At 66.7% G+C, this 56773-nt stretch carries 52 protein-coding genes and 1 pseudogene (1 of these 53 only partly in view); 16 read left to right on the top strand and 37 right to left on the bottom strand.

The window, feature by feature from the left end; all coding sequences use genetic code 11:
• Positions 1-179: 179 nt before the first annotated feature.
• From ACSQ23_RS27540 to ACSQ23_RS27520, 5 genes and pseudogenes are all read right to left on the bottom strand, one after another.
• Positions 180-944 (bottom strand): NAD-dependent epimerase/dehydratase family protein, encoded by a 765-nt coding sequence (locus ACSQ23_RS27540; protein WP_436092688.1) that lies wholly within the window; start codon positions 942-944, stop codon positions 180-182.
• Positions 924-2659 (bottom strand): annotated as a pseudogene (locus tag ACSQ23_RS27535) (ABC transporter ATP-binding protein); the annotation flags it as partial. The gene ACSQ23_RS27540 and the pseudogene ACSQ23_RS27535, both read right to left, overlap by 21 nt.
• Positions 2649-3806, bottom strand: a complete 1158-nt coding sequence (locus ACSQ23_RS27530; RefSeq protein ID WP_082528340.1) for an ABC transporter permease — start codon at positions 3804-3806, stop codon at positions 2649-2651. The pseudogene ACSQ23_RS27535 and the gene ACSQ23_RS27530, both read right to left, overlap by 11 nt.
• A complete protein-coding gene (locus tag ACSQ23_RS27525; RefSeq protein ID WP_436092601.1) occupies positions 3803-4789 on the bottom strand; it encodes an ABC transporter permease in 987 nt (328 codons plus the stop codon). The genes ACSQ23_RS27530 and ACSQ23_RS27525 overlap by 4 nt, the downstream gene beginning before the upstream one ends.
• Positions 4790-4859: 70 nt before the next feature.
• On the bottom strand, positions 4860-6770 hold the full coding sequence (locus tag ACSQ23_RS27520) for an ABC transporter substrate-binding protein (protein WP_436092600.1): 1911 nt from the start codon (positions 6768-6770) through the stop codon (positions 4860-4862).
• Positions 6771-6986: 216 nt separating this feature from the next.
• On the opposite strand from ACSQ23_RS27520, the gene kdgD reads away from it, so the two are divergent.
• The gene (gene kdgD / locus ACSQ23_RS27515) at positions 6987-7892 is read left to right on the top strand and encodes a 5-dehydro-4-deoxyglucarate dehydratase (RefSeq protein ID WP_436092599.1); all 906 of its coding nucleotides are present in this window, start codon (positions 6987-6989) and stop codon (positions 7890-7892) included.
• Positions 7893-8177: 285 nt separating this feature from the next.
• Here the strand turns inward: kdgD and ACSQ23_RS27510 are convergent, their stop codons facing one another.
• Positions 8178-9188 carry a mannonate dehydratase gene (locus ACSQ23_RS27510; protein ID WP_056004111.1) on the bottom strand — a complete coding sequence of 337 codons (1011 nt, stop codon included), beginning with the start codon at positions 9186-9188 and terminating at the stop codon, positions 8178-8180.
• Between the two features lie 149 nt (positions 9189-9337).
• Here ACSQ23_RS27510 and ACSQ23_RS27505 point away from each other — a divergent pair, with 149 nt between their 5' ends.
• From ACSQ23_RS27505 to atzF, 3 genes are all read left to right on the top strand, one after another.
• Positions 9338-10066: a FadR/GntR family transcriptional regulator gene (locus ACSQ23_RS27505; RefSeq protein ID WP_436092598.1), complete on the top strand. Its 729-nt coding sequence runs from the start codon at positions 9338-9340 to the stop codon at positions 10064-10066.
• A complete protein-coding gene (locus tag ACSQ23_RS27500; protein WP_436092597.1) occupies positions 10063-10944 on the top strand; it encodes an SMP-30/gluconolactonase/LRE family protein in 882 nt (293 codons plus the stop codon). The genes ACSQ23_RS27505 and ACSQ23_RS27500 overlap by 4 nt, the downstream gene beginning before the upstream one ends.
• A 375-nt stretch (positions 10945-11319) precedes the next feature.
• Positions 11320-13032, top strand: coding sequence for an allophanate hydrolase (gene atzF, locus ACSQ23_RS27495; RefSeq protein WP_436092596.1), 1713 nt, complete (start codon positions 11320-11322; stop codon positions 13030-13032).
• A gap of 156 nt (positions 13033-13188) precedes the next feature.
• Here the strand turns inward: atzF and ACSQ23_RS27490 are convergent, their stop codons facing one another.
• The 9 genes from ACSQ23_RS27490 to ACSQ23_RS27450 all read right to left on the bottom strand — a co-directional run bounded on the left by ACSQ23_RS27490 (position 13189) and on the right by ACSQ23_RS27450 (position 21828).
• Entirely contained in the window at positions 13189-13830 is a 642-nt protein-coding gene (locus tag ACSQ23_RS27490; RefSeq protein ID WP_436092595.1) for a GntR family transcriptional regulator, read from the bottom strand.
• 30 nt (positions 13831-13860) lie between these two features.
• Positions 13861-14241: an oxalurate catabolism protein HpxZ gene (hpxZ, locus tag ACSQ23_RS27485; RefSeq protein ID WP_436092594.1), complete on the bottom strand. Its 381-nt coding sequence runs from the start codon at positions 14239-14241 to the stop codon at positions 13861-13863.
• A complete protein-coding gene (locus tag ACSQ23_RS27480) occupies positions 14238-14903 on the bottom strand; it encodes a cysteine hydrolase family protein (protein ID WP_436092593.1) in 666 nt (221 codons plus the stop codon). Before ACSQ23_RS27480 ends, hpxZ begins: the two co-directional genes overlap by 4 nt.
• A 342-nt stretch (positions 14904-15245) precedes the next feature.
• The gene (locus ACSQ23_RS27475; protein WP_436092592.1) at positions 15246-16760 is read right to left on the bottom strand and encodes an ABC transporter ATP-binding protein; all 1515 of its coding nucleotides are present in this window, start codon (positions 16758-16760) and stop codon (positions 15246-15248) included.
• Positions 16760-17479 (bottom strand): biuret amidohydrolase, encoded by a 720-nt coding sequence (gene biuH, locus ACSQ23_RS27470; RefSeq protein ID WP_436092591.1) that lies wholly within the window; start codon positions 17477-17479, stop codon positions 16760-16762. Before biuH ends, ACSQ23_RS27475 begins: the two co-directional genes overlap by 1 nt.
• The gene (locus tag ACSQ23_RS27465) at positions 17476-18492 is read right to left on the bottom strand and encodes a formamidase (RefSeq protein WP_436092590.1); all 1017 of its coding nucleotides are present in this window, start codon (positions 18490-18492) and stop codon (positions 17476-17478) included. Before ACSQ23_RS27465 ends, biuH begins: the two co-directional genes overlap by 4 nt.
• Positions 18493-18519: 27 nt before the next feature.
• Entirely contained in the window at positions 18520-19437 is a 918-nt protein-coding gene (locus ACSQ23_RS27460) for an ABC transporter permease (RefSeq protein WP_436092589.1), read from the bottom strand.
• Complete coding sequence (locus ACSQ23_RS27455) at positions 19437-20552, bottom strand: ABC transporter permease (RefSeq protein ID WP_436092588.1); 1116 nt, start codon at positions 20550-20552, stop codon at positions 19437-19439. Before ACSQ23_RS27455 ends, ACSQ23_RS27460 begins: the two co-directional genes overlap by 1 nt.
• A gap of 172 nt (positions 20553-20724) precedes the next feature.
• Complete coding sequence (locus ACSQ23_RS27450) at positions 20725-21828, bottom strand: BMP family ABC transporter substrate-binding protein (protein WP_055877668.1); 1104 nt, start codon at positions 21826-21828, stop codon at positions 20725-20727.
• Between the two features lie 287 nt (positions 21829-22115).
• On the opposite strand from ACSQ23_RS27450, the gene ACSQ23_RS27445 reads away from it, so the two are divergent.
• The 3 genes from ACSQ23_RS27445 to ACSQ23_RS27435 are packed head-to-tail and all read left to right on the top strand — an operon-like array spanning position 22116 to position 24200.
• Positions 22116-22724 (top strand): Rieske 2Fe-2S domain-containing protein, encoded by a 609-nt coding sequence (locus tag ACSQ23_RS27445; protein WP_436092587.1) that lies wholly within the window; start codon positions 22116-22118, stop codon positions 22722-22724.
• Positions 22721-23584: an aromatic ring-hydroxylating dioxygenase subunit alpha gene (locus ACSQ23_RS27440; RefSeq protein ID WP_436092586.1), complete on the top strand. Its 864-nt coding sequence runs from the start codon at positions 22721-22723 to the stop codon at positions 23582-23584. The genes ACSQ23_RS27445 and ACSQ23_RS27440 overlap by 4 nt, the downstream gene beginning before the upstream one ends.
• Complete coding sequence (locus ACSQ23_RS27435) at positions 23577-24200, top strand: glutathione S-transferase family protein (RefSeq protein WP_436092585.1); 624 nt, start codon at positions 23577-23579, stop codon at positions 24198-24200. The genes ACSQ23_RS27440 and ACSQ23_RS27435 overlap by 8 nt, the downstream gene beginning before the upstream one ends.
• Before the next feature lie 206 nt (positions 24201-24406).
• Here the strand turns inward: ACSQ23_RS27435 and ACSQ23_RS27430 are convergent, their stop codons facing one another.
• Together ACSQ23_RS27430 and ACSQ23_RS27425 are read right to left on the bottom strand one after the other, a co-directional pair.
• Entirely contained in the window at positions 24407-24712 is a 306-nt protein-coding gene (locus ACSQ23_RS27430) for an acylphosphatase (RefSeq protein WP_436092584.1), read from the bottom strand.
• 298 nt (positions 24713-25010) lie between these two features.
• Complete coding sequence (locus ACSQ23_RS27425; protein ID WP_436092583.1) at positions 25011-26003, bottom strand: LacI family DNA-binding transcriptional regulator; 993 nt, start codon at positions 26001-26003, stop codon at positions 25011-25013.
• Between the two features lie 175 nt (positions 26004-26178).
• Here ACSQ23_RS27425 and ACSQ23_RS27420 point away from each other — a divergent pair, with 175 nt between their 5' ends.
• Genes ACSQ23_RS27420 through ACSQ23_RS27400 form a run of 5 tightly spaced genes read left to right on the top strand, consistent with a single transcriptional unit; the run spans position 26179 to position 32234 of the window.
• On the top strand, positions 26179-27288 hold the full coding sequence (locus ACSQ23_RS27420) for a BMP family ABC transporter substrate-binding protein (protein ID WP_436092582.1): 1110 nt from the start codon (positions 26179-26181) through the stop codon (positions 27286-27288).
• 6 nt (positions 27289-27294) lie between these two features.
• Positions 27295-28839 (top strand): ABC transporter ATP-binding protein, encoded by a 1545-nt coding sequence (locus tag ACSQ23_RS27415; RefSeq protein ID WP_436092581.1) that lies wholly within the window; start codon positions 27295-27297, stop codon positions 28837-28839.
• Positions 28836-29903, top strand: a complete 1068-nt coding sequence (locus ACSQ23_RS27410; RefSeq protein ID WP_056004057.1) for an ABC transporter permease — start codon at positions 28836-28838, stop codon at positions 29901-29903. The genes ACSQ23_RS27415 and ACSQ23_RS27410 overlap by 4 nt, the downstream gene beginning before the upstream one ends.
• Positions 29900-30820, top strand: a complete 921-nt coding sequence (locus ACSQ23_RS27405) for an ABC transporter permease (RefSeq protein WP_436092580.1) — start codon at positions 29900-29902, stop codon at positions 30818-30820. The genes ACSQ23_RS27410 and ACSQ23_RS27405 overlap by 4 nt, the downstream gene beginning before the upstream one ends.
• A 25-nt stretch (positions 30821-30845) precedes the next feature.
• Positions 30846-32234 (top strand): ADP-ribosylglycohydrolase family protein, encoded by a 1389-nt coding sequence (locus ACSQ23_RS27400; protein WP_436092579.1) that lies wholly within the window; start codon positions 30846-30848, stop codon positions 32232-32234.
• 236 nt (positions 32235-32470) lie between these two features.
• Here ACSQ23_RS27400 and ACSQ23_RS27395 read toward each other — a convergent pair whose 3' ends face one another.
• The 13 genes from ACSQ23_RS27395 to ACSQ23_RS27335 all read right to left on the bottom strand — a co-directional run bounded on the left by ACSQ23_RS27395 (position 32471) and on the right by ACSQ23_RS27335 (position 45476).
• On the bottom strand, positions 32471-33454 hold the full coding sequence (locus ACSQ23_RS27395) for a fumarylacetoacetate hydrolase family protein (protein WP_436092578.1): 984 nt from the start codon (positions 33452-33454) through the stop codon (positions 32471-32473).
• An 8-nt stretch (positions 33455-33462) separates the two neighbouring features.
• Positions 33463-33756, bottom strand: a complete 294-nt coding sequence (locus tag ACSQ23_RS27390; RefSeq protein ID WP_055877635.1) for a putative quinol monooxygenase — start codon at positions 33754-33756, stop codon at positions 33463-33465.
• Between the two features lie 128 nt (positions 33757-33884).
• The gene (locus ACSQ23_RS27385; protein WP_055877632.1) at positions 33885-34667 is read right to left on the bottom strand and encodes an IclR family transcriptional regulator; all 783 of its coding nucleotides are present in this window, start codon (positions 34665-34667) and stop codon (positions 33885-33887) included.
• 239 nt (positions 34668-34906) lie between these two features.
• Positions 34907-35971, bottom strand: a complete 1065-nt coding sequence (locus ACSQ23_RS27380) for an LLM class flavin-dependent oxidoreductase (protein WP_436092577.1) — start codon at positions 35969-35971, stop codon at positions 34907-34909.
• Positions 35968-37041: an NAD(P)-dependent oxidoreductase gene (locus ACSQ23_RS27375; RefSeq protein WP_436092576.1), complete on the bottom strand. Its 1074-nt coding sequence runs from the start codon at positions 37039-37041 to the stop codon at positions 35968-35970. The genes ACSQ23_RS27380 and ACSQ23_RS27375 overlap by 4 nt, the downstream gene beginning before the upstream one ends.
• 12 nt (positions 37042-37053) lie before the next feature.
• Positions 37054-38442, bottom strand: coding sequence for an NAD-dependent succinate-semialdehyde dehydrogenase (locus tag ACSQ23_RS27370; RefSeq protein WP_436092575.1), 1389 nt, complete (start codon positions 38440-38442; stop codon positions 37054-37056).
• The gene (locus tag ACSQ23_RS27365; protein WP_436092574.1) at positions 38442-39296 is read right to left on the bottom strand and encodes an amidohydrolase family protein; all 855 of its coding nucleotides are present in this window, start codon (positions 39294-39296) and stop codon (positions 38442-38444) included. The genes ACSQ23_RS27370 and ACSQ23_RS27365 overlap by 1 nt, the downstream gene beginning before the upstream one ends.
• Before the next feature lie 6 nt (positions 39297-39302).
• Positions 39303-40427, bottom strand: a complete 1125-nt coding sequence (locus ACSQ23_RS27360) for a mandelate racemase/muconate lactonizing enzyme family protein (RefSeq protein WP_056004041.1) — start codon at positions 40425-40427, stop codon at positions 39303-39305.
• The gene (locus ACSQ23_RS27355) at positions 40424-40957 is read right to left on the bottom strand and encodes a VOC family protein (RefSeq protein WP_056004038.1); all 534 of its coding nucleotides are present in this window, start codon (positions 40955-40957) and stop codon (positions 40424-40426) included. Before ACSQ23_RS27355 ends, ACSQ23_RS27360 begins: the two co-directional genes overlap by 4 nt.
• A gap of 11 nt (positions 40958-40968) precedes the next feature.
• Positions 40969-42225, bottom strand: a complete 1257-nt coding sequence (locus ACSQ23_RS27350; protein WP_156384799.1) for a Gfo/Idh/MocA family protein — start codon at positions 42223-42225, stop codon at positions 40969-40971.
• Positions 42226-42249: 24 nt separating this feature from the next.
• Entirely contained in the window at positions 42250-43077 is an 828-nt protein-coding gene (locus ACSQ23_RS27345) for a carbohydrate ABC transporter permease (protein WP_055877611.1), read from the bottom strand.
• Positions 43074-44024, bottom strand: a complete 951-nt coding sequence (locus ACSQ23_RS27340; RefSeq protein WP_056004031.1) for a carbohydrate ABC transporter permease — start codon at positions 44022-44024, stop codon at positions 43074-43076. Before ACSQ23_RS27340 ends, ACSQ23_RS27345 begins: the two co-directional genes overlap by 4 nt.
• A 102-nt stretch (positions 44025-44126) precedes the next feature.
• Positions 44127-45476: an extracellular solute-binding protein gene (locus ACSQ23_RS27335; RefSeq protein ID WP_436092573.1), complete on the bottom strand. Its 1350-nt coding sequence runs from the start codon at positions 45474-45476 to the stop codon at positions 44127-44129.
• A gap of 506 nt (positions 45477-45982) precedes the next feature.
• Here ACSQ23_RS27335 and ACSQ23_RS27330 point away from each other — a divergent pair.
• Positions 45983-46303 (top strand): nuclear transport factor 2 family protein, encoded by a 321-nt coding sequence (locus ACSQ23_RS27330; protein ID WP_436092572.1) that lies wholly within the window; start codon positions 45983-45985, stop codon positions 46301-46303.
• A gap of 143 nt (positions 46304-46446) precedes the next feature.
• Here ACSQ23_RS27330 and ACSQ23_RS27325 read toward each other — a convergent pair whose 3' ends face one another.
• From ACSQ23_RS27325 to ACSQ23_RS27305, 5 genes are all read right to left on the bottom strand, one after another.
• Positions 46447-47610 (bottom strand): serine hydrolase domain-containing protein, encoded by a 1164-nt coding sequence (locus tag ACSQ23_RS27325; protein ID WP_436092571.1) that lies wholly within the window; start codon positions 47608-47610, stop codon positions 46447-46449.
• Between the two features lie 203 nt (positions 47611-47813).
• Complete coding sequence (locus ACSQ23_RS27320) at positions 47814-48581, bottom strand: ATP-binding cassette domain-containing protein (protein WP_248310511.1); 768 nt, start codon at positions 48579-48581, stop codon at positions 47814-47816.
• Entirely contained in the window at positions 48581-49624 is a 1044-nt protein-coding gene (locus tag ACSQ23_RS27315; RefSeq protein ID WP_436092570.1) for an ABC transporter permease, read from the bottom strand. Before ACSQ23_RS27315 ends, ACSQ23_RS27320 begins: the two co-directional genes overlap by 1 nt.
• 202 nt (positions 49625-49826) lie before the next feature.
• Positions 49827-50807 carry a substrate-binding domain-containing protein gene (locus ACSQ23_RS27310; RefSeq protein ID WP_055877596.1) on the bottom strand — a complete coding sequence of 327 codons (981 nt, stop codon included), beginning with the start codon at positions 50805-50807 and terminating at the stop codon, positions 49827-49829.
• 112 nt (positions 50808-50919) lie between these two features.
• On the bottom strand, positions 50920-51570 hold the full coding sequence (locus ACSQ23_RS27305) for a GDSL-type esterase/lipase family protein (protein ID WP_055877595.1): 651 nt from the start codon (positions 51568-51570) through the stop codon (positions 50920-50922).
• 149 nt (positions 51571-51719) lie between these two features.
• Here ACSQ23_RS27305 and ACSQ23_RS27300 point away from each other — a divergent pair, with 149 nt between their 5' ends.
• Genes ACSQ23_RS27300 through ACSQ23_RS27290 form a run of 3 tightly spaced genes read left to right on the top strand, consistent with a single transcriptional unit; the run spans position 51720 to position 54038 of the window.
• The gene (locus tag ACSQ23_RS27300; RefSeq protein ID WP_436092569.1) at positions 51720-52460 is read left to right on the top strand and encodes a FadR/GntR family transcriptional regulator; all 741 of its coding nucleotides are present in this window, start codon (positions 51720-51722) and stop codon (positions 52458-52460) included.
• Positions 52461-52492: 32 nt separating this feature from the next.
• Complete coding sequence (locus ACSQ23_RS27295) at positions 52493-53485, top strand: XdhC family protein (RefSeq protein WP_436092568.1); 993 nt, start codon at positions 52493-52495, stop codon at positions 53483-53485.
• Positions 53478-54038: a nucleotidyltransferase family protein gene (locus tag ACSQ23_RS27290; RefSeq protein WP_436092567.1), complete on the top strand. Its 561-nt coding sequence runs from the start codon at positions 53478-53480 to the stop codon at positions 54036-54038. Before ACSQ23_RS27295 ends, ACSQ23_RS27290 begins: the two co-directional genes overlap by 8 nt.
• A 185-nt stretch (positions 54039-54223) precedes the next feature.
• Here the strand turns inward: ACSQ23_RS27290 and ACSQ23_RS27285 are convergent, their stop codons facing one another.
• Entirely contained in the window at positions 54224-56341 is a 2118-nt protein-coding gene (locus ACSQ23_RS27285) for a molybdopterin cofactor-binding domain-containing protein (RefSeq protein WP_436092566.1), read from the bottom strand.
• Positions 56338-56773: the 3' portion of an FAD binding domain-containing protein gene (locus tag ACSQ23_RS27280; protein ID WP_436092565.1), read on the bottom strand. 518 nt of this gene lie beyond the right edge of the window; 436 of the gene's 954 nt are visible here — the last part of the coding sequence; the start codon falls outside the window, past its right edge; the stop codon is at positions 56338-56340. The genes ACSQ23_RS27285 and ACSQ23_RS27280 overlap by 4 nt, the downstream gene beginning before the upstream one ends.

Raw genomic sequence — 56773 nt, 5'->3', positions numbered from 1 at the left:
AAAGGCTGGTGGGAGGGGGGTGCCACAAACTCTGGCCTAGGCCCCATCCGCCCACCGTTGGCGCGTGGGGCACCGCCAACCTTCAGTGCGTGGGGCCCCCCCCTCCCACCACGCTTTCGCGTGGTCCCCCCTCCCCCGCAAGCGGGAGAGGGATCCCGACTGCAAGTCCGACTCAGACCTCAATCCTCAAAATGCCCCCGCACCGCAAAGCCGCCGCCCTGCAGCACCGCCACCTCGGGGTCCGGCGGCGGCCAGCCGCCCGCCGGCGCCGGCAGCTCGCCTGAGCTATGCTCCGGCGTCCACCCCAGCGTCTGGTCCGGCGCGTTGACGTACCATGCCCCGGCATTGTCGGAGATGCCGAACACCGTGCGGTAGCCCAGTTCCGGCGCGTCGAGCCCGGCGAGCACCAGGCGCCACAGGTCGTCGCGGTCGCACCAGATCTTGATGTCGCGCTGCGAGCCCGGATTGTTGGCGGCGCAGATCCTGATGTTGAGGCAGCCGATGCCGAACTTGTCGTGGTAGAGCCGGCTGAGGTTCTCGCCGAACAGCTTGCTCACCGCATAGAGCGTATCCGGGCGCACTTCGGCATGCCGGTCGAGCGGCGCAGCGGCGACCTCGTGCATGCCCAGCACATGGTAGGACGAGGCGTAGATCACCCGCTTCACCCCGGCTTTGCGGGCACTTTCGAAGATATTGTAGGTGCCGGCGATATTGGCATCGAGGATCGCCTGCCACGGCTTTTCGTTCGCCATGCCGCCCAGGTGCACCACGGCGGAGATGTCCTGCCGCATCAGGTCGTCGATCGCCGCGCGGTCGGCGAGGTCGGCGAGCACCACCGGCCCACCGTCGGCCGGCGCCGTGATGTCGGTCGCCAGCACCGCCCTCCCCGCTTCGGCAAATCTCGACCGGAAGTGGGTGCCGAGCCTGCCGGCGGCGCCCGTCAACAGGATTTGCGGCATGATCTTCCTCAGGCGGGAGCCGAAAGCCGCAGGCGCGGATCGGGACGGGGGACGGCGCGGATCAGGGTCTGAGTATAGGGATGCTCGGGCCGCTCGCAAATCTGCTGCACGTCGCCGATCTCGACGATCTTGCCGTTCTTCATCACCGCGACGCGGTCGCAGAAGTAGCGGATCACCGAGATATCGTGGCTGATGAACAGGTAGGACAGGCCATATTCGTCCTGCAGCCCGCGCATCAGGTCGAGCACCTGGTGGCGCAGCGACACATCGAGCGCCGAAGTCGGTTCGTCGGCGATGATCAGCCGCGGCCTGAGCGCAATGGCGCGGGCGATCGAGATGCGCTGCCGCTGCCCGCCGGAAAAGGCGTGCGGATAGCGCTCGCCGCCATCGGCCGGCAGCCCGACGCGCATCAAGAGCTCCGCCACCCGATCGCGCATCTCGCGCTCGCTCATCGCCGTGTTGGTGCGGAGCGGCTCCGAGATGATCTGGTAGACGGTCATGCGCGGGTTGAGCGAGGAATGCGGATCCTGGAACACCATGCGCACTTCGCTGTAGAGCGATTTCATCTCACGCTTCGATAGCCGCGCGATGTCGACTTCCACCCCGTCGCCGCGCCAATAGTTCACCTGCCCGCCGGTCGGCGTGTAGATGCGCAAGAGCGTGCGGCCCAGCGTGGTCTTGCCCGAGCCGCTCTCGCCCACCACCCCGACGGTTTCGCCCTTGTTGATGGTGAGGCTGACCCCATCGATCGCCTTGAGATAGGCGGCGGGTTTCCCCAGCATGCCGACATTGAGCGGGAAATGCAGCGACAGGTCGCTGATCTCGGCAATCGGCGATTCCTCGGCCGGGCGTGGCGGCCGCGGCGCCGGCGTTTCGAGCTTCAGCACCGAGCCGAGCAGCGCCTTGGTGTAAGGCTGCTGCGGCCGCTCGAACAGGTCGAACACATCGGCCTGCTCGACCATCTCGCCCTTGAACATCACCATGACGCGGTCGGCGATCTGCGCCACCACGCCCATGTCATGGGTGATGAACAGCACCGCCATGCCGCGATCGCGCTGCAGCTCGCGCAGCAGCGACAGGATCTCGGCCTGGGTGGTGACATCGAGCGCCGTGGTCGGCTCGTCGGCGATCAGGATTTCCGGGTTGCACGAGAGAGCCATGGCGATCATGGCGCGCTGCCGCATGCCACCGGAGAACTCGAATGAATAGCGGTCGAGCGCCGCCTCGGGGTTGGGGATGCGCACCCGGTCGAGCAGAGCGGCGGCCCGCTTCCGCGCTTCCTCCTTGCTGATCTTTTCGTGCAGCAGAATGGTCTCGACGATCTGGTGGCCGATGGTGTGCACCGGCGACAGGCTCGACATCGGCTCCTGGAAGATCATCGCGATACGCCGGCCGCGCACCTCGCGAATGCCGCGCCCGAGCGCCCCGAGCTTGACGATATCGAGCTCGCCGCTGCCAGTATCGAGCAGGATTTCCCCCGCCGTGATCCGCCCAGGCGAGGCGACGAGCTGCAAGATGGCGCGGGCGGTGACGCTCTTGCCCGAGCCGCTTTCGCCCACGAGGCAGAGCGTCTCGCCGCGCGACAGGGTGAAGCTGACGCCGCGCACCGCATGCACCACCGATTTGTGCACCGGGAACTCGACGGCGAGGTTCTTGACCGTGAGAACCGGTTTGGCGTTGGGCGCGGCGTTACTTGGCATAGGGATCAGCAGCGTCGCGGACGCCGTCTCCGAGGAAGTTGAGCGACAGCACTGCCACCACCACGCAGATGCCGGGGACGAACAGCCAGGGCGCCTGGGTGATGGCGCGAAGGTTCTGCGTGTCCTGCAGCAGCACGCCCCAGCTGACGATCGGCGGCTGCAGCCCGAGGCCGAGGAAGCTGAGCGCGGTTTCGGCGAGGATCATGTGCGGGATGGCGAGGGTGACCGCGGCGATGATGTGCGAATAAAGGCTCGGCATCATGTGGCGCATGATCAGCCGGAACTCGCTCACCCCATCGAGCCGCGCTGCGATGACGAAATCCTCACTCCTGAGGCTGAGGAAGCGCCCGCGCACCACGCGGGCGATCTCGGTCCAGCCGATCAGCGACAGGATGACGAGGATCGAGAAATAGACCTGCAGCGGTGGCCAGTCCTTCGGCATCGCGGCGGCGAGCCCGAGCCACAGCGGAATGGTCGGCACCGAGCGGATGAACTCGATGACCCGCTGGATCACCCGATCGACGAGGCCGCCGCGATAGCCGGAAATCCCGCCCAGGATCATGCCGATGATCAGCGACAGGCTGACCCCGACCAGCCCGATCGACATCGAAATGCGGGTGCCGTGGATGGTGCGGCTGAGCAGGTCCCGGCCGAGCCGGTCGCCGCCGGCGAGGAAGAACGGCTTGTTCTTTTCGAGCGGCCCGATCAGGTGGATATCGGCATCGAACAGCCCCCACATCTTGTAGCTCTGGCCTTTGACGAACAGCCCGATCGGGATGATCTCGCTCGGCTTGGGGGTGAAGATGCGCCTAAAACTCTTGGCGTCGACCTTGATGTCGAAGCCGGTGACATGCGGCTGGAACCGCGAGCCGCCGGCGCCATCGTCGACGAACCAGCCGATCGCCTGTGGCGGTACATAGGTGAAGCGCGGATCGAACTTGGCCGGATCCTGCGGCGCCAGGAACTCGGCGAACAAAGCCACGAAATAGATCAGCCCGACGATCACCAGCGACAGCACGGCGAGCTTGTGCTTCTTGAACTTGTGCCAGAACAGCGTCCACTGCCCGGCGGCCTGCAGGCGCCCGGGAGTGAGCTGCTGGTCGAGCAGCCCGGCCTCGATATCGGTAGTTTCGGTGGGGGCGCTCATGACAGCCGGATCCTGGGGTCGGAGATGGCGAGCAGGATGTCGGAGACCAGCGTGCCGATCAGCACCAGCCCGCCGCTCAACAGGATAAAGGCGCCGGCCAGATACATGTCCTGGCTCTTCAACGCCTGCAGCAGCAGCGGCCCGGCGGTGGGGAGGTTCAGGACAGTGGACACCACCAGTTCGCCCGAGATCAGCGCCGGCAGCACCCAGCCGACGGTGGAAATGAACGGGTTCAGCGCCACCCGCACCGGATAGGTGAGGATCAGCCGCCCCTCGGGCATCCCCTTGGAACGCGCCGCCTCGACATAGGGCTTGTGCAGCTCATCGAGCAGGTTGGCGCGCATCACCCGGATCAGCGAGGCGGTGCCGGCGGTGCCGAGCACGAAGATCGGGATCCAGGCATGGGTGATGAAATCCCACACCTTGGCCAGCGACAGCGGCGCATTCTCGAAGGCCGGCGAGAACAGCCCGCCCACCGAGACGCCGAACCACATGGTCGAGGCATAGAGCAGCACGATGGCGAGGAGGAAATTCGGCGTCGCCATGGCGAGAAAGGCAAAAGCGGTGGCGAGGTAATCGGTGACCGAATATTGCCGCACCGCCGAGTAGATGCCGATCGGCAGCGAGAAAGCCCACATCAGGATGAGCGTCAGCACCGAGATCAGCGCCGTCATTCCCATGCGGCCCCAGATCAGTTCGGTGACCGGCTGGTTCCACTCGAAGCTGTCGCCGAAATCGCCGCGGGTGACGATGCCGCCGATCCACTTGAAGTATTGCACCACGACATTCTCGCCCAGCCCATAGCGCTCGCGCAGGCTGTTGAGCATGGCGCTGTCGACCGTCTCCCCGGCCTGCGCGATCTGTGCCGCATAGGTCGAGACATAGTCGCCCGGCGGCAGCTGGATGACGGTGAACGCCAGGATCGAGATCGCCACCATCGCCGGGATCATGCCGGCTATTCGCTTGAGGATGTAAAGGAGCATGAACCGGCCCGGGGGTTGGACGATCCGGCGGACAGCGCCCGCCGGATCGTGCCTTGAGATGCTCTGGGGACTACTGCTTGAAGTAGAACTGCTCGGTATTCAGCGTACCCGGGTCCGGATGGATCCAGCCGGTCGGGGTATCGTCGGGCACGTTGCCCAGCTTGTTCGACACCACCGCGAAGCCCTGGATCGCACTGCCGATGCCGATCTGGTAGAACTGCTCGGCGCTGATATCGAGCAGCTGGCTCAGGAGCTTGGCCTGTTCGTCGGCGTTCGAGGTGCCCTTGATCTGGTCGTACAGCGCCCACTGCTGCTTGACATAGTCGGGCGGCTCGACCCCGCCATCCTTGATGTAGAACTTAGCCCAGTCGACGGCGAAGTTCGATTCCGTCGAGAACGGGAAGTAGTCGCGCGGATCGATATAGACGTCGATGCCGCCCGATGTGGCGCCCCACACCACGATATCGTGCTGGCTGGCGGTCTTTTCCTCGTAGAAGCGGGTGCGATCCATCGCCGTGAAGCGGGCATCGACACCCACCGCCTGCCAGTACTGCACCAGCAGCTCGGCGACATCGGCGGTGTTGCCCAGCGCCGTCACCGCGGCGACGTTGACCACCAGCGGGCTGCCGTCGGGCGCGAGGCGCAACCCGTTGCTGCCGCGCTTGTCGAGGCCGATGGAGTCGAGCAGCCGGTTGGCTTCATCGGCATTGTACTCGAGATACTGGGTGGCCAGCTTCTCGTTGTAGAATGCCGTGCCTTCGAGCGGCGCCACCTGGCGCGGCGTGCCCTGCCCCAGATAGACCGTATCGATGATCGCCTGGCGGTCGAGCGCATAGGACAGCGCAATGCGGAAATCCTTGTTCGCAAAGATCGGCGCCTTCACCGCATCATGCGAGTTGAGGTTGACCGAGATGGCGAGCGAGTTGCCGACCCGGGACTCGCGCGGGCTGATGCGGAAATTGCCGGCCTCCTGGCCTTCCGACAGCACCGGCAGGTTGGTGGTGTTGGCGGTGTGGCGGACTTCGTAGTCGATCTCGCCGGCGAGGACGCTGAGCAGCAGGGTCTGCGCTTCGGCATTCACCGACATCGAGAGCCCGTCGATATAGGGCAGCTGGTTCCCGGCGGTATCAACCTTCCAGTAGAACGGGTTGCGCTCGAGCGCCACGCGGGTGGCGCCCGCCACATAGGGCTCGGTGATGCGCCAGGCCTCGATCGTCGGGCGATCCGGGTTGCGCCAGCGCTGGATGTTCTCGATGCCGACGCCGCACATGTTGACCATCTGCTCGGACCAGTCGGCGACGCCCGCCGCCTTGGCGTTGGCATCGGCCTCCGGGTTGTACTTGGGCAGGAACTGGCTGCAATAGGCCTTGCTCAAGAGCGTCAGCTGCACGCCATAGACGCTGGCGGCGTTGAGGATGAACAGGCCATTCGGCTTGCTCCACGACAGGGTGAACTCGGTGGGCGAGGCGACGGCAATGGTCGGCAGCTCGCCCTCGACGGTCAGCCAGCCCGGCTTGGTCGGGAACAGCTTCTCGTCCGGCAAAATGTCCTGAACGAAGAACGCCACGTCATCGGCGGTGAACGGCGTGCCGTCCGACCACTTCATCCCCTCGCGCAGCGTGAAGGTGAAGGACTTGCTGTCCTCGCTGACGCTGTAGGCGCTGGCGATATTGGGCTGGATTTCGCCGGTCCACTCGGCATCCCAGGCGAGCAGCGGCTCGTAGCCGAAGTAGGTGAACAGCATGTTGCGGTCATTGCCGCCCACCATGCCGCCGCGGAACGTGCCGCCATACTGACCGACTTCGCTGACCGGCGTGATGATGCGCGGTGCGGCGCCAACGCGCTCGGCCACCGGCGGTAAGCTGCCGTCGGCCACGGCCGCGTCGAGCATCGGCGCCTGTTTGTAATCGACGGCCAGTGCGGCGCCGGCCAAGGCCAGCATCGATACCCCGGCCAGTGCAGGCATCAGGAAATGCTTCAATTCACCCTCCCCTCGAAAGTGCATCCGGACGCCGGGAGCGTTCCCCTTCAGCGTCGGCGGGGCAATGTGGTATGACTGCAAATGCACTGTCAAACGATAAATCATACTACTTTGCTGCGAGTCGCGCTTGATGCGGCTTTCGTTGCGTTGACAGCGGGGTTTTGCCGGTGCTAGCACCAAGAAATAGTACTAATTTTCTGCCCTGGGAGACGCCTGGTGACTTTTGACGAGATCAAATCGAAGATCGGTTCCGGGCTCCTGTCCTTCCCGGTGACCGATTTCGGCGCTGATGGCGAGTTCGACGCCGCCTCCTATGCCAGGCGCCTGCAATGGCTCTCGTCCTATGGCGCGGCCGGGCTGTTCGCGGCGGGCGGCACCGGCGAGTTCTTCTCCATCGGCTATGACGAGTATGACGCGGTGATCCGCACCGCGGTCGAGAACAGCGCCGCCGACGTGCCGGTGCTGGCCGGCGTCGGCTATGGCACCCGCATGGCGGTGGATCTGGCGAAGCGCGCCGAACAGGCCGGCGCCGCAGGCATCCTGGTGCTGCCGCATTACCTGATGTTCGCCGAGGAACAGGGCGTCATCGCCCATATGCAGGCGATCTGCGACGCCGTCGGGCTGGGCGTCATCTACTACGCCCGCGACAACACCCGGCTGTCGCCGGCCGGGCTCGAAAAACTGGCCGAGGCCTGCCCGAACTTCATCGGCTACAAGGATGGCATCGGCGACCTGCAGCTGATGCAGCGCGTCGCGCACCGGCTCGGCGACCGCGTCGTCCATATCGGCGGCCTGCCGACCGCCGAAGTCTTCGCCCAGCCCTATCTCGAGATGGGCGTCACCACCTATTCCTCGGCCGTCTTCAACTTCGTGCCCGAGCTGGCGCTGCGCTTCTACAACGCGGTGCGGCAGCGCGACACCCAGGTGGTCGACGGGTTGATGAAGAGCTTCTACCTGCCGCTGATCGAGCTGCGTGACAGGAAGCGCGGCTACGCCGTGTCGATGATCAAGGCCGGCGCCGACCTGGTCGGTCGCTCGGCCGGCAAGGTGCGCACCCCCCTCACCGAGCTCGACGCCAGCGAGCGCCAAGTGCTGGCGGATCTGATCGCCGCCAACGCATGACGGCTCTCCCCCGTCACGGCGAAAGGCCCGGATCGCAGGATCCGGGCCTTTGTCTCTTTGGTGCCCCGGCGGATCACTAACCACCGGCGCCCCTCTCCCCTGAGGGGAGAGGGCAAGTGGAGCTAGGACCTTCAGGTCCGTAGCGGAACTAGGGTGAGGGGTTCAGCTTCTCAGCGAGCGCGTATTGCACCGCTTCACCCCTCATCCGGCGCTTCGCGCCACCTTCTCCCCTGAGGGGAGAAGGGACAGAGCAGCCTGCGTCATCTCAAACCAGTCAACGCCCTCTCACGCTCCATACGGGTCCCAGCCATTGGCCTGGAACAGCGCAATGATGTACCCAAAGCAGAACGCAAATGCCGTTTCCATCGAGTTGTCGGCGTCGATATGCGGCACGTGGTCGGGCATGATCATGCCGTCATAGCCGACCTCGTGGTAGATCTTCAGCGCCGCCGGCATGTCCATGTCGCCATTGTCGGGGAACTCCTCGGTGAACGAGTAGCGGCCGCCTTTGATGTTGCGGAAGTGCACGTTGAAGATCTTCTTGCGGCTGCCGAACCAGCGGATCACCTCGCCGATTTCGGAGCGCGGATCTTCCATCCCTTCAGCCACCGTGCCCTGGCAGAAATTGAGCCCGTGATAGGGGCTCTCCGAGGTCTGCACGAAGCGCATCAGCCCTTCGACGCTCGACAGCACGCGGCTCTCGAAGCCGCGATAGCCCGGCGGCGTCATCGGGTCGTGCGGATGGCAGGCGAGCCGCACCTTGTTGGCGGTAGCGACCGGCACGACGCGCTCGAGGAAATACTCGATACGCCCCCAGAACTCCTCCGACGAGACCTTGCCGGCAATGGTCAGGGTGTCGCCATCCGTCGCCTCTGCGGCGCGCCAGGTCGAGAGCTTCTGCCCGCCGCGACCGGTCTCGGATTCGGTGCGCGGAATGCCCAGCACGTTGAAGTTGTACTTCGCGGCGCCGATCCCCGCTTCGGCCAGCGCCTCGATGATGCGGCAGATGCCGTCGATCTCGCGGTCGCGCTCGCCCGGCTTGCCGAGCACGATGCCGGGTGACTGGTGTTTCCGCTCGATGCCCGACGAGGGCAGCGGCAGTTGCACCATGTCGAGCACCAGGCCGAACTTCGAAACATGCTCGGCGTGCCGCATCAGGATATCGCGGTCCCATTGCCAGGGGTCGCCGACCGGGTCGATGCACACATGCTTCACCCCCAGTTGTGCCAGCTGCCTGAGGTAGCGGTCGCCCACTTTGGCGAACTGATCGCCGCCGAGCTGCGTGCCTACGTACATTCATTCCCTCCAAAAATATGACTTCTTCAAAGTAGTATGATAGTTTCTCCACATCGGCAACGGGGGCAATGCGCGGCGCCTCTTCCGCAACCCGCTTGCCCCGCCTATGAATGCGCCTCAGAACCCCAGCCGAACGGCCCCGAACCCTGATGTCTTCCAGCCCTGCCATCCACCTCACCGACCGGGTCAAGCTCGACCTGTTGCGGCTGATCGAGACCAACGCGCTCAACCCCGGCGACAAGCTGCCGCCGGCCGATCGGCTGTGCGAGCAGTTTTCGGTGAGCCGCACCGTGGTGCGCGAGGCGATTGCCAGCCTCAAGGCCGAGGGCCGGCTGCGCTCGCTGCGCGGCAGCGGCGTCTATGTCAGCAAGCCTCCCCTGCCCGCCGGCGGCCTCTCCATGCTGATGGCGGCGCCCGAGGAGATCGGCGACGTGCTGGATTTCCTCGAGTTCCGCATCAGCGTCGAGGTCGAAGCGGCCGGGCTGGCTGCCGAGCGCCGGACCGAAACTAACCTGCTCCGCATGGAGCAGGCGATGACCCAGTTCAACCGCCACCTCAGCGACAACACGCTCGCTACCGATGCCGACCGCGCCTTCCATCGCGCCATCGCCGACGCGACCAACAACAAGCGTTTCCGCCTGTTCGTCGACGAGATGGGCGAGCGGCTGATCCCGCGGCGTGCTTTGGGCGCCAGCTTCCCCGACGACAAGAGCAAGTCGGAATTCCTCCAGGTCATCCGCACCGAACATCAGCGCATCTTCGATGCGATCAGCGATCGGAAGCCCGACGAGGCCCGCGTCGCCATGCGCCAGCACCTCGAAGGCGGCCGGCGCCGCTATCGCGAATGGAGCCTCGCGCACGAGGATACCGAACAGTGAGCGCCCCCGAGATCACCACCGTCGCCGCCGACCGCTGCGATATCGGAGAGAGCCCGGTCTGGGACGAGCGCACCGGCCTGCTCTACTGGGTCGACATCACGCCCGGCACCATCCACCGCATCGACCCGGCCACCGGCGCGCGCCAGCGCTGGGAATTCGGCGAACCGGTCGGCGCACTCGGGCTCTGCCGGTCCGAGAAGCTGGTCGTCGCGCTCAAAAGCACGGTGATCCTGTTCGACCCGCGCGACGGCAGCCGACAGTTGCTCGCCGCGGTGACTCACAAGAAGCCCGAGATGCGGCTCAACGACGGCAAGGTCGGCCCCGATGGCGCCTTCTGGGTCGGCTCGATGGATGCGAGCGGCGAAGCCAACCCGGCCGGCGTGCTCTATCGCGTCGCTGCCGATGGCGGCGTCAGCGTCATCACCGAGGGGTTTCGGATCTCCAACGGCCTCGCCTGGGATGGCGCGGGCACGCGCATGTACCATTCGGACTCGCGCGGCATCTGGGTCGATATCTACGATTTCGATCCCGTAAGCGGCGCAGCCAGCAACCGCCGCCGCTGGCTCGAGCTCGACGAATTGACCGGCCGCCCCGATGGCGGCGCCTGCGATATCGATGGCAACTACTGGTCCGGCGGCGCCTCGGCCAGCCGCCTCAACTGCTTCTCGCCCGAGGGCAAGCTCCTCCGCTGGGTCACCCTCCCCAACCTCCGCCCCACCATGCCCTGCTTCGGCGGCCCCGATCTCACGACGCTCTACGTCCCGAGCCTCAGCACCGGGGTGCCGGCCGAGGATCTGGCGAAGTGGCCGCTGTGTGGGGCGATGGTGAGCTTTGCGAGTGGCACCAGGGGTGTGCCGGTCGGCAGGTTTGCGGACTAGTTAGTAGCTACCGGCGGTGCCCCCATCGTCCCCTCGCCCCTTTGGGGAGAGGGTCAGGGTGAGGGGCGCCAAGCACACCGGCCTCGCCCGTCAACTCATCGGCACGATTCCAGCGCTTGGCGCCCCTCACCCCGCGAATGAGGCCGTCGGCCTCATTCGCCGCCCTCTCCCCCCGGGGGCGCTATTGCGCCCCCTAGGAGGGGCGAGGGGGCGGTGTGGCACGGCCATCGGCCCGCCCCACCCACCTGCATCACTTCGTGCAGCCAGATCACATCTGCACATTTTTTCTGCATATCACCCGTCAATGCACACATCTCCGTATGCCACTCCGCGAGTCTGTGCATAATCAGCTCGACCATCATCGAGGGCCTCGTCTTGCAGATTTCTCCCGTCACCGCCGTCCAGCGGGCCCTTGCCGCCCTCGCCGCCTATGACGACCCCGCATGCTTCATCAGCCTGAAGCCTGAGGCCGCACTGCTGGCCGAAGCCGCAGCGCTCGAAGCCGCCGGCCCGGCCGGCAAGCCGCTCTACGGGCTGATCTTTGCGGTGAAGGACAATATCGACGCGGCCGGCCTCCCGACCACCGCCGCCTGCCCCGACTTCGCCTATACCCCCGAGGCTTCCGCCTTTGTCGTCGCACGGCTCGAGGCGGCTGGCGCCATCGTTTTGGGCAAGACCAACCTCGATCAGTTCGCCACCGGCCTCGTCGGCGTGCGTTCGCCCTATGGTGTGCCACGCAATGTGCAGCGCGCCGACCTGGTGCCCGGCGGCTCGAGCTCCGGCTCGGCCGTTTCCGTGGCCGCCGGCATCGTCGATTTCGCGCTCGGCACCGATACCGCCGGTTCGGGTCGCATCCCCGCCGGAATGAACGGCATTGTCGGGCTGAAGCCGACCCTCGGCCTGTTCTCGGCCAGCGGCATGGTGCCGGCCTGCCGCACGCTCGATACCATCTCGGTGTTCGCGCGCGACGTCGCCACCGCCTTCCGCGTCACCACGGTCGCCGCCGCCTATGATGCCGCCGACGCCTTTTCGCGCTCGCTGCCGGCGCCCGCTCTCTCCGCCGCGCCGCCAAGCCTGCGGGTCGGCGTGCCGCACCCGGCGCAGCGGAAATTCTTCGGCGACGCGGCGGCCGAGGCCTCCTATGCCGCCGACCTCGAACGCCTCGCCGCGCTCGGCGCCGAGATCATCGAGGTGGATTTCGAGCCGCTGCACGCAGTGGCCCGGCTGCTCTACGAGGGGCCGTGGGTGGCAGAGCGCTACGCCGCGACCAAGCACCTGCTCGAGGCGAGCCCGGAAGCCTTCCACCCGGTGACCCGCAAAATCATCGAAGGCGCCCGCGGCCTCACCGCTGTCTCCGCCTTCGAGGCGACCTACCGGCTGATGGATCTCAAGCGCGCCGTGGCGCCGCTGCTGGCCCGGCTCGATTGCCTCGCCGTGCCGACCGTGCCGCGCGCCTATACCGTGGCGGAGCTCACGGCCGACCCGATCACTCTCAACTCCAACCTCGGCAGCTACACCAACTTCGTCAACCTGCTCGATCTCGCCGCCCTCTCGGTACCGACGGCCGCCCGGTCCGACGGCTTGCGCGGCAGCCTGACGCTGATCGGCCGGGCCGGCAGCGACGGCACCCTCGCCGGCATCGGCGCTGCGCTCACGGGCGAGGATTTGGCGGCTCCTGTCCGCGCGACGGCCGACCGCATCGAGATCGCCGTGGTCGGCGCCCATCTCTCCGGCCTGCCGCTCAACGGCGAGCTGACCAGCCTCGGCGGCAGCTTTCTCCGCGCGGCCACCACCACGCCCGACTACCGGCTCTATGCCCTCCCCGGCACCACCCCGCCTAAGCCCGGCCTGCTGCGGGTCGCCGACGGCACGGGCGCCGGCGTCGCCACCGAAATCTGGTCGCTCGACGCGGGCGGCTTCGGCGCGTTCGTCGCCAAGATCCCGTCGCCCCTGGGCATCGGCACGCTGCGACTGGCAGATGGCACCACGGCCAAGGGGTTCGTCGTGGAAGCCGAGGCGGTCAAGGGCGCCCGCGATATCTCGGAGTTCGGCGGGTGGAGGGGGTTTCTGGCGGCGAGCGCCGGATGAGCAGCCCATCCTCCCCCGCGTGGCGGGGGAGGGGGACCAGCGAAGCTGGTGGAGGGGGGAGCCGGATACCAGAGAGTCTTGCCGCCCCCTCCACCGCCTTCGGCGGTCCCCCTCCCCCGCCACGCGGGGGAGGATTACGGCACCGCCCGCGCTCCCCTAAACCCGACTAAACCGCTCATACGCATCCCCGACAATCGCAATGTGCTTCCGCATCGCGGCCTCCGCCTCACCACGATCCCCGCGCAATATCGCTTCGACGATCAGCCCGTGTTCGGCATGCGATTGCTGCAGCCGCCCGCGCGCCCCGAACTGCGCCCGGCGGAACGGCTGCAGCCGTTGCCGGGTCGAGATGGTGATTTCACTGAGATAGGCGTTGTGCGCCCCCTCGTAGATCGCGGTGTGGAACGCATCATTCGCCTCGGCATAGCCGGTATTGTCGCCGGCCCGGACGATGCCGGCCATCTGGATGTGCTGCGCATCGAGCGCCTCGCGCTCGGCCGCCGTCATCATCTGGGCGCAGAGCCCGGCGCACAGCGCCTCGAGATAGCCCATCACCTCGAACATACCGGCCAGCTCGTCCGGCGCGGGCTTTGCCACCAGCGCGCGGGCATGCGGCTTCTGGTCCACCAGCCCGCTCGCCGCCAACAACCGCAGGGCATCGCGCACCGGGGTGCGCGACACCGCGAACTCGCTGGCCAGCAGCGTCTCATCGAGCGGCGTGCCGGGTTCCAGCTCGCCGGCAATGATGCGGCTGGCCAGCACGCGGCGGATCTCCTCGCCGGAGGTGCGTTTCAGCATAGTCCCCTCTAGTCCCTGCGTAGTTGTGATCTACGCGTCGATGACGCTGACATGCGCCGCCGCGACGCGCCAGCCATCCGGCATCCGTATCCACGTCTGCATCTGCCGTCCAACCCGCCCGGGGACGCTGTCATGCGAAAACAGCGTCGCGGCAATAGCGGTGTCCGGCCCATAGGTGGTGATGACCGTCTCGGCGAGCCGCCGGTCGGCCCCGGTGGAACGGCGGAGCAGCCGGAATGCCCGGATCGCCTCGCTGCCATAGAGGTTCTCGGCGATGCCGTAACGGACGGTCAGCGGGCTATCGAGGAACAGCTCGTCGAGCACCGCCACGTCGTTGTCGACCAGCGCCGCCTCATAGCGCTCGAACACCGCCGTGACCTCGGCCAGCACCGCGGGATCATTGATCATCATGCCTTGACCGCCCCTTGTAGCGCCGCGAGCGGCGTCACCCAGCCGACAATGCCGCCCTGCGCCGCGATCATCTTGAGGGTCGCTGCCTTGAACTCAGCGAAATAGCTCTCGGTCGCATCCTCGATCAGCAGGCACTCATAGCCACGATCATTGGCCTCGCGCATCGAAGTCTGGACGCAGACTTCCGTGGTGACGCCCGCAAACACCAGATGCGTGATGCCGAGCTCCAGCAGCTGCTCGTGCAGGCCCGTGGCCCAGAACATCCCCTTGCCCGGCTTGTCGATGACCAGCTCGCCTTCGAGCGGCGCCAGCGCATCGACGATCTGGTTGCCCGGCTCGCCCCGCACCAGCAGCCGCCCCATGGCGCCCGTCTCGCCGATATGGAGGCTCGGGTTGCCGCGCCGGATTTTTGCGGGCGGGCAATCGCTGAGATCGGGCTTATGTGCTTCGCGGGTATGGATCACCGGCCAGCCCTGAGCCCGGAACAGCCCGATCAGCGCCGCCGTCGTCGGGATGATCGCCTCGAGCCGCTTGACGTCATTGCCGAGCGAATCCCCAAACCCGCCGCGCTCGATGAAATCGCGCTGCATGTCGATGACGACCAGCGCCGTATGCGCGGGGTCGAGCGCATAGGGATAGGGCCGCGCGGGAACGGAAATCATCGGCGGACATCGATGACGAAGGAGCCGCGGCAGGGGATGTGGAGGACGAGGTAGTCGGCGGGGCCGGCGCCTGCGGCCACCCCCCTCCCGGCCTCCCCCACAAGGGGGGAGGTGTCGCATCGAGTTGGTGGCACCGTCCTACCCCAGGCACCAATGGGCACCTCCCCCCTTGTGGGGGAGGTTGGGAGGGGGGTGGCCCCAAACCCGATCTCGCCAAGCAGTCTGGTGAGGGGGCCCATGCCACGGACCCAATAAGGGGCCCCCTCACCCGGCGCTGCCCACCGCCAGCCTCTGCCCCAGCCCTGGGGTTTCGTCTGCCCTGTCGCGGTCGCAGCGTCCATCTCAATGTCCCGCCATGTGTTGTCCGATGGTGTTCCGGTCGGTGTCCTCGATGCGGGCCACGTAGTTGATCGTGCCGCCACTCATCACCGCCACCCGGTCGGCGAGTTCGAGGATCTCGTCGAGGTCCTCGCTCACCAGCAGCACTGCCGCCCCGCGGTTGCGCTGCTCCATGATCTGGCTGCGGATATCGGCCACCGAAGCGAAATCCAGCCCGAAGCAGGGGTTGGCGACGATCAGCACGTCGACATCGCCACTGAGCTCGCGCGCCAGCACTGCCCGCTGCACATTACCGCCCGACAGCGTCTCGATCGGCGCATCCGGCCCCTGGGTTTTCACCCGATACTTGGCGATCAATTCCTTGGCCTTCTCGCGCATCGGCCCGGGCGACATCCACCAGCCGAGCTTGGCCACCGGCGGCTTGTCGAACGAGCGGAACGCCAGGTTCTCGGCGACGCTCATCCGCGGCACGGTGGCGTTCTTCAGCGGCTCCTCGGGCAGCCCGAACACCTTGTAGCGATCGAACGATCCACGCTTGGGCCGGAAGAATTCGCCATTGATGTAGATGCCGCCATCCGACAGCGGCCGCTGCCCGGAGAGCGCCTCGACCAGCGCCGATTGCCCGTTGCCCGACACCCCGGCAATGCCGACGATCTCGCCGGCTTTCACCTTGAGATTTACCGATTTGATCGCCGGCAGCCCGTCATTGTCCTCGGCGAACAGCCCCGCGAGCTCCAGCCGGTCGGCCCCTTCATTGTGCTTCTTGCGTGCCGCGCGTTCGCGGATCGCCGTATCGCCGATCATCATGGCGCTCATGTCCGGCACGCTCACCGTCTTGGCATCGCCCGCCCCGGTGAAGCGGCCGCGCCGCAGCACGGTGAAGTGGTCGCAGAACGCCTTCACCTCGCGGAACTTGTGCGAGATCATCAGCACGGTGATCTCCTTGCGGTCGGCCATGCCGCCCAGCAGCCCCAGCATTTCGTCGGCCTCGCCCGGTGTCAGCACCGAGGTCGGCTCGTCGAGGATCATGAAGCGCTGGTCGAGATAGAGCAGCTTCAGGATTTCGAGCTTCTGCTTTTCGCCCGCCGACAGCGACGAGACCGGCGTATTCATCGGCACCCGGAACGGCATCTCGGCCATGAAGGCGTCGAGGTGCTTTTTCTCCTTGGCCCAGTCGATAATCGCCGGCGCATCGGCGCGCGAGATCACCAGGTTCTCCGCCCCGGTGAGGCACGGCACCAGGGTGAACTGCTGGTAGACCATGCCGATGCCATTGGCCCGCGCGTCGCGCGGCGAGCGGATCGAGATTTCCTGGCCGTCGAGCCGGACCTGCCCCTTGTCGGCGCTGTAAAAGCCCATGATGCATTTGACCAGCGTCGACTTGCCGGCGCCGTTCTCGCCGAGCAGTGCATGGAACGAGCCGGCTTCGACCTTGATCGACACATCGTCGAGCGCCACCAGCGGCCCGAACACCTTGGTCATGCCGATGGCTTCGAGCGAAGGCGCGCGACCGGCCATCACAGCACCTCGATCAATGCGGCGGACGTCGCGACCGCGCCGAACACCCCGCCCTGCATCTTGATCATGTCGATGGCGGCGAGGTGGTTGTCGTATTTGGTGGCGGCGCAGCAATCCTCGAGCAGCACGCATTCGAAGCCGCGATCATTGGCCTCGCGCATCGTGGTGTGGACGCAGACATCGGTGGTGATGCCGGTCAAAACGATGTTGCGGATGCCCTTGAGCCTGAGGATCAGCTCGAGATCGGTGGAGGCGAACGAGCCCTTCCCCGGCTTGTCGATGATCGCCTCGCCCGGTGCCGGCGCCAGTTCCGGGATGATCTCCCAGCCCGGCTCGCCCCGCACCAGGATGCGCCCCTGCGGCCCCTGGTCGCCGATGCCGGCGCCGATCCGCTGCGACCGCCAGCGCTTGTTGGCCGGCAGGTCGCTGAGGTCCGGCTTGTGGCCCTCGCGGGTGTGGATGATCGGATAGCCCTTGGCCCGGAACGCAGCCATCAGCCGCTTCAGCGGTTCAATGGGAGCCCGGGTCAGCGAGATGTCATAGCCCATCGAGTCGACATAGCCGCCAGGCCCGCAGAAATCGGTCTGCATGTCGATGACCACCAGCACGGTATTGTCGGGCCTGAGGTCGCCGTCATAGGGCCAGGCATAGGGCGTCGAGGCGATGGTCTTGCCGCCGGGCACGGCAGCAGCATCGATCCGTTCGTCGGCAAGGCTCATTCGGCGGCCTCCTGGAATGTCTCGCCATAGCGGCGGGTCGGCTTGGCAAAGCCCGAGGGCGTGCCGTCGGTAACCTTCACGCTCGCCTCCCAGGGCAGCCGGTACTGTCCGGCGACGAGATCGTGCATGAAGCTGTACGGGCAATCCTGCGCGCCACCGTCGACGGCGGTGAAGCCGCGGTGACCGAGCTGGTAGATGTTGTTCTCGACGCCCCAGTTGGCGCGCGCCTCGCGCACCAGGTCAGGGCGCACCTCGGCGGTGATGATCTCGTCGGCTCGGCCGGTCGTGCCTTGGGCGATAATGGAGCCGTCGAAATCGACGATCATCGCCTCGCCCATCGAGTCGAACGTGCCGTCCGAGCCGCACATGCAGACATTGGCCGTCACCATCAGGTTGTGAAAACTGTTGGCCTGGTTGGTGAAGCGCCAGGCCTGCCGGATCGGCGCGGTGTAGCCGGCAGTGCGCAGCATGATCTCGGCCCCCTTGTAGGCCGCCTCGCGGGCCATCTCGGGGAACATGCCGTCGTGGCAGATGACCAGGCTGAGCTTGGCGCCCTTCGGACCCTCGATGACGGGAATGCCCAGATTGCCTGGCTCCCAGGGTTCCACCGGCACCCAAGGGTGGAGCTTGCGATAGTAGAGCTTCAGCTCGCCCTGATCATCGATGACGATGCCGGAATTGTACGGGTTGCCGCCGGGGTTGAGCTCCATGATCGAAAAGCACCCCCAGATCCGGTGCTCCTTGCAGGCCGCCTTGAACGCCGCGACCTCCGGCCCATCCAGCGAACACATGATCGCCGGGTTGGTATCCATCGACAGCCCGTGCAGCGCGTATTCGGGGAACACCACGAGATCCAGGGTCCCGAGGTTCCGTCGCGCCTTGCCGACCATCTCGACGATCCGCGCCGTCTGCCGCTTGAGGTCGGCGGGCGTTGCCACCACCGGCAGTTGCAGCTGCACCAGCCCGATCACCACGCCATTGTCGGATTTGTTGAGACCGCCAAGTCCGCTCATGACAAAGCTCCACTCATCGGAACGCTCCTACTTGGTGATCGACAGTTCACCCGGCACATCCCGCGCCGCGGCTTTCGAGCCGGCGGAAATGATCATGATGATCAGCGTCAGGACGTAGGGGGCGGCGTTGAAGAAGTAGTAGCCCTGCGAAATGCCGATCGATTGCAGCGACGGCCCGAGGGCTCCGGCGGCGCCGAACAGCAGGGCGGCGAAGATGCACTTGATCGGGTCCCAGCGCGCAAAGATCACCAGCGCCACCGCCATCAGCCCCTGGCCGGAGCTGAGCCCCTGATTCCAGCTGCCCGGGTAGTAGAGCGACAGGAACGCCCCGCCGATGCCGGCAAGAAAGCCGCCTGCCGCGGTGGCGAGGAACCGCACCAGGTCGACCGATACGCCCATCGCTTTGGCCGAAGCAGCGCTGTCGCCGGTCATCCTGACGATCAGCCCCCAGCGGGTATTCCTGAAGGCCCAGAACATGAAGACGGCAAGCGCGATGCCGACAAAGAACAGCGGGTTGACCTGCAGCGCCTGGGCCAGAGCCGGGTTGCCCGTCCAATCGCCCAGCGGAATGGCGTCGAGCCGCGGCGCCGTGGGCTGAATGAACGGCTTGCCGAAAAAGAAGGCGAGGCCGGTGCCGAAACTCATCATGGCGATGCCGACGGCGATATCGTTGACCCGCGGCAGCTTGCAGATATAGCCGTGCAGTGCGCCCAGGAAGAGCCCGGAGCCGCCGGCGGCGAGGACGCCGAGCCAGGCATTGCCGCTCAGGTAACTCACCGCGTAGGCGACCATGGCGCCGAGCACCAGGTTGCCCTCGAGCCCGAGGTTAATGCGCCCCGATTTCTCGGTGAGCGTTTCGCCCAGCGCCACGAACATGAAGGGCGTCGACACCCGGATGGCGCCGCCGAGCATGGCGATGAGCACGGTGACCAGCGCGTTGTCCATCAGGTCCGCTCCCCCGTTGCCTTGGGCTGGAAGATCTTCAGCCGCCCGTAGAAGGTCTCAGACACCAGGAGCACCACGAACATCATCCCCTGCAGCACCAGGATCGTCGCATCAGGCATCCCCATCCGCCGCTGGATCACCCCACCGGCCGCCGCCAGCGCCCCGAAGAGGATCGCCACCGGGATCACCGCCAGCGGGTTCTGCCGCGCGAGGAAGGCAACGAGAATGCCGGTAAAACCATAGCCGGCGACCAGCGAGGCATTGGCCTGGCCGTGGATCGCCGCGACTTCGAAGAAGCCGGCGAGCCCGGCGGCGGCGCCGGCAATGGCGCAGCAGATCACCATCAGCCAGCCCACCGGCAGACCCTGCGCCCGGGCGGCTCGGAGGTTGCCGCCGGTCATCCGCGCCGCAAAGCCAAACGTGGTGCGGCTCATCAGCACCCAGAGCAGCAGCGCCAGCACCACGCCCGCCGCAAAGCCCCAGTGCACGTCGGTGCCGGGGATCGCCCCGATGCGGTAGGCATCGCCGATCGGCATGGTCGAGGGCTTGTTGGCCGACGCCGGGTCGCGCAGCGCCCCCTCGACGAAGAAGTTCATGATGGCGATGGCGATGTAGCTCATCAGCAGCGAGGCGATGGTCTCGTTGACGCCGCGCGCATATTTGAGCCAGCCGGTGAACCCCACCCACAGCCCGCCGGTCACCACCGCGGTAAGCGCCATGACGAGCAGTGTCAGCGGCGGCGGCACGGCGCTCGACACCAGCGGGATGGCGATGGCGGCAGCGCTGAAGCCGCCCAGCACCAGCGCCCCTTCCCCGCCGATCATGGTGAGCCCGATGCGCGCCGGAATGGCGAAGGCGAGGCCAGTGAGGATCAGCGGCGCGGCGCGCTGCAGCGAATTCTGAATCGAGAACGACGAGCCGAAGCCACCGGTCCAGATCAACTGGTAGAACTGCAGCGGGTCCTTGCCGATGGCGAGGAGGAACAGCGCGAACAACACCGCCGAAACGACGAGCGCCCCAATCGGGATGCTCACCGCCTCGGCGAAGCGGAGCAGGCCGAGGCTTGGCCCGGCCTTGGCCGGGATCGCAGCGGTGTCGGCGGTTTCAGCGGTCATGGTCTACCTCGCATCCGGTGGTCGTGGACCCCCACCCCTGTCCCCTCCCCGCAAGGGGGAGGGAGACGAAAACACCAGCCTCAGTGTGGGCGTCTCCCTCCCCCTCGCGGGGAGGGGACAGGGGTGGGGGGCGGCACGCGCCGGCCCCCGCATTCGCCAACCAACCGTCAGATCACGTAATCGACCCCTGCACGCCCTCGAGCAGCCAGTTCATGCCGTCGAGATACGGGTCGTAATTGTCATAGTCCTTGTCGACGACGACGTTGCCGGCATTGTCCTTGAGCGTGCCCTTATAGATCGGGGCGCCGGCGACCAGCGCGGCGATGGCGGCGTCGGCCGCGGCGATCGCTTCGGGCGTCGCGCCTGCGCCATAGGGCGTGTTGCGCAGCATGTCGTTATTGTAGCCGCCGACGAGGAAATTGGGCGGGGTTTTGCCCGCGGCGATGTCGTCGGCGTAGGATTTGTAGATCGTCTCCCACTTGTATTCGGCGCCGGTGATGAAGCCCTTGGGCGCCAGCGGCGCCTGGCTGGCATTATGGCCGGCGGTCTTCACCCCGCGCCCCTCAGCGGTCTCGATCACCACCTTCGGGCTGTCCACATGGCAGGTGATGACTTCGCAGCCGGCATCGACCAGCGCGTTGGTGGCCTCGGCCTCGCGCACCGGCAGGCTCCACTCGCCGGTGAAGATCACCTGCACCGTGGCATTGGGGTTAACCGAACGCGCCCCGAGCAGCGCCGAGTTGATGTTGGAAAGCACCGACGGAATGGGCTTGGCCGCAACGAACCCGATCTTGCCGCCCGACGAGAGCCCGGCGGCCACGCCGTTCACGTAATGCGCCTGGTTCAGGTACGGGAAATACGAGCCGGCATTGGCCGGGTCCTTGTCCTTGTTCCACAAGGGCGCCGCGTGCCGGAAGGTGACGTCAGGATACTTCTTGGCCAGCTCGACCACGAACGGGTTGTAATAGCCGAACGAGGTGGCGAGGATCAGGTTGGCGCCATCGAGGTTGATCATCGACTCCATGGACTTGGCCACGGCGTCGGTCTCGGGCACATTCTCTTCTTCCACCACGGTGATGCCGGGCAGTGCCTTCAGCGATTCCACCGATACGGCATGCGCCTGGTTCCAGCCGAAATCGTCCTTCGGCCCGACATAGACAATGCCCAGCACGACATTGGTCTGCGCCCGGGCGATCCCGAACGGCAGCGCCGATGCGGCAAGCCCGGCTGCACCGACCTTGAGCAACCTGCGGCGTGAGATAGCGGTTAGTGTCATGACGTCTTCCCCTGGATTGCACCTTTGGGCGCCGCCTTCTCAGCCCGGCGCCGGTATCCACCGAGGTCAATGCAATCCATGTGCCAAGCCGGAGCGGCGCCCGATCAGCGCCATTCCATCAACGATTCCAGCGCATTGAGTGGAATGACCGGCGAATGCCGCTTGCCCGGCCCGAGCAATGAATGCTTAATGCATCCGCACGACCGATCGAGTTGCCCATTCTTTGATCAAATGCACGTGCATTGCATACAATGCGTTGACCATCGCTAACCAAGGACGTCTCGCCCATGGCTGACTGGATACCGATTGCCCTGAGCCGCGATGTGCCCGTCGGCATTACCCGGGCGGTGATCGTCGACACCCGCGAGGTGATGATCTGGCGTGGCGAGGATGGCGTGGCGCAGGTCTGGGAGGATCGCTGCCCGCATCGCGGCATGCGGCTGAGCCTCGGCTTCGTGCGCGGCAACGCGCTGAACTGCCTCTACCACGGCTGGCAATATGGCGCCGGCGCCAACTGCCTGCGCATCCCGGCCCACCCGGATCTGACCGTACCGCCCACCATCCGCGCCAATGCCTATGCGGCGACCGAGACCGGCGGCATGGTCTGGATGAGCAGCGACAGCGCCGACCCACCGCCGCTGCTGCCCGCGCTGGCCCCGGTGATCAGCCTCGCCGTCGAAGCGGCCCCCGAACGTGTGCTTGCCGCGCTGGGCGGCTCGACTGCCGAGCCGCTCATTGCCCTGCCCTTCGCCGGCGGCACCCTGCAGCTCGGCTGGCACCGCGCCCATGCCGCAAAAACCATGCTGCACGCGACTGGCGCCGGCGCCGATATCGCCGCCGCCACGGCGCACCTGCGGGCCCTGCGCCAAAGCCTCGAACAGGAAGCCGCCGCATGAGCCTCACCGACGACCGGGCCGCGCTCGACCAGTGGTACACGCTCGGCGCGCTCCAGGATTTCCCCGCTGGTGCCGAGGTCCCCTCCCGCCTCCTCGGTGAAGATCTCACCGTCCGCCGGCTTACCGATGGCGTCGAGGTCCGTGCCGCCGGCCGCGCCCTCCCCGTCCGCACCGATTACGGGCACCTGTGGACCAGTTTCGGTACGCCGGAGCGCGACTTGTTCGAGCTGCCCGAAAGCCGCGAACCGGATCGGCGCTGGATCCACTGCGGCCCGGTCCGCGTCCGCGCCTCCGGCCTGCGGCTGGTCGAGAATTTCCTCGATCTCGCCCACTTCCCCTATGTCCACACCGATATCCTCGGCTCCGAGGCGCACCCGGAAGTGGCCAAATACGAGGTCGAGCAGCGCCGCGATGTCGACGAGCTCTGGGCCACCAAATGCGAGTTCTACCAGCCCAAGGCCGCCGCCGCCTCCGACGAAGGCCAGATCAGCAAGTACATGTATCGGGTGGTGAGCCCCTTCAACGTCATGCTCTACAAGACCCCGCCCACCGCGCCCGACCGCTGGGACGTCATCGCGCTGTTCGTCCAGCCCGCCGATGAGGCGGTGTCGGTGGCGCACGCCTTCATGCTGGTGATCGACTTGACCAGCACCGATGCCGAACTCAGCGCCTTCCAGCAGATGATCTTCGTCCAGGACAAGATCGTGCTCGAGAACCAGCGCCCCTCGCTGCTGCCGCTGCAGCCGGGCCGCGAAACCCCGACCCGCGCCGACCTGAGCTCGGTGCTCTACCGCCGCTGGCTCAAGGAAAAGCAGCTGCGCTTCGGCACGGAACCGCGCACGGATTTGGCCAATGCCTAAGCTCTACGACTATGTGCTCTCGGGCAGCTGCTACAAGGTGCGCCTGCTGCTCAGCATGCTCGGCATCGCCTATGAAACCCAGGCCGTCGACTTCTTCCCCGGCCGCGAGCACAAGCGTCCGGAATTCCTCGCGCTCAACCCGCTCGGCCAGTTGCCGGTGTTCGAGGACGCTGGCCTCGTCCTCCGCGACGCCCAGGCCATCCTCTGCCACCTCGCCAACACCTACGACGCGTCAGGCCAGTGGCTGCCGCGCGACGTGCGCTTCGGTTCCGTGATGATGTGGCTGAGCTTTGCCGGCGGCGAGCTGATGGCCATCTCCGGCGCCCGGATGATCGCCATGCTCAGCTACCCCGGCGATCTCGCCGCGCTGCAGGCCAAGGCCCGCGCCGCCCTCCGCCTCCTGGACGACCACCTCGCCGACCGCGCCCAGGCCGGCGGCCTATGGCTGGTCGGCGCCACCCCGACCATCGCCGACATCGCCATGTTCCCCTACGTGGCGCTGAGCCACGACGCCGGCATCGGCCACGAGGATTATCCGGCAATCAACCTCTGGCAACGCCAGGTGCGGAAGCTCCCGGGGTTTGTCGGCATGCCGGGGGTACCGGATTACTTTTAGCGATCATTGAAGCCCGCCGTCGGCGTCCCTCTCCCGCTTGCGGGGGAGGGGGGACCAGCCGAAAGGCTGGTGGGAGGGGTGTGCCGCAGACACTAGCGCCTGCCCCATCCGCCCACGATCAGTGCGTGGGGCACCCCCCTCCCACCACGCTTTCGCGTGGTTCCCCCTCCCCCGCAAGCGGGAGAGGGAATCCCGACTGCTAGTCCTCAGCCCCGCACCTCAAACCCGTTCCCCACCGGCCCCGCCTCGTCCACAGCCTCGATCGTTTCGACCAGCGCTTCGAGCGGTCCGAGCGTGCACGCCATTTCCAGCGCCCCGACCAGCGCCTCCGGCCCGGCCGCGACCAGCGTCACCGCCGATCCGTCACCGCTCACCCAGCCGCGGATATCGAGCCAGCGGGCGCGCTCGGCGACGAATTCCAGATAGCTCGCCACCTCCAGCCGGCCGCTGATCGCATAGCGCCGCCGTACCGGCGCGCCGCCTTCGACATCGGTGGAATAGTGATTGTGCATCGCTCGCACCCTAAGCCGTTTCGACCCGGACGGTCGAGCCGCATCACCGGACCCACGCCGAGTGCGTCCCCTCTCCCCTCTGGGGAGAGGGTCAGGGTGAGGGGTAGCCAAGCACACCGGCGATGAATGGCGGGCATCTCCGGCGTCCCAGTCGGGTCGCTTCTCCCCTCAGGGGAGAAGGTGGCGCGAAGCGCCGGATGAGGGGTGAAGCGGCGCAACTCGCGCTCGCAGAGAAGCTGAACCCCTCACCCGAGTTTCGCTACGGACCTCACGGTCCTAGCTGCACTACCCTCTCCCCTCAGGGGAGAGGGGGCACCCGCGCCGTCGAGCCGCGTTCGACCAGTGTCACCGGCAGCACCACATCCACGACCGGCCGCTGCCGATCGTCGAGCCGCGAGATCAACAGGTCCGCGGCGCGGCTGCCGAGCTCGGCCAGCGGCTGGCGGATGGTGGTCAGATCGATCAGCGGCCAGCTCGCCCATTGCATGTCGTCGAAGCCGAACACCGAAACGTCGCCGGGCGCGCTCATGCCGCTATCCTTCAAGACGCTCAGCGCCGCGATGGCGACGAGGTCGTTGACGCAGGCGATCATCGTCACCTCGCGTCGGCGGATGGCAGCCACCGCTTCGGGCGGCAGTTGCGGCACCAGCTGGACGTTCACTTCCCAAACCAGCTCCACCCGCCCCGCTGCCGCATCGACGAACCCCTGGCGACGCTCGAAACTGCTGGTGAGATCCTGGAAGCCCGAGAGCATGCCGATGCGGCGATGCCCAAGCGCGATGGCGTGCTCGGCCATCAGCCGGCCGCCCGCATAATGATCGGCATGCACGCTGTCGAGCCCGGGGAATTTCGCGTCGAGCGAGACGATCGGGAACAGCGGCGGGTCGGCGAGCTTGAACTTCGGGTGCAGCAGCGCCACCGCGCCATCGACACCATGCTTGGCGAGGGTGCGCACCACCTTTTCCTCACGCATCGGCGCATTGCCGGAATCGATCACCAGTGTCGCATAGCCATGCGCCTCGGCGCGCAACTGCACCGCCTGGGCGATTTCCGGGAACACCGGGCTGGTGAGGGTGGGCAGGATACAGCCGATAATGTTGTTGCGGCCGGTCTTCAGCGCCCGCGCCGCATTGTTGCGCGAGTAGCCGAGCTCCTTCGCCACGCGCCGAACCAGCGCATCAACTTCCGGCGTTACCTTGTTGAGATCGTTGAGAACATAGGACACCGTCGCCGAGGAGACCCCGGCGACTTTCGCCACATCCTTGATGGTCGGGCTCCTGCCCCTGCTCATCTGATCTCCATGCCCCGCCGTCGCCATCTGTGGACGAAGTTCGTAGCGCTGCCAAGTGGTTAGCGGACTACGACGAAATCTGTCTTGACTCCCCCTATAGCACCTCGCTTATCTATTTACACGATTAAACGACCTGATCGTTCAGTTTCATCGGATCGCTCTGGAGGAGTTTTTCATGACTAAATCGGTAACTCGCGTGGCGCTGCGCCGCGCTGCCCTCGGGCTGGTCAGCGCCACCGCGCTGCTCGCCGCCACCGCCGCCGGCGCCCTCGCCGCCGACAAGGTGCTGCTGCTGGTCAACGGCGCGCTCGGCGACAAGTCGTTCTTCGATTCGGCCAACAAGGGCATCGAGGAGATCAAGGCGAAGTACGGCGAAGAGGTCGAGACCAAGGTGCTCGAGATCGGCGACGATCCGACCGGCTGGGAGCCGGCGCTGCTCGAAGTCTCCGAGCAGGATTGGGACCTGATCATCGGCGGCACCTTCTCGCTCTCCGAAACCCTGGGCGCCGTGGCCGACCAGTACCCGGACAAGAAGTACATCCTGTTCGATGCGAGCCTCCCCTTCGAAGGCGGCGCCTACCCCAACGTCTACGCCGTGCAGTACAAGCAGAACGAAGGCTCCTATCTCGGCGGCATCCTCGCCGCGGGCCTCTTGAAGTCGGGCCTGCCGGCTGACGCCGGCACGGCGCTCGGGTTCCTCGGCGGCATGGATATCCCCGTGATCAACGACTTCCTCGTCGGCTACATCGCCGGCGCCCAGTCGGTCACTCCTGACATCAAGGTCTCCGTCGCCTATGCCGGCTCGTTCACCGATGCAGCCAAGGGCAAGGAACTGGGGCTCGCCCAGTATCGCTCCGGCGTGGCGCTCGGCTTCATCGCCGCCTCGCAGGCCGGCCTCGGCCAGGCCGCTGCCGCCAAGGAAACCGGCAAGTTCGTGCTCGGCGTCGATTCCGACCAGGAAGCGATCTTTGCCGAGAGCGATCCGGCGATTGCCAGCCAGGTGGTGAGCTCGGTGCTGAAGAACGTCGATGTCAGCCTCGTTCGCGCCTACGACCTCTACAAGGAAGGCAAGCTCCCCTTCGGTTCGGCCGAAACGGTCGGGCTCGCTGAAGGCGCCGTCGGCATCGTCGAGACCGGCAATTACGAAAAGCTCGCTTCGGCCGAGACCAAGGCCGCCATCGCCGACGCCAAGGCCAAGATCGCTTCCGGCGAAGTGGTCGTGCCGACCGCCTTCGGCATGGACACCGCCGCGATCAACGCCATCCGCGACGCCGTCCGTCCGTAAGCGCCGATGAGCAACTCGCCGCACCTGGCCGAGGGCCCCATCGTCTCGTTCCGGGGAGTGTCGAAGACCTACCCGAACGGCACCGTGGCCCTCACCGATGCCGCCTTCGATATTCGGAGGGGTGCAATCCATGCCATCTGCGGCGAGAACGGCGCCGGTAAATCCACCCTGATGAAGATCCTGTTCGGGCTCGAAAACCCGAGCGCCGGACAGGTCCTGATCGATGGCGCCGCGGTCGATACCGCGACGCCTGATTTCGCCGGCAAGCACGGCATCGGCATGGTGCACCAGCATTTCTCGCTGGTCCCCATCCTCACCGTCACCGAGAACATCATCCTCGGCCACGAGCCGCGTCGCTCGATCTTCATCGATCGCAGCAAGGCGCGCCGCCAGGTGGTTGAATTGACTCAGCGCTTCGATCTCGCCGTCGACCCCGATGCGCGCACCGACACGCTGTCGGTCGCGGCGCAGCAGAAGGTCGAGATCCTCAAGGCGCTGTCGCGCGATACCCGCCTGCTGATCCTCGACGAGCCGACCGCGGTGCTGTCGCCGCCCGAAATCGAAGAGCTGTTCAACCGCCTGCGCGACCTCTGCGCCGCCGGCATGACCATCCTCTTCATCTCGCACAAGCTGCACGAAGTGCGGGCGCTGGCCGAAACCGTCACCGTACTGCGCGCCGGCAGGGTGGTGGGCACCACGCCGCTTGCCGAGGTCGACGACACGACAATCACCCGCATGGTGATGGGCCGCGATGTCGATGTGCCGCGCCGCCAACGCCAGCGCACCGACGCGCCGGTGGTGCTCGAACTCGACCGCGTCTCCACCCGCTCGCGCGACCCCGCCGACCGCATCGAGGACATCTCGCTTTTGATCCGCGCCGACGAGATCGTCGGCATTGCCGGGGTCGATGGCAGCGGCCAGCGCGGCCTCGTCGGCGTGCTGAGCGGGCTGATGCATCCCGCCACCGGCGGCATCCGCCTTGCCGGCGCCGACATGTCACGCGCCACCGCGCCCGACTGGCGCAAGGCCGGCCTCGCTTACCTGCCCGCCGATCGCTACGCCCGCGGCGGCACCGCCGCCTTGAGCCTCGCCGACAACGCCATTGCCGGCACCGATGGCGACAAGGCGTTGCAATGGGGTCCGTTCCTGCGTCGCGGCGCCATCCGCAAGCGGGTGCAGCAGATGATCGCCGATTACGCTGTGCGGGCCGGCGGCACCGGCGAACGGCTGGATTCGCTGTCGGGCGGCAACGCCCAGAAACTGATCGCCGCGCGCGAGCTTGCCGGTTCGCCGAAACTGCTGATCGCCGACCAGCCGACCCGCGGCGTCGATGTCGCCGCCGCCGCCCTGCTGCATGGCCGCATCGACTTCGCCGCCCGCGACGGCGCCGCCGTGCTGCTGATCACCGCCGATCTCGATGAGCTGCTGCGCCTCGCCGACCGGGTGCTGGTGCTGTTCAACGGCAAAATCGTCGCCGACCTCCAAAACCATGCCGGCCTGACGCCCGCCGCGCTCGGCCCCTATATGCTCGGTCTGGAGACGGCCGCATGACCCGCTCCATTCTCGCCGGCCTCACCGAATTCGCTCTCACTGCCCTGGTCATCGGCTTGGTGATCCTCGCCGTGCTGGTGCCGCTGGCGCTGTCGCAGCCGGATCCGCTCGAGGTGCTGCGGCTCTTCGTCCTCGGCCCGTTCGGCACCATCCGCCATATGGGCAATATCCTCGAAGCAGCGACGCCGACCATGATGACCGGGCTTGCCGCCACCATCATTTTCCGCGCCGGCATGTTCAACCTCGGCGTCGAGGGCAGCTTCTTTCTCGGCGGCCTCGCCGCTGCGGCGACCGCCGTGCTGCTGCCGCTCACCGGCTTTGTCGCGACGCCTGCCGCCATCCTGGTCGGAGCGCTGGTCGGCTCGCTCGCCTGTATCGTCCCGGGTTACCTGCGCGTGCGCTTCGGCGCTTCCGAGATGGTCAACTCGCTGGTGCTGAACTTCGCCTTCCTGTTCGCCGGCGTCTATGTACTCAACTACGTGCTGCGCGACCCCAATGCCGGGGCGCTGATGTCCTACAAACTCCCCGGTGATTTTACCCTCGATCGGCTGCTGCAGGGCACTCGCCTCCATACAGGGGTGATCATCGCCTTCGTCGCGTGCCTCCTCGGCGGCATCTGGCTCTATGGCACCCGCTCCGGCCTCAATGTCCGCATCGTCGGCTCGAGCCCCGGCTTTGCCAGCCATCTCGGCCTCGCCTCGTCGAAGCTCCTGATGCAGGCGCAGATCGCCGGCGGGCTGATCGCCGGCATGGCCGGCGCCATCGAGGTGCTTGGGCTCTATAGCCGCTTCTCCTGGACCGGGCTGCCCGGCCACGGCTGGACCGGCATCACCGTCGCCATCCTCGCCCGCGAGAACCCGTTCCTCGTCATCCCCGCGGCTCTGTTCCTCGCTTATCTCCAGGTCGGCGGCGACATGCTGGCGCGCAACCTCGACGTGCCCAGTGAGATCGTCGGGCTGGTGACAGCCGCCATCATGCTGGCGGTCACCGCCGCCGCCATCTTCCGCCACCCCGCCTTCCTGCGGCTGATCCGCGACATCAAGGGCCAGGAGCAGGGTGCATGATCGAGTTCTTTGGCGCCATCGCCGACCCCGCCGTCTTCGCCACTGTGCTGCGGGTGATGACCCCGCTGCTGCTGGCGGCGCTCGGCGTGCTGATCTCCGATCGCGCCGGGGTGCTGAACATCGGCATGGAGGGCATCATGCTGTCGGGCGCGCTGATCGGCGTGCTGGTCAGCGCCGCCACCGCCAACCCGTTTCTCGGGCTGTTCGCCGCGCTCATCGGCGGCGGCCTGCTCGGCGCGCTGATGGCGTTTTTCATCAACGGACTGGGCACCCAGTTCATCATTACGGGCATCGCGTTGAACATGGCGGCGCTGGCCGCCACGACGCTCGGCCTGTTCCTCGCCACCGGCGACAAGGGGATGTCGGGCGCCCTGAAAAGCGGCGTGCTGCCCAATCTCGACATCCCCTTGCTCGGCGGCGTGCCGATCCTCGGCCCGCTGCTCTCCGGGCACCACATGCTGACCTATCTCGCCATCCTCGCCGTGCCGGCCGTCGCCATCATGCTGGCCCGCACGCCGTTCGGCCTCCACATCCGCGCCGTCGGGTCCGACCCCAAGGCGGCAGCCGCCGCCGGTATCTCGCGCAACCGCGTGCAGCTCTATGCGCTGACCCTCTCGGGCGTGCTCGGCGGCGCTGCCGGCGCTTACCTCTCAATGGGTTATGTCAGCTGGTTCGCGCAGAACATGACGGCCGGGCGCGGCTTCATCGCGCTTGCCGCCGAGGTGATGGGCATGGGCACCGCCTGGGGCACCTTTGCCGCCGCCGCCGTGCTCGGCATTGCCGAGACCGTCGCCATCACCATGCAGACCAAGGGCCTGCCCAGCGAGTTGATGCAGATGATCCCCTACATCGTACCCGCCGTGATGCTCACCGTTTACGCGGCGCGCCGACAGGCCAAAGCCCGCAAGATTTCCTGACCACCCCTAGAACCGAAGGTAGCCCATGAAAGCCTGGGAACTGACCCGCGACCTGCTGCGCGACACCCTGCCGATCGTCCGCACTGCCGAAGAGCAGACCTGGGACGCCAGCGCCATCATGAATGGCGGCGACATGCTGATGGCGATGTACTGGCAGAGCAACGTGCCCGGCTCGGCCGCGCCCGAATGCCTGATGGCCGGCGCGCTGCAATCGCTCGAGAGCAAGGGCTTCGTGCTCGCCCCCTATGGCGAGCTGCTGCAGCAGGGCCTCGATGCCCTGGGCAAGAAGGACTACGAAGCGCTCTACACCATCGACTTCCGCCTCCGCGCCATTATGCGCGCCGCCGTGACCGACCCCAACCACAAGAGCCAGCAGACCCTCCGCTACCCCGATTGGGCGGCCTTCGATGCCGACGTCAGCTGGCCCGCCGATACCGCCGTCGATGTGGCGAGCCCCGATTTCGTCGACCGCACCCGCGCCGCCTGGCTCGGCCAGCTGGTCGGCGCCGCTGCCGGCACGGCGCTCGAAGGCTATACCGCCGAGAACATCGCCAAAGTGTTCGGCCCGATCCGCGATTACGTGCGCGAGCCCAACACCTACAATGACGACATCACCTTCGAGATCGCCTTCCTCGAGGCCTTCGCCGACAAGGGCCACGCCGTCACCGGCGCCGACATCGCCGAACGCTGGACCGCGCTGATCCCGATGGGCTGGTCGGCCGAAGCCGTGGCGCTGGCCAGCATCCGCCGTGGCCTCTTGCCGCCCCTCACCGGTTCGCTCGATAACCCCTTCGACGAGTGGATCGGCGGCCAGATGCGCGGCACCATCTGCGGCATGGTCGCCCCCGGAGAGGCTCGCGAAGCCGCCCGCCTCGCCTGGCTCGACGCCGAAATCTCCGCCGCCGGCAACGGCATCCTCGGCGAAGTGTTCAACGCCGTGCTCGCCGCCCGCGCCTATACCGAGACCGACAGCAAGGCGCTGCTGGTTTCCACCATCGACCTGTTCTCGACCCGCACCGAATACGGCGCCGTCCTCGCCTTCGCCCTCGAGGCCTGCCGCAATTCCGCGGACTGGCAGACCGCCTGGGCCAAATGCGACGCCGAGTACATCGAGTACAACTGGATCCACGTCTACCCCAACGCCGCCGCGCAGGTGGTGGCGCTGTGGTTCGGCAATGGCGATTTCGACCTGACGCTGGAGATCATCTGCGGCATCGGCCACGACGTCGATTGCAACGCCGCCCAGATGCTCTGCGTCCTCGGTATCCAGCACGGCAGCTCGATCATCGCCGACCGCTGGTCCGCCCCCCTCTTGGTCGACGACATCGTCACCTACATGCGCCGCCCGGCAAAGATCGCGTTCGATGATCTGGTGGGGCAGACGGTGGAGGCGGTAAGGAAGGCTAGGCGCTAATCCCGCAGTCGGCGTCCCTCTCCCGCCTGCGGGGGAGGGGGGACCAGCCGAAAGGCTGGTGGGAGGGGGGTGCCGCAAACACCGGCCCTGCCCCGTCCGCGCACCACCGGCGCGCAGGGAAAAGGGCGAGGAGAGGGCAGTGCGTGGGGCACCCCCCTCCCACCACGCTTTCGCGTGGTTCCCCCTCCCCCGCAAGCGGGAGAGGGAATCCCGACTGCCAGCTTTAGCGTTGGGCCCTACCCTATCGCATTACTCAGCGTGCCCAGCCGATCCATCGTCAGCACCACCTTGTCGCCTTTGGCCAGCGTCTTGCCGACCTCCGCCGCCGAGCCGCCGCCCACCGTGCCGCTGCCGAAAATCTCACCCGCTACCAGCATCTCGTTCATCGACGCATGCGCGATCATCTGGTCGAAGCGCCAGTGCATGGTCGAGGTGCTGGTGTCGCACCAGGGTTGACCGTTGACCGTGGCTTGCATGCGCAGCGCATAGATGTCGGGGATTTCGTCGGCCGTCACCAGCCAGGGGCCGAACACGTGGCCCTTTTCGAAATCCTTGCCCTTGGCGGGCCCGAGGCCCACCGACATTTCGCGCTGCTGAATCTCGCGGGCGCTGAAATCGTTGTAGATCATGTAGCCGTAGATATGGCTGAGCGCATCGGCGCGCTGGATATTGCTGCCGCCTCGCCCGATCACCGCCGCGAACTCGAACTCGAAATCCATGTTGGTGGCGTAGGCCGGCATCGCCACGATATCGCCATCGGCACCAACCGCCGAAGGGTTGCCCTTGTAGTAGACCGGCAGCTCGTACCACTGCGGCGGGATTTCGCGCCCCAGCTTTGGGTAGATGTTTTTGAGGTGCGTCTCGAACGCCATGAAGTCGCGGATCAGCGGCGGCCGCGGCACCGGCGCCAGCGGCTGCACCGTGTCGGGCGCGAACACCAGCGTCGCGCCATCCGGTCCGGTTTCGTCTTTCGCCGCCACCCAGTCGAGGGCCGACTGCGCCGCATCGAGCGCAGTCACCCCGTTCTGGATGAAGGCCACCATGTCCGAGGGGATGGTGGCGGCGGCAAGTCGCGCCGCCCCTTCCCGCGATGCCCCGTTATCCCCCAGCACCGCCCGATAGGCCGACTGCAGGTCGGCATAACGGCCATCCGGCAGCACGGCGCCGATCCGGGTTAGAGGACCGGTGACAGTGGAGAGCTTGAAGGAAACGAGGCGCATCTCAAACCTCAGGAGATGGCGAGTTCGTAGAGCTCGCGCTCGCGCTTTTCGAGCATCGGGATCACGGTGCCCTCGATGATCGACTTGAAGTGCGGCGTCTCACGGTGCGCGGCCAGCGCCGCGGCATCGACATAGTGCTCATAGAGCACGATCAGGTTCTCGTTCTCGGTCGATTTCGACACCTGGTAGAACTTGCAGCCCGGCTCGCCGGCTTCCACCAGCGGCTTCATTTTGACGAGTTCGGCCAGCACCTTCGGCACGTTGCCCGGCTTCGTGTGGTACTTGGCGATCAGGACGATCATTGCGGTTCCTTCCCTATGTGTCCGCTGGTCAGATCGTTCAATATACTGAACGATATTCTCGGTATTGAACAATCTAGATGACAGGCGCCGATGTCAACGTAGACGCCAGTCGTATTCCGCACATTCGGCTAGGTATTCCCACCGAGCCGGTGGCTGAGCTTGTCGGCCAGCGCCCGCACCGCGTGGCTGACCTGCGCCCGTGAGGTGTCGTTGACCTCGCCGCGCAGCAGCCCGATGGCAATGCCGGCCACCGCGTGATCGTCGCTGGCGTTGAACACCGGCGCGCCGAAGCACACCATGGCGTCGCGCAGCTGCCCGTCGTCGATCGAATAGCCGCGCTCGCGCGTCTCCTCGAGCTCGCGCATCAGCGTTTTGAGGTTGGGGACACTCTGCTTGGTCCACGGCTCCGGCCACTCGTCGCCGAACAGCGCCTCGACTTCCTCGGGCCGCATCGTCGACATCATCGCCTTGCCGGTGGCGGTGAACGGCGCCGGCAGGCGCACGCCGGGCCGGAAGCTGACCCCGAGCGGGTCGGTGCCGCGCCGGCAGGCGACATACATCACTTCCCGGCCGGTCAGGATCGACAGGTTAATCGCCTGCTCCGAGATCAGGTCGGTCGCCTCGGCGATGCGCATGAACTCCTGCGTCAGGTCGCTCTGGCCTTCGAAGGCGTTGGCCCAGCTCAGCACATGCGGGCCGACCGCGAACTGCGACGGCCCCACCCGCATCATCAGGCCGAGATCGACCAGGGTATGGCAAAGCCCATGCACCGTGCTCTTGGGCAGGTCCAGCATCCGCGCCAGCTCCGACACACCCTTGGGCTTGCCGCCGGTACTGAGCGCATCGAGAATCTTCTTGGTCCGGACCAGCGCGGGGACGGCCTTACCCCGCTGCTCGGTGTCTTCGATCATTGGCTATCCATTCTCCTTGCCCCGAGTTTAGGCATTAGCGACCTGCGGGACCAGCGTGCAAGCAGTTCACTCGCGCCGGCCTCTCCGTGATCCTCCCCCGCGTGGCGGGGGAGGGGGACCGCCGAAGGCGGTGGAGGGGGCGGAAGGACGCGCCGGCTTGGGCTCCCCCCTCCACCAGCTTCGCTGGTCCCCCTCCCCCGCCACGCGGGGGAGGATCACCGCACCGCCGGTGCACACCCTCACCGAAACCCCGGCGCGACCTCCTCCATGAAATACGCCATCCCATCCGTCTCCGGAGCATCCATGAACCACAGCATCAGGTGGTCGACCCCCTGCCCGCGCAATTCGGTGATCCGTGCCTTCGCCTCTTCGGCGGTGCCGATGATCCACGGCCCGGTCATCGCCTCGGGCAGCCGGTCGACCCGGCCGGCGACGAAGTCGGTCACCTCCGGCTGCGGCTCGCCCGACCTGGTCTCGACCATCCGCTCGACCAGCCCCGCCACCTTGCGGCGCAGCGTCTTGAGATCCGGCGCGACGAGGATCTGCGTCTCGAAGCTGATCTCCACCTCGGCGCGCGAGCGGCCGGCCTTGGCCAGCGATGCATCGAGCAGCGCCAGCCGGCGCGCCAGTTCGGTCAGCGTCACCGGCGTCGAGTTCCAGCCATCGGCGATGCGGCCGCTGAGTTCGATCACCGGGTCGAACGCCTCACCCAGCCATACCGGGATGTGCGACTGCACCGGCTTGGGCGCCAGTTGCGCCCCGCTCAGCTGATAGAACTTGCCGTCGAAATCGATCGGCTTGTCCGAGGCGTAGAGCGCCTTGATCAGGTTGATCGCCTCTTCGAGCCGCTCGACCCGCGCATCGTGGTTGTCATCCCAGTCGAGGCCATAGGCCACCTGTTCGGGGCGGCCCATACCGGCTTCGAAGAAATGGATGAAGCGCCCGCCCGACAGCAGGTCGAGCGTCGACATCATCTTGGCGGCGATCTGCGGGGCGCGGAACAGGTTGGCCTGGTGGATCAGCCCGAGCTGCGCCCTGCTGGTGGCGCCGGCGATCATTGCCAGCGTGGTCCAGCCCTCGAGCACTGCCTGCTCGCGCCCCAGCATCAGGTGGTCGCAGACCCACAGCGAGTCAAAGCCCAGCCGCTCTGCTTCACGGGCATTGCCGAGCACATCGACATCCTCGATCCGCGCCACATTGGGCACACGGAACAGCCCCGGGCTCGGCATGGCGAAGGCCGGCACGCAGTAGCCCATCTTGAGCGTCCCCGCCTTGCGGCGGGCGGCAAGCTCGGCCGAAATCATGGTTTCACTCCGGCGCGCGGCACCAGGTCATGCCGGGTGCGATGCCCGGCGAATTTGCGGGCGATCTCATCGGCGGCAAGCGTCAGGAAGCGCGGACCGCAGGGCGCCGTGACCCCAGCGATATGCGGCGTGAGGAACACGTTGTGCATGGTCCTCAGCGGCGAATCCGCCTCGAGCGGCTCGGGGTCGAACACGTCGAGCGAGGCAACCACGTCACCCCGCACCAGCCGGCGGATCAGTGCGGCCTGGTCGACCACCGCACCGCGCGACACATTGACGAACACCGAGCGCGGTCGAAGCAGATTGAGCTCCTTCTCGCCGATCATCTGCTTGGTCTCCGGGGTCAGCGGCACCAGAGAGATCACCACGTCGCATGCCATCACCTGCTCCAGCGAGGTCAGCGTGATGTCGTAAATGTCGGCGAGGACGCGCGGCGCATAGGGATCGAACGCGTAGATATCGGCCTGGAACGGCTGCAGCAGCTCGATCAGCCGGCGGCCGATATAGCCGGCGCCGATCAGCCCGACACTGCGGCCGGTGAGCTCACCGTTGAAGCCGGGGTCGGCGACGCGCTCTGCCCATTTCTGGAACAGCACTTCGCCATCGATCATCCGGCGGAACAGCGCTCCGGCATTGCGCAGCCCGATCATCGCCATGGCCAGCGCCCATTCGGCTACCGGATAGGACGAGCCATTGGTGGTATCGACCACGGTGACGCCGCGCTCGGCGGCGGCGTTGACGTCGATACGCTGGCTGAAACGATCGCCTTCGACTTCGGCAATGAACTTCAGGTTCGGTAGCCGATCGAGAATGGCGCCGGTGAGCCGGGGCGAGCCGTGGCAGACCAGGAGCGCATCGAGGTTGCTGGCAAAGGCCACCAGCTTGTCGATCGCCGCGGAATTCTCCGGCGGCGCCTCGTCCCAGCTCGAGGGCTCGTCGCACAAATGATGCTCGAAACTGCCGAGGCTCGACAGCGCTTCGATCGCCTCGGCATCGGCCATCCGCGCAAAAGTATCGGCGTTGCAGGCAAAGCCGACGCGCAAGGGTCTCGGCAGGTTGTAGATCGTCATAGTATTGCCTCGTCAGCCAATCCACACGGTCTTGGCGTTGGTGAATTCGGTGATGCCGACCTGCCCCAGCTCTCGGCCATAGCCGGAGGACTTGATGCCGCCGAACGAGATATGCGCGTCCGAGCGCACCATGTCGTTGATGAACACCGCGCCCGCTTCGACCGCCTGCTCCATGCGGCGCGCCCGATCCTCGTCGCGCGTCCACACCGCCGCGGCCAGCCCGAACTCGGTGCCGTTGGCGATGCGCAGGGCTTCGACCTCGTCGGCGAACGGGAAGATCGGCGCCACCGGCCCGAACAGTTCTTCACGCGCCGCGACATTGTCGTCCGCGACGTTGGTCAGGACGGTCGGCGCGAAGAAGAAGCCCGGCCCATCGACGGTGCCGCCCGCCAGCGCCACCCGCGCCCCACCGGCGACGCTGCGATCGAGCTGATCCTGCAGCCCGGCGCGGAGGTCAGCGCGCGCCAGTGGCCCCAGCCCATGCTTTTCGTCCAGCGGGTCGCCATAGCTCAGCTTGCGGGTGCCCTCGACAAAGGCCTCGGTGAAATCGGCGGCGATCGATTGCTCGACCAGGAAGCGCTTGGCGCAGACGCAGCTCTGCCCCGAATTATTGTGCCGCGCCGCCACCGCCATTTTCACCGCGGCGTTGAAATCGGCATCGGCGAAGACGATGAACGGGTCGGAGCCGCCGAGCTCCAGCACGGCTTTCTTCCCCGCCGCACCGGCGAGCCCGGCAATGGTCCGCCCTGCCCTGACGCTGCCGGTAACGGTGACGCTGCGGATGCGGCTGTCGCCGATGAGTTTCCCCACGGTCGGGTGATCGACGCGCAGGTTGACCAGCACACCATCCGGCATGCCGGCCTCGGCGAACACCTTCTCCAGCGCCTCGGCCGAAGCCGGCACGTTCTCGGCGTGCTTCACCACCGTGGTGTTGCCGGCAAGGAAGGCCGGCGCGAAGAAGCGGATCACCTGCCAGAACGGAAAATTCCACGGCATGATCGCAAGGATCGGCCCCAGCCCTTCATAGCGCACCCGGCTGCCGCGGGCCGGGCTCGGGACCTCGAGCGGCTCCAGCCAGCCCGGTCCGAGCTCGGCCGTGGTGCGGCAAGTTGCGGCGCACTTCCTGATCTCGCCGCGCGCCTCGTTGATGGGCTTGCCCATCTCCAGCGTCATCAGCCGCGCGAACGCTTCGAGATTGGCTTCGAGCCGATCGGCCAGCGCCAGCAGCAGCTGGGCACGTTTTTCGACTCCTGCGTCGCGAACCCTGCCCCAGGCGGCGAAGCTGCGCTCGAGCGCAGCTTCGACTTCCGAGCCGTCATGCAGGCGATAGCTGCCGAACTGCTCGCCGGTGGCCGGGTTGAGCGAACGGAACATGGTCTCGGGGCGCGCGGGCGCGTTCATCAGAAAGTCCTCGTTGGCGCGGCGTTATCGAGCAGCCGCTTGAGCGTGCCGCCGAGGATCGGCTCGAGATCCCCCGGTTGCAGGAAACGGCAATGGACGCGCACGATTTCGAGCGCCTGCTTGTAGGTCATGGCGCGGCTCAGCGCCGGAAAGTCCGACCCCCAGCACAGCCGGTTGGCGCCGAAGGCGGCATAGAGCCCCTCGGCGATCCACATGGCGCTCGGGTGCGGATAGTCCCAGCCGTTCTCGAGCCCCACCGCATAGTGGAAGCCCGAGAGCTTGATGTGGACATTGGGATATTTCGCCAGCGTCGCGATCGTCTCGAGCGACGAACGCGGGTCGGTTGAACTGATGCCGCCCATGTGGTGCAGCAGCACCACCAGATCGGGATTTTCAGCGCAGATCGCGCCCAGGTCTGCCGCCCAGGCCGGGCCCATGGCGATCGAGGCGATCAGCTTCCGCTCGGCGGCGAGCCTGAAGAACGACCGGCCCTCGTCGGAGCGGAACCAGCCATCATTATCGCCAACATAGTGGGTAAAGCCCGTTATTGGCAGCGTCTCCGCCGCCACCCGCAAGCGCCCCACTGCACCCGGCGTGTGATACTCCGGCGACCAGACGCAATCGACATCGGCAAACTGGTAGAGGCGCCTGAGGTAGCGGCGCACCGCCGCCGCCCCATAGGCGTTGTTGTCGGGGTTCTTCTCGATCCGCGCCGAGACGATCACCGCCTCGGCGACGCCGTTCTGATCCATCTCGTGGATCAGGTGCTCGACGGCGCCCTTGGTGGCCTCGTCGGGCACCTCTGGCTCGTAAGGCCAGCGCGCCCAGGCGTGAGTGTGGCTGTCGACGATCACGGGCGCCTACCGGAATGCCACCGAGCCATCGGTCTTCAGCGAGGTCGGCGGCACCTTGTTGATGACAGGGATGGTCTTCAGCCCCTCATGGTCGAGTTCGACGCCGAGGCCGGGGGTCTCGTTAGGCAGCCAATGGCCGTTGATGACCGGGACGATCGCCTTCACCGCCTTGGTCCAGGGCGCCCGATCCTGCAGCATGTGCTCGGTCACTTCCCAGTTCGGCACGGCAAAGCCGAGCTGCACCTGCGCCGCGGTCGCCACCGGGCCGGAGGGCACGGCGTGCGGGATGATGCCCTGGTGATGCGCCTCGGCCAGCGCGCAGATCTTGCGGGTTTGGGTGATGCCGCCGGCAATGCCGACATCGGGGCGGATATGGTGCACCCCGCCATGCTCGACATACTCGCGGAATTCCCAGATCGAGGTGTTGCGCTCGCCCGCCGCCATCGGCACGCGCGACTTCTGCGACACCTCGCCGAAGCTCAGCACGCTGTCGGGCGGAATCGGGTCTTCGACGAACAGCGGCCGGAACTGCTCGAACTCGCGGATCGCCGCAATGGATTCGCCCAGCGCCATGTTGCGGTGCAGCTCGATGCCGATCTCGACATCCCAGCCCACCACGTCGCGGATCAGCGCCAGGCGCTCGACCATGTCCTTCACCTTGGCGCCGAACGCCATCAGGTGGTGCTCGGGCTGGTAGACCATCACCTTGAGCGCGGTATAGCCGTCCTCAGCGGCGGCCTTGCAGCTCGCCGCGACTTCTTCGGCCGTGCCATAGGGGATCACCAGCATGGCGCGCACCTTGTCGCGCACCCGGCCACCCAGCAGGTCCCAGACCGGCGCCTGGTAGTGCTTGCCCTTGATGTCCCACAGCGCCTGGTCGATCGCCGAGATGGCGCCGCCAATGGCCATGCCGCGCATCGAATAGGCCCGATAGAGGCTGAGATTGTGGTACTCGATGCGCAACGGATCTTCGCCGATCAGCCGCTCGCCAAAGCCCTTGGCCACCGATGCCGTCGCCTCGGGAAAGCCGAAGAAGGTGGATTCGCCCACGCCTTTCAGCCCGCTATCCGTCGTCACTTCGACGAACATCCAGTTATGCGCGACGTAGGTATCGATACGCTCGATCTTCACTTTGCTTCCTCAGGGTAGACGAATAGCGGTGTGCGGCGGGTCGCCGGCGGGCTGATCAGCTCGAGCACAAGGCCGTTGAGCTTTTCGGAGGTGAAATAGACGAAGGCGCCGCTGCCATCACCGCCGAAGCCCCGGGCCGACTGCAGGCGGGTGAAGCCAGCGGCTTCGAGCTCGGCCACCGCCTCGGCATGGTTCTCCATCACGTGGATGCCGATGTGGTTGAGGCCTTCGCCGGAGCTCGCCAGCTGATCGGCAAAGAACGACGGGCCGGTGGTGGGTTCGACCAGCTCGAACTGCACACCATCCTTCCAGGCGAGCGCATGCTTCAGCCCGAACTGGGCCGGAGCCCCCTTGTAGGTCATATCTTTCAGAATCTCGGGCGTATACTCCCACGCCGTCCAGGGGCCGATGCGCAAAAGATCCCACCATTGCCTCGTCGCGGCTTCGAGGTCGCGCACCACGAAGGCGATCTGCTTGGGGCCGAGCTTCTGGACGATCAGCGGGATAGCGGCAAAAGCTGCGTCGGTCATGGCGTTCCCCCTCAGGCCGCGTTCGACTTGGGCAACAGCCCGAGATCGGCGTCAATTTCATCCTGGTAGGTCGAAACGGCGCTGGTCAGCACCTCGTCCATGCTCACCGCCCGGCCGGCAATGCCGCTCTCATAGGCGGCGAGCACCGAGGCGACGGCGGTGAGGCCGCCCTCTCCATCCACTTCCGGCGGCCGGCCTTCCATGATGGCGGCGGCGAAATCGTGGATCTCGATGGCGAGAAGGCCCGAGTCCGTCTCGGCCCAGTCGAGTTCGTAGGACACGCCGCCATAGAGCGTTTGGGTCAGCTCATCGAGGGCAAAACCGACCTTGTCGGCCAGCGCCTGTCCGGTGAGGTCGCCCTCCGCGGTGTGGAGGATCGGCGCCTTGCCGGTGCGATCGTTGAAGATCTCGAGCGAGCCGCGCTGCCCGTGCACGGTGCGCTGGTTGTAGCCCTTGCCCGGGCCCGAGGCGACGTACGACATCTGCACCATCAGGCCCGACTGCATGGTGAAGGTCGCGGCGAACGAGTCCTCGCCCGTCGCGGTAATCTGCTCCGGGATTTCGAGGAAGCGCTTCAGGTAGGCCTCGGTCTGCATCTCCGGCTTTTCCTGCCGGCGGCGGATCGGCTCGGCGATGAAGCCCTTGCCGAACGCCGAGTGGAACGGCCCGAAATAGTACTGCACGATGTCGGTGAGGTGCGCGCCCATGTCGAGCCCGATGGCGCCCTTGTCCTTGAAGTGCCGCCACGGCGTGATGATGATCCGGTCATTGCCGCCGATCATCGTCTGCACCATCAGATGAACAGGCCCCAGCACGCCGGAGTCGATCACTGCCTTGGCCAGCCGGTTGGTCGGATCGCGCCGATAGTTCTCGGCCGTCGCCAGCACCGCCCCACCCGCCTTCGCCGCATCGATCAGCGCCTGGCAGGAGCGCACCGTCAGCGCCAGCGGCTTCTCGCAGAGCACATGCTTGCCGGCCCGCAGCGCCGGCAGCACCACCGAGAGGTGACTGAACGCCTCGGTCACCACGTCGAACGCCGCGATCTCCGGATCAGCCACCGCGTCGTCGATGGCGAGGTGGATCTTCGGCCGGTAGCCGAGCAGCTTTTCGGCTTCGCCGGCCACCCGCTCGGCATTGTCCTGCCGCACGTCGCACACCGCGACGAGCCGGACATTGCTGAGGCCCGAGCGCTGCAGCCGGGCAAAGCCCTGCACATGCCGGCTCCCCATGCCGCCGCACCCGACGAGGCAGACTGGTACTGTAGTCACGTTTTTGCTCCAGCTATAGGCGGCCTATTCCTTCAACGAGCCGCCGAGGCCGTTGATGAAATAGCGTTGGCAGAGAATAAAGAAGATGATGATCGGCAGCGTCGAGAGCAGCACCGCCATCATGGCGATGTTGGGCGGCGTCTGCGAGAAGGATTGGCCGAGCCCGGCCAGCGCCAGCGGCAGCACCCGCATGTCCCGCTCGGTCGTCGAGATCAGCGGCCAGGCATACATGTTCCAGGCGGTGAGCACCGTCACCGCGGTATAGGCGGCGATCGGCGGGCCGGAGAGCGGCAGCACGATCCTGACGAAGATCTGCCCCCAGTTGGCGCCGTCGATCTTGGCCGCATCGAGAATCTCGTTGGGCATCGAGATGTAGAACTGCCGGAAGATGAACACCCCGAAGCTGGTCTGCGCGATGATGGGGATGCAGAGCCCCATGAAGGTGTCGATCCAGTTGAGGTTGCGCACCAGGATGAAGGTCGGGATCGTCGCCACCTGCCCCGGCACGAACAGCGTCATGATGAACAGGCCCAGCAGCGCGCCGCGGCCGAAGAACTGCATCTTGGCGAGCGCGAAGCCGGTCATCACCACCAGGGTCAGCTGGGTGATGGTGATGACAGCGGTGAAGATCACCGAGTTCACGATGGCGGTGCTATCAAGGAAGGTGAGCGCCGCGAAGACGTTCTCGAAGTGCCACTCGGTCGGCCACCAGGTTGGCGGATAGGCGACCACCTCGCGGCTCGATTTGAACGAGTTGATCACCATCCAGTAGAACGGCGCGGCCATCAGCAGGCCGAAGAAGACCACCGTGGAAACATGGAAGCGGCGGCGCCAGTGGTGTCCTGCACTCATAGCGGGTCTCCGTTGGTCGGGCGCCGGCGCGGCGGGTTGAAGATCAGCGCGAGGATCGTGACGATGACGAACAGCACGGTCGAGAGCGCCGAGGCATAGCCGAGCCGCAGCTGGGCAAAGGCCAGGTCGTAGATGTAGACCGCGAGAATATCGGTCGAGTTGAGCGGCCCGCCCTTGGTCATCACGAAGGCAATGTCGAAGCTGTCGAAGATGATGCCGCGCAGCGTCAGTACCAGGATCAGCAGTGTCACCGGCATAACGTTGGGCCAGATGATGTGGCGGAGCTTCTGCCACGGGCCGGCCCCGTCGATCTCGGCGGCTTCCAGCAATTGCGGGTTAATCTGCTGCAGCGCCGCGAGATAGAGGATGATGCCGAGCGGCAGCCGCAGCCAGACGATCACCAGTGACAAAGCGGGCATCGCCCAGGTGGTATCCTGCAGCCAGTTGGGCCCGGAAACCCCAAAGAAGCTGAGCAATTGCGCGATCGGGCCGACACGCGGATCGTACATGAAACGCCAGAGCACCGCCGAGGCGACCAGCGAAATGACGATCGGTAAGAGGTACATCGTGCGGAACACGCTGTAGCCGGGGAAATTGGTGTTGATCAGCGCCGCGAGGATGAACGACAGGAACACAGTCGGCACGACGCCGAGCACCAGCAGATAAGCCGTCTTCCACACCGAGTTCACGGCGCGGGCGTCGTTCAGCAGCGCCACATAATTGTCGAGCCCGACGAAGCGCGGCTCGTAGATCAGGTTCCAGTCGAACAGGCTGAGCGCCAGGCCCCAGACGATGGGGATGACCATGAAGGCGGTGAACAGGACCACGTTGGGCCCCACGAACAGGGCGGCCCAGAACGGGGAGTCGGTGCGGCTCGTCCTGCGGCGCGGCGCGGGCCGCGCCATCGCAGACATGCCGGCCTCGTCGGCGGTGTCGGTCTTGCTCAAAAGGGTCGATCCCGTTGTGGAAAGGAGAACCGGCTGCGGGAGGACACAGCCGGTTCCTGATTGCCGCCGCTGAAGGAGTGCGGCGGCATGTCTTGTCGGTGATCAGCCGCCGGCGGCCAGAACGCGGGCCATCGCCTCGTTGATCACCGCCTCGGCGGCCTTCAGCGCGTCGGCCACCGGGACGTTGTTAAGGACGACCGACTCTTCGGCTTTCGCCAGTTCGGTATCGACCACCACCTGCACGTCGGCCGGGATCGAAGTCGGGTTCATCGCGCCATACTGGATGGACTCGGCGAACACCCGGTTGTCGTAGGGTGGGCCCGGCAGTTCGGTCCAGATCGGGCTGTTGTAGAGCGCCTCGACCGGCGGCACCGTGCCGTAGCCCGCGGCAAGGATCTTCATGCCGCCGTCTTCGGAATAGAACCAGTTGAGGTAGTCGTAGGCGAGCTCCTGGTTGTTCGCCATGCCCTGCGGGGTGATCGCCTGGGCGATCGAGCCCATGCCGGTCTTGCGCACGCCGTTGATCTTGGGCTCGAGCGCCACATCCCAATCGTCCGTGGTGACCGAGCGGATCAGCGGGGTCAGCGCCCGCACCGACTGCAGCATCGACACCGTGCCGGCGCCGAACGCCTGGTAGCCGCCACCGAGCTGGGTCTGCTGCGGCGAGGAGGCGATGACGCCGGCCTTCACCTGGTCCCAGTACATGGTGAAGACCTTGATCGCCGCTTCGGTCTGCAGCTTGTACATGTTGTTTTCGTCGAGCAGCGTATCGCCGAAGGCTTCGATGCCCGGCACGTAGGTGGCGTGCCACGGCACCGAGGCGGCGAGGCCGTAACGGGTGGTGACGTTGCCGTTCTTCTGGGTCAGCTGGGTCGCGACCTCGATCTGCTTTTCAAAAGTCCAGTCGTCGTTCGGGTACGGGATGCCGGCGTCGTCGAAGTGCTTCTTGTTGTAGTAGAGCACCACGGTATCGGCGCCGATCGGCAGGCCGAAAATGCCGTCCTTGTTCGGGCCCGAGGTGACCAGGTACTGGTCGAGGAAGGGCTTCGCGAGCGAGGTCATGGTGATCGGGCCGCCCGAGGTCAGGAACGGCCGCATGTCGGCGGTGACCTGCGCATTGGCGAACTGCGTGGCGAAGATATCGGCCAGGTAGGTGATATCGGGCAGCTTGTTGGCGAGGCGGCGCGACAGCAGCGCCTGGCGCAGGCCCGGGCCATCGCCGGGCAGGATCGAGTAGTCGATCTTGACGCCCGGGCGGGCGGCCTCATAGGCGGCAAACACCGGCTTGATGCCGGTTTCGGCCCAATCGAGAATGCCGATCGACAGCGTGCCGCTGGTCGGCTGCGCCATGGCGAAATGGCTGCCGGCGGCAAGCGCGAACGGCGAGGCGGCGAGACCGGCAAGAACAGCACGCCGGCTGGGCGTGAACTGCGTTAGGGTGGTCTTGGACACGTTGTTTTCCTCCCAAGGAACACGAGCGCTTCATCGCTTCCCGGGCATCGGGAGGCGTGATGATCGGTCGGGGACAGGCGAGACTTCGTGGCCGGCGTCTTGTGCGCCGTCGTTCACTATGTTGAACGCCTATCCATAGGCTGAACGATGACACGGGTAGCGACACCCGGTCAAGCGGCACGCTGGGACTCGCCGTTGCGCAAAAAGTCGTAGGGATTTGGGACCGACGGTCGGTCGGTTATGGGGGTGTGGTGCGAGGCCGGTGCGCTTGGCGCCCCTCACCCCGCGGTGAGGCCTTTGGCCTCATCCGCTGCCCTCTCCCCAGAGGGGCGAGGGCGCGTTGTGGCACCGGCGGTACAAAGTGCGTCCCCTCGCCCCTCTGGGGAGAGGGTCAGGGTGAGGGGCGCCAAGCACGCCGACGCAGACGGCCAGCCCGTCGCACGACTGGCCTGTCGCTCACCAACGCCGGGCGCTACAAATCCAGCATACCCACCCGGAGCCCTCGCATGAGCACCACCCCGCCCGTCATCCAGCGCTTCATCGCCGCCACCAATGCCGGCGACACCGCCGCCTTCCTGGAAGCCTTCACTCCGGATGCCTTCCTCAGCGACTGGGGCCGCGACTTCACCGGTCGCGACGGCATCGCCAGCTGGAACGAGACGGACAATATCGGCGTGCAGTCGAAATTCCGGCTGCTCGAGGTCGAGCCCAACGGGGCTGACGCGTACCGGGTGCGGCTGGCCGTCAGCGGCAATGGCTACAACGGCGAAGGCACCATGGCATTCACGCTGACCGGCGGACGGATTGCGCGGTTGGTGATCAGTTAGGGCTGGTGTGCTTGGCGCCCCTCACCCCGGCCCTCTCCCCAGAGGGGCGAGGGGGCGTTGTGGCGCCGCCCGTGCAAAGTGCGTCCCCTCTCCCCTCTGGGGAGAGGGTTAGGGTGAGGGGCGCCAAGCACACCGGCCCCGCCCTACCTCACAATCTCATACAACCGCTTCAGCACATGCCGTGACCTCAAGTCCTCCGGATCCCCCCGCATCTGGTTCATCGTATAGCTGAACCCGACCTGCTCGGTCGGCCAGCCCGCATGGATCGAGCCGCCTGCCCCTGAATGGCCGAAGGCATCCGGCGCCGGGCCGAACCTGCCCTGTGGCGTCTGCAGCGCCCAGCCGACGCCGAACGCCATGGCTTCGGCGATATAAGGGTCCATGAAGCGGCTCTGCTCGGCCCGTCCCAACGCCACGGTTTCGGGCTTCAGGATCTCGATCCCGTCGATGCTGCCGCCTTGCGCCATGCAGCCGTAGTAGCGCGCCATCGCCCGCGCCGTGGCGATGCCGCCGGCGCCGCCGATCTCGGCCGCGTGGTAGGCGCGAGTGTTCCAGGGGAGATCCTCGGGGAAGAGCGGCGGATTACCCCAGATCGACGCGAACATCGGGTCGGCCCGCTGCTCCGGCCCGAACGCCTCGTCAAACGGCAGCATGCCCGGCCCCAATTCGATCCGCCCAACCCGCGGCTCCAGCGCCTCGGGGAGCCCGATAAAGGCATCGAGCCCCAGCGGCGTCGCGATCTCTTCGGCGAAAAACCGGCCAAGCGTCCGCCCATCGACCCGCCGCACCAAAGCGCCCACCAGCCAGCCGATGGTCACCGGGTGGTAGCAGTGGAAAGCGTTGGGGTCGGCGGCCAGCGGCTGCGCCGCCAGCAGCGCTTCCATGCGCGCATAATCGGTGTAGTCGGCGGCGCTCAGCGGCGCCGCGATCCCCGGCAGGCCGGCCGAATGCGAAGTGACATGCCGCACCAGCACCCGGGCTTTGCCGTTCTCTGCAAACTCCGGCCAGTACCGCGCCACCGGCGCGTTCAGATCGAGCTGCCCGCGTTCCACCAGCTTCAAGACGCACCCGGCGAACAGCCCCTTGGTGCCGGAATAGATCACCTGCAGCGTGTCCTGCTGCCACGGCCGCCCCGGCGCCGCCATGCCGCCCCAGAGGTCGACGACGAGCGTCCCCCTATGCACCGCGGCGAACGCCGCCCCGACATCGCCGCGCACCGTGAAGTTGCGCGCAAACTCCTCCGCCACCGCCTCAAAGCCCGGCGCCACATACCCCATGACCGGCGCCGACTGCGATTGATAGTTCATTGGCTCCCCCGCCTAACCCGTTCCTCTGGTGGCTCCCCACCCCCACCCTTGATCCCTCCCCACAAGGGGGAGGGAGACGCTAGCTGCACGTACTCGGTTCTCGCCTCTCCCTCCCCCTTGTGGGGAGGGCAGCAAAGCTTGTGAGCGAAGCGAACTAGCGTCGCTGGGGGGGGGGGTGGCCCCACGCTCGGCCCTAGTCGTCATCAATCCCCATGCCCCACGGCATCGAACTCTTCCCCGCCCGCCATGAGGTTGAGCACCTCTTCGCGGGTCTTCTCGCCGCGTTTGAACTGGCTGGCGACCCGCCCCTGGATCAGCACGGTAAAGCGGTCACCGACGCTGAGCGCGTGCGTCGCATTGTGCGTGATGAACACCAGCGCGATGCCCTGCTCCCGCGCCTGCTTGATCAGGTCGATGACGATCTTGCTTTCCTTCACTCCCAGGGCTGCAGTGGGCTCGTCGAGGATCAGGAGCTTGGCCCCGAAATACAGCGCCCGGGCGATGGCCAGCGCCTGCCGCTCGCCGCCCGACATGGTGCCGACCAGCTGCTCGGCATCACCGATCCGGCGGATCCCCATCTGCCGGATCTGCTCGAGCGCGATGCGGTTCGCCGTCTGATGGTCGAGCCGCCGGAACGGCCCCCAGCCTTTGGTCGGCTCGTTCCCGAGAAAGAAGTTGCGCGCCACCGAGATCAAGGGGATCGAGCCCACATCCTGGTGCACCGTGCCGATGCCATGGGCCTGCGCGTCGCGCGGCGAGCGGAAGGCGACCGGCTTGCCGTCGAAGGTCAGCGTGCCGATGGTCGGCGGCGTCACCCCGGACATGATCTTGATCAGCGTCGACTTGCCGGCGCCATTGTCGCCGAGCAGGCAATGCACCTCGCCCGGATGGGCTTCGAGGCTGACGTCGTTGAGGGCGATATTGTTGCCGAAGGTGCGGGTGACGCCTTCGAGCGTCATGAGCGCGGTCATCAGAGTTTCTTCTTTCCCCGGTTCAGCGCCAGCTCGCGGATCAGGTTGTTGGTGAGCACGGCGATCACCAGCAGCCCGCCGATGAAGGTGGCGAGCCAGTCGGTGGGCCAGCCGGTGTAAAACAGCCCGAGGCTGACGATGCCGTAGATGAAGGTGCCAAGCACGATACCGATCACCGAGCCGAAACCGCCCTGCAGCAGCACCCCGCCAATCACCGCGGCGATAGCGGTCTGGAACACATAGCCCTGCCCCGAGGCGGCATTGCCCTGATTGTACATCACCGCCGACATGGTGCCGACGAAGGCCGCCGATACGGCCGTCCAGATGAAGAGAATGAGTTTGACCCGCGCCACCGGCACACCGGCGCGGCGTGCCGCATCGGGGTTGCCGCCGGTGGCAAAGATCCAGTTGCCGAACCGGGTCTGCTTCAGCACCCAGGCGGCGAGGATGGCGGCGAGCAAGTACCAAAGCACCGAGACGTTGAAGAACATCCATTTCGAGCCCAGCACCGCCTCGGCCCAGCCGGCATCTTTCAGCGAGACGTTGGACGAGCCCGAGATCAGCCGGCTCAGCCCCAGCGCCGTACCGGCAAGAATGAAGTTCGAGGCGAGCGTCACGATAAAGCTCGGAAGCTTCGTGGCATTGACCAAGAGCGCATTGAAACAGCCGACCCCGACCCCGAGGCTCAGCGCCATGACGATGGTGAGTTCGATCGGCAACCCATAGAACCCGGTGCCCAGCGCCACGATAATCGAAGCGGCGCCGACCACCGAGCCGGTCGAAAGGTCGAACTCGCCCGAGATCATCAACAGCCCCACCGGCAGTGCGATGATCCCCAGCTCCGCTGCGGTATTGAGCCATCCAGCAGTGCCCGGGATCGAAAAGAAGCCCGAGGCGCCGCCGACGATGACGAAGAAGACGTAGATCACCAAAGCCGCGATCAGCGGCCCGATCCACACGATCCTGAGCAGGCGCTCCAGGAGCCCGAAGCGGGTCGGAGGGGCAGGCGGATCGGCGATGGTGGTTTCCATGGCAGTGGTCATTTCATCAGGTCCGTCGGAGTTCGAAGGCTAGCGCGGAAGGCAACGCTCAGGCGAGAGCCTGCTCCCCTCCCCCTTGAGGGGAGGGGCGGGGGTGGGGGTGGTTCTGTGATCACCGATGGACCCCCACCCCCAACCCCTCCCCTCAAGGGGGAGGGGAGCTAAGGGCGGGGTTGCGTCCAACTCCCCCGCCCTGCCCTGCCACTCAGTTCGCGCCGCGCGAGCCCGGAATGCTCTTGTTCACCGCCAGCACGGCGGCGGCGTTTTCCTGCGTCACCATGTAGGGGCCGACGCTGATCACGCCCGACGGGGCCATCTTGTACTTGTTGTACATCAAGGGGATCATCACGCCGTAATAGCCCTGCAGGAACGGCTGCTGGTCGGAGGCAAAGCTCATCTCGCCGGCGGCTACCGCCTCGAGCACGGCATTGCCGAGGTCCATGGTGCCGAGATCGACAGCGCGGCCGGTGGCCCGCACCTGCTTGACCGATTCCAGCGCATCGACACCCACCGCCACGCCCAGCGTCACGATGCCGTCGATCGTCTGGTCCTGCATCAGCATGGCGCTGACCGCGGCCTGCACCTTCTGGCTGTTGCCGATATCCTCCGACGCGAGGATCACCATCTTGGCCTTGCCGCCGGCTTCGGTGACGGCGTCGATATAGCCTTGGCAGCGCTGCTCCAGCACCGGGTTGGCGGCGATCTGGTTGATGCAGAGGCCGTTCTTCACGCCCTTGCCCACCGCCACTTTGCCGCCCTGGTAGCCCATCTGGTAGCTGTCCTCACCGATAAAGCCGATGGCGCCCAGCTCCTGGTACTTGAAGCCGCCCGAGTTGATGATGATGACCGGGATGCCCTCGGCCGCCGCCTGCTTGATCAAGGGCTCGGTCGGCTCGGGAAAGAAGTTGCCTACCGCGATAGCGGCCGGCTTCCGGGCGATCGCCGCTTCGAACATCTTGGTATACACCGGCACGATGTCGTTGAAATCAGCCGGCGCCGTCCACTGCGTCTTGACGCCGTAATCCTTGGTGGCCTGGTCGAAACCCTGCTGCACCGCGCCCCAGAACGGATCCGAGCTCGGCCCGCCCAGCATGATGATCACGTCTTCCTGCGCCTGCGCGGCGAACGGCGCTGCGGCAGCCATGATGGCGGCGAGCGCCAGCGCGCTCAGTTTCCTCAAATTCATTATGTCCTCCCCAATGGCAACGGCCCGCATCCTCCCGACACGCGCCTGCCGCGAGGCGCTCACTGCGCCTTCCCCTCCACGACTATTAAATAATATGTATGATGTAAAGCACTCAACGCAGGTTTCGCATCGAGAGGATGGCGCGCACCTCCACCGCCAGGGCTTTGCCGAGAACTTCGTGCGCCGCCTCATCCATGTGGATGCCGTCGATCCCGGCCCGCACCACCTTGTTGGCGTCGAAATGGAAGCACCCGGTGCGGTGCGCCACCTGCTCGAGATAATGCGCGTGGTCGCGGCAGCGCTGGTGGCCGACGCCCCACATCGCCGGCTCGGCATCTTCGGTGATGGCAGGCGGCGTCACCACCAGCACCTCGGGCGGATGCTCCACCATGGCGAAGTGCCCCTTGATCATCTGGATCAGCGTCAGCGTGCCGCGCGCCGAGTTATAGGCGGTGATCGACAGCTGGTCCTTGAAGTCGTTGGTGCCCAGCATGACGATCAAGACGTCCATCGGCGCATGCGATTCGAGGATCGGGATCAGCGTGCGCGAGCCGTTCTTGTGCACGCCCTCGATCGGATCGTCGAACACCGTGGTGCGGCCGCTGAGCCCCTCCTCGACGATCCAGCTGTCCGGCCCGAGTTCGCGCCCCAGCACATTGGCCCAGCGCCGCGCCGGCACGATCCGGTCCGGCGTCTGGGCGATATTGGCGAAGGGCGGGCAGCCCCAGGTATTGGAGTCGCCGAAGCAGACGATGGTAGGCATGTGAAGCGGTTCCCTCGAGTCGCGACGCACCGGCATTGCCTTGGCGACGCAGCCTGAGGTATAAATCCTACCTAATGAGAATGACAACCGGGTGGATTCGCCTCTGTGGCGAGCCGACCCGGCATAATGCTGTTGGAAAGACCGCACGCGTGACCGTCTATCGCCGCCCGGACCCGATCCCCCTGCGCCACTCGGCCGTCGCCTCGCCCGGCGGGCTGAATACCGTCAAGCACGAACCGGACGATCTCAATCGCCTGGTAGCGCGCGAGATTTTCCAGGCCATTGCGTCGGGCCACTTCCCCGTCGGCAGCATCCTCCCCAATGAGCATCAGCTGAGCGCCGATCTCGGCGTCAGCCGCACGGCGCTCCGCGAAGCGATCAAGGGGCTCGCCTCCAAAGGCCTCGTCGAAACCCGCCGCAAGCGCGGCACCCTGGTGCTCGAGCGCAGCCGCTGGGACATGCTGAACCCCGAGGTGATCGCCTGGTCGCGCAAGCTCGGCTCGGCCCGCGTCAGCGAGGAACTCTGGGTGGCGATCGCAAACACCCAGCCCGCCATGGCCGCCGAAGCCGCCAGCCGCCGCCATGCCGGCCGGGTCGCCGAAGTGGTGCGCAGCCTCGCCGCCGCCGGCACGCCGGAGGCCAAGCGCACCGGGCTTGCCGCGCTGCTGCTCGAAGTCGCCAATGCCAGCGGCAACCGCTTCCTCACCTCGTTCACCGCCGCCTGCGTCGGCAGCCTGTTGACCGACGATGCTGCCTTCCTCGATCGCCTCGTCACGACGATCGACCTCGCAGCCCTCGCCCGCCTCGCCCCCCTGCTCACTGCCGGCAATGGCGAGGCCGCCGCAGAACTGCTGCGCCGAGCGCTGGTCCGCGAGACGATCTCGGCCTAATCTCCCCTCGAAACGCCTTTGGAGGAGAGTACATGCTGGCCAGGGCCGAGCATGGCGAGGACGATCTCGCGCCGGCAGCCTTTGCGGGGATGGATCGCGAACTCGCGCCGTTCGTGTTCCTGGCGCGCGCCCGGGCGCTCGGCATTCCCGGCGCCCTCGTCACGCTTTCGGCCATCGATGGCGGCGCGCCCAAGGCGCTCGGCACCCATATGGCGGTGCTGGCCGATGGTCGGCACCTCGGCCATGTCTCGGGTGGCTGCGTCGAGCCCGCCATCGCCGCCGAGTTCGCGCCGCTGATCGCAGCGGGCGAGGATCAGACCTTCCGCTTCGGCCGCGGGTCGCGCTTCATCGATATCCGCTTTCCCTGTGGCGGCGGCGTCGACCTGATGCTGCACGCGCAACCGCAGGCCGCGTTGCTCGCCGAAGCCATCGCCCGCTTCGAGCGACGCGAGGCCTTCGCCATCGCCTTGGATCCCGCGCATTCGGCCGCCACGATTACCGACAGCCCGGCCCCTACCGGTTGGCGCGACGGGGTATTCATCCGCCGCTACCAGCCGCGCACCAGGCTGCTGCTGGTCGGCCGTGGCCCCGAGTTCGAGGTGATGGCCCGCGTCAGCGCTGCCGCCGAGTTCGACCTGCGGCTCGCCACCCCGGACGAAAGCTCGGCCCACGCCCTCGCCGCGCTCAATGTGCCGATCGAAATCCTCACCACCCCGGCGCAAGCCTTCGAGCTGCCGATCGACCCCTGGACGGCGACGGTGCTGCTGTTCCACGAGCACGAATGGGAAAACGCCATCCTCGCCCGCGCCGCCGTAGCCGATGGCTTTTATGTCGGGGCGCTGGGCAGCGTCAAAACCCACGGCCTGCGCCGTGCCCGGCTTGCCGCCATGGGCCTCTCGCCCGCCGCCATCGACCGCATCCACGGCCCGATCGGGCTGATCGACCGGGCTCGCGACCCCGGCATGCTGGCGCTCTCGGTGCTCGCCCAGATCTCAGCCACCCGCGCCCAGCTTGACCGTGCCTGAGCCCATCGCCGCGGTCGTCCTCGCGGCCGGCCTCTCGACCCGCTTCGGCGGCGACAAGCTGCTCCATCCCTATGCCGGCAAGCCGCTGGCCGCCCACATCGCCGATACGCTGGCATCCTTGCCGCTGACCTGGCGCGTCGCCATCGTCCCACCCGTGCCGTCGGCACGGCGGCAGCTGTTCGAGGACCGCAGCTTCGAGCTGGTCGAGAACCCCGACCCGTCGCAGGGCATGGGGTCGTCGCTGGCGCTCGGCGCCCAACGCGCGCTCGAGCTCGGCGCCGAGGCACTGCTGGTCTGCCTCGCCGATATGCCCCATGTCAGCGCGGAGCACCTCGGCAGGCTGCTGGCTGCTGGCGATACTGATGTGGTGGCGACAAGCTTCGATGGCTCACGCGGCCCACCCGTGCTGTTTCCGCGCCGGCTGTTCCTCGATCTGGTCGCGCTGTCAGGCGACCATGGCGCCAGGCATTTGCTGGCCAACGCCGGCCTGGTGGTCGCACCTCCAGGCCTCGCCCGCGACTTCGATGTACCCGGAGATTTCGATCCGACGTGAAGCACTGGTGTGCTTGGCGCCCCTCACCCTAACCCTCTCCCCAGAGGGGCGAGGGGACGCACTTTGCACCGGCAGTGCCCCAACGCCCCCTCGCCCCTCTGGGGAGAGGGCGGCGGGGAGGCCGAAGGCCTCACCGCGGGGTGAGGGGCGCCAAGCGCGCCGCCCCCTCATGGCGCCCTGCACCGTCAGGGCAACCCCGGCAGCAGCTTCGCCAGCGTGATCGGAAAATCCCGCACCCGCACGCCCGTGGCATTGTACACCGCGTTGGCCACCGAGCCGCCGGTGCCGCCCGCCCCCAGTTCGCCGATCCCTTTCACCCCCAGGTGGTTGGCCTTGTCGTCGAAATCCTCGAGCATGATGGCGTCGATCGCGGGGATGTCGGCATGGGTCGGGATCAGGTACTCGGCAAAATCGCCGTTCACCCAGTGGCCATGGCGCGGGTCGAGTGCTCCGGCTTCCTGCAGCGCAGCGCTTACCCCCCAGATCATGCCGCCGATCAGCTGCGAGCGCGCCGTCTTGGCGTTGAGGATGCGGCCGGCCGCGAACACTCCAAGCATGCGCCTGAGCCGCACTTCGCCGGTATCGATATCCACCCCGACCTCGGCGAAGGACGCGCCATAGGTATATTGCGCGTGGGTGCGGTAGTTCGGATCCTCGGAATTATCGAGCGTCTTGCCGGTCTCCTCGATGCCGTCGGGGAAATGCCGGCGCACTTCGGCGAAGATGTCGTTGTAGCTCGTCCCAGCCACGAGGGCGATCCGCGCTCGCAGCGCGGCGGCGGCCCGGTCGGCGGCGACCGTGGTGTTGGCCGCACCCCACGAGCCGCCGGCGCCATTGCCCTTGGGGTGCTTGGTGTGCGCCAGCTCCACCTTGATCTGCGACATCGGCACGCCCAGCGCTTCCGCCACCACCTGCGCCACGATGGTGTAGGTGCCGGTGCCGATATCGGTCATGTCGGAGCGGACGATCACAAAACCGTCCGGCTCGATCCGCACCAGCACCTCGGCTGACGTCTGGTAATGCCCGCGCATCGACGAGGCGACGCCGTAGCCGACCAGCCAGCGCCCATCGCGGCGGCTCGCCGGGCGGGTCGGCCGGTCGCGCCAGCCGAACTGCTCGGCCCCTTCGCGGAGGCAATCGGCCAGCCGCCGTCCGCTCAGCGGCAGCCGCTTGTCCGGGTCGATCTGGGTGTCGTTGCGTAACCGCAACTCGATCGGATCGATGCCGAGCTTTTCGGCCAGTTCGTCCATCGCCGATTCCAGCACCATCAGCCCCGGCAGCTCGCCGGGGCCGCGCACCGGCTCGCCCGGCTGCACATCGAGGGCCTGGTGCGCCTGCCGGGTCAGCCGGTTGGGCGAGGCATAGAGGGCCTTCCCCACCGACGAGACACCTTCGTCCCAGGCGTCGTCAGTGCGCACCTGGATCAGTGCATCATGGCCGAGCGCGGTCAGCCGCCCATCGGGTGTCGCCGCGAGCCGCACCCGGCTGATCGAGGCCGGCCGGTGCCCGACCAGGGTGAAGATCTGCCGCCGGGTCAGCATCAGCTTCACCGGTTGGCCCAGGGCCATCGTCGCCAGCGAGGCCAGCACTGCCTCGCAATGCAGCACGATCTTCGAGCCAAAACCGCCGCCGACATAGGCGCTGTCGATGCTGATGGCGCTGGGGTCGAGCCGCAAGGTCTTGCCGAGCCCGGTGGTCAGCTGGTTCACCATCTGCGCCGTGAGATAGAGATGGAGGTGTCCGTCGCGCCAGTCGGCGATCGAGGCATGGAGCTCCATCGGCTGCGAGAAGTGGTAAGGCGTGCTGTAGGTTTCTTCGACCGTCACCGGCCCCTCCCGCATCGCCTGGTCGATATCGCCCGCCTGCGACGGCCGCCGCCAGTGGAGGTCTGGCCCGAACCCGCCGAGCGCAAACGCTCCGGCTTCGGCCTCGTATTCGACCGTGATCAGCCCGGCGGCCGCCCGCGCCTCCTCAAAACTCTCGGCCACCACGAAGGCGATCGGCATGCCGTAATAGTTGATCCGGTCGCTGACCAACTCTGGCCGCGTCCGGTCCATCATGTCGCCTTCGATGCCCTCGGCCGGCCCCTGCTCGGGCGCATTCTCATGCGTCCACACCAGCCGCACCCCGGGCGCCGCTTTGGCCGCCGCGATGTCGATCCGCGCCACCCGACCCCGGCCGATGCCGGCGCCGAGGATGTAGCCATAGAGCGTCGGCCCGGCATCCTGCCGTTCGGCCGAATAGGCGGCCCGCCCGGTGACCTTGATCGGCCCATCGGTGCGGCTGATCCCCTGCCCAATCATGGCCGGACCTCCGCCACCTGCACCAGCGTCGCCTTCAGCGTCCGTCGCGCCAAGGGCAGCTTGTAGGCATTGTCTTCGGTGGGCGTCGCCCCTGCCAGCGCCAGGTCCGCCGCGAGATCGGCGTCCGTTCCCCCCTCCGCCGCCTCGACCCGCCAGGGTTTTGCCGCCAGCCCGCCAAAGGCCAGCCGCACGATCTGCCCCTCACGCGCCACCAGCGCCACCGTGACATTGGCGAAGGCATAGGAGGCACGCTCCCGCACCTTGCGGTAAAGCTGCACCCCGCCAAGCGTTGCGGGCAGCACCACCGCGGTGATCAGCTCGCCCGGCTCGAGCGCCGTCTCGATATCGGGCCGGTCGCCCGGCAGCCGGTGGAACGCGGCGATCGGGATCGACCGCGTCCGCCCGCCCACGCCGACCGTCTCGACCGTCGCA

Source organism: Devosia sp. LjRoot16, assembly GCF_964252795.1.
GTDB lineage: Bacteria > Pseudomonadota > Alphaproteobacteria > Rhizobiales > Devosiaceae > Devosia_A.
Note: the sequence above shows the minus strand (reverse complement) of the source record. Positions and strands in the feature narration are given on the sequence as shown.

Bases quoted from the DNA above. Each gene is read 5' to 3' on its own strand.
- ACSQ23_RS27530 (WP_082528340.1), bottom strand. From the start codon at position 3,806: ATGAGCGCCCCCACCGAAACTACCGATATCGAGGCCGGGCTGCTCGAC.
- ACSQ23_RS27525 (WP_436092601.1), bottom strand. From the start codon at position 4,789: ATGCTCCTTTACATCCTCAAGCGAATAGCCGGCATGATCCCGGCGATG.
- ACSQ23_RS27510 (WP_056004111.1), bottom strand. From the start codon at position 9,188: ATGTACGTAGGCACGCAGCTCGGCGGCGATCAGTTCGCCAAAGTGGGC.
- ACSQ23_RS27505 (WP_436092598.1), top strand. From the start codon at position 9,338: ATGTCTTCCAGCCCTGCCATCCACCTCACCGACCGGGTCAAGCTCGAC.
- ACSQ23_RS27490 (WP_436092595.1), bottom strand. From the start codon at position 13,830: ATGCTGAAACGCACCTCCGGCGAGGAGATCCGCCGCGTGCTGGCCAGC.
- hpxZ (WP_436092594.1), bottom strand. From the start codon at position 14,241: ATGATGATCAATGATCCCGCGGTGCTGGCCGAGGTCACGGCGGTGTTC.
- ACSQ23_RS27480 (WP_436092593.1), bottom strand. From the start codon at position 14,903: ATGATTTCCGTTCCCGCGCGGCCCTATCCCTATGCGCTCGACCCCGCG.
- ACSQ23_RS27475 (WP_436092592.1), bottom strand. From the start codon at position 16,760: ATGGCCGGTCGCGCGCCTTCGCTCGAAGCCATCGGCATGACCAAGGTG.
- biuH (WP_436092591.1), bottom strand. From the start codon at position 17,479: ATGAGCCTTGCCGACGAACGGATCGATGCTGCTGCCGTGCCCGGCGGC.
- ACSQ23_RS27465 (WP_436092590.1), bottom strand. From the start codon at position 18,492: ATGAGCGGACTTGGCGGTCTCAACAAATCCGACAATGGCGTGGTGATC.
- ACSQ23_RS27460 (WP_436092589.1), bottom strand. From the start codon at position 19,437: ATGGACAACGCGCTGGTCACCGTGCTCATCGCCATGCTCGGCGGCGCC.
- ACSQ23_RS27455 (WP_436092588.1), bottom strand. From the start codon at position 20,552: ATGACCGCTGAAACCGCCGACACCGCTGCGATCCCGGCCAAGGCCGGG.
- ACSQ23_RS27450 (WP_055877668.1), bottom strand. From the start codon at position 21,828: ATGACACTAACCGCTATCTCACGCCGCAGGTTGCTCAAGGTCGGTGCA.
- ACSQ23_RS27445 (WP_436092587.1), top strand. From the start codon at position 22,116: ATGGCTGACTGGATACCGATTGCCCTGAGCCGCGATGTGCCCGTCGGC.
- ACSQ23_RS27440 (WP_436092586.1), top strand. From the start codon at position 22,721: ATGAGCCTCACCGACGACCGGGCCGCGCTCGACCAGTGGTACACGCTC.
- ACSQ23_RS27435 (WP_436092585.1), top strand. From the start codon at position 23,577: ATGCCTAAGCTCTACGACTATGTGCTCTCGGGCAGCTGCTACAAGGTG.
- ACSQ23_RS27430 (WP_436092584.1), bottom strand. From the start codon at position 24,712: ATGCACAATCACTATTCCACCGATGTCGAAGGCGGCGCGCCGGTACGG.
- ACSQ23_RS27425 (WP_436092583.1), bottom strand. From the start codon at position 26,003: ATGAGCAGGGGCAGGAGCCCGACCATCAAGGATGTGGCGAAAGTCGCC.
- ACSQ23_RS27420 (WP_436092582.1), top strand. From the start codon at position 26,179: ATGACTAAATCGGTAACTCGCGTGGCGCTGCGCCGCGCTGCCCTCGGG.
- ACSQ23_RS27415 (WP_436092581.1), top strand. From the start codon at position 27,295: ATGAGCAACTCGCCGCACCTGGCCGAGGGCCCCATCGTCTCGTTCCGG.
- ACSQ23_RS27410 (WP_056004057.1), top strand. From the start codon at position 28,836: ATGACCCGCTCCATTCTCGCCGGCCTCACCGAATTCGCTCTCACTGCC.
- ACSQ23_RS27405 (WP_436092580.1), top strand. From the start codon at position 29,900: ATGATCGAGTTCTTTGGCGCCATCGCCGACCCCGCCGTCTTCGCCACT.
- ACSQ23_RS27400 (WP_436092579.1), top strand. From the start codon at position 30,846: ATGAAAGCCTGGGAACTGACCCGCGACCTGCTGCGCGACACCCTGCCG.
- ACSQ23_RS27395 (WP_436092578.1), bottom strand. From the start codon at position 33,454: ATGCGCCTCGTTTCCTTCAAGCTCTCCACTGTCACCGGTCCTCTAACC.
- ACSQ23_RS27390 (WP_055877635.1), bottom strand. From the start codon at position 33,756: ATGATCGTCCTGATCGCCAAGTACCACACGAAGCCGGGCAACGTGCCG.
- ACSQ23_RS27385 (WP_055877632.1), bottom strand. From the start codon at position 34,667: ATGATCGAAGACACCGAGCAGCGGGGTAAGGCCGTCCCCGCGCTGGTC.
- ACSQ23_RS27380 (WP_436092577.1), bottom strand. From the start codon at position 35,971: ATGATTTCGGCCGAGCTTGCCGCCCGCCGCAAGGCGGGGACGCTCAAG.
- ACSQ23_RS27375 (WP_436092576.1), bottom strand. From the start codon at position 37,041: ATGACGATCTACAACCTGCCGAGACCCTTGCGCGTCGGCTTTGCCTGC.
- ACSQ23_RS27370 (WP_436092575.1), bottom strand. From the start codon at position 38,442: ATGAACGCGCCCGCGCGCCCCGAGACCATGTTCCGTTCGCTCAACCCG.
- ACSQ23_RS27355 (WP_056004038.1), bottom strand. From the start codon at position 40,957: ATGACCGACGCAGCTTTTGCCGCTATCCCGCTGATCGTCCAGAAGCTC.
- ACSQ23_RS27345 (WP_055877611.1), bottom strand. From the start codon at position 43,077: ATGAGTGCAGGACACCACTGGCGCCGCCGCTTCCATGTTTCCACGGTG.
- ACSQ23_RS27330 (WP_436092572.1), top strand. From the start codon at position 45,983: ATGAGCACCACCCCGCCCGTCATCCAGCGCTTCATCGCCGCCACCAAT.
- ACSQ23_RS27325 (WP_436092571.1), bottom strand. From the start codon at position 47,610: ATGAACTATCAATCGCAGTCGGCGCCGGTCATGGGGTATGTGGCGCCG.
- ACSQ23_RS27320 (WP_248310511.1), bottom strand. From the start codon at position 48,581: ATGACCGCGCTCATGACGCTCGAAGGCGTCACCCGCACCTTCGGCAAC.
- ACSQ23_RS27315 (WP_436092570.1), bottom strand. From the start codon at position 49,624: ATGACCACTGCCATGGAAACCACCATCGCCGATCCGCCTGCCCCTCCG.
- ACSQ23_RS27310 (WP_055877596.1), bottom strand. From the start codon at position 50,807: ATGAATTTGAGGAAACTGAGCGCGCTGGCGCTCGCCGCCATCATGGCT.
- ACSQ23_RS27305 (WP_055877595.1), bottom strand. From the start codon at position 51,570: ATGCCTACCATCGTCTGCTTCGGCGACTCCAATACCTGGGGCTGCCCG.
- ACSQ23_RS27295 (WP_436092568.1), top strand. From the start codon at position 52,493: ATGCTGGCCAGGGCCGAGCATGGCGAGGACGATCTCGCGCCGGCAGCC.
- ACSQ23_RS27285 (WP_436092566.1), bottom strand. From the start codon at position 56,341: ATGATTGGGCAGGGGATCAGCCGCACCGATGGGCCGATCAAGGTCACC.